This is a genomic window from Streptomyces sp. NPDC006544, from assembly GCF_040611715.1.
Taxonomy (GTDB): Bacteria; Actinomycetota; Actinomycetes; order Streptomycetales; family Streptomycetaceae; genus Streptomyces.
This window is the reverse complement of the sequence record NZ_JBEXOV010000006.1, coordinates 113,901-164,309: the sequence shown is the minus strand read 5'-3', so window position 1 is coordinate 164,309 and position 50,409 is coordinate 113,901. Positions and strand designations below refer to the sequence as shown.

Sequence of the window (50,409 nt, the reverse complement as noted above, 5' to 3'; positions counted from 1 at the left end):
ACCACTGCTCATCAGAAAGATCCCCACGCCCCACACCATGATCATCACAGCGCAAGGCGTGGACCGGAACCCCGATCTAAAACACGGCCTAGTCCTGCTCGCCCGCTTGGGATCGCCGTCGACCACCCGTGTTGATGTCAGCCGTGGATGTCAGGAGCCGGTCACCACCAGGACCACTTCTTCTTCCGAAGTTCCTGCATCTTCGCCGCGGCTTCCTTCTTCTTGCGCTGTGCCCGCGCCTTGGCTGTCCAAGCCCCCTGATGCTTGAAGCACTGGCCAGAGCCCACATCTGCCGGCCTCTTGCACCGCCCTCCAGCCTCCGTAGGAGCCCCACACCTCGGCTGAGTCACTCCCACTCCCACCCCTCCTCTGAGCCGTCGTACGGACGTCAGCCTCGTGGCGCCCGCCATACAGACCCGGAAGGCGCGAACAGGAGCGCAATGGGGCACACAGCTCCGGAGGTCCTGTGCGTGCTGACGTTTCAGCAGGTCAAGAGCCTCGAAGCGGGATGTCACGTCCCGACGGTCCACAAATGGGCCACGGCCCCTGCTGTCTGTCCTGCCGTGCGGTCGGCGACAACTACCTTGTGAGTTCGCCCCTGGGGGCGAGTACCCCCCTCATAGAGCAGCGCTGCGACCCCCTGGGCTGCCGTCGCAGCGCCCTGGCGTGCGCCGTCGTTGATGTCAGCCATGGATATCGGCGCCGGCCAGGAGATACGCCCTCGCGATCTGATTCACCAGTCACGCTGCCAGCAAAGTTGACGAAACTACGACCATCGCCCCGCATCGGGCCACAGCTCAAGAGCAATCTTTGCCATGTCGGCCTGCCGTGCACGAATACCCTGTCGATTCCACTGCCCACTCGTCGAGTCCCACAGACGCTCGGTTCCAGAGTCACTGGCGACGAGAAGCGCGGATCCTTCATACTGGTGCGACTTCTCCGGATAAGTCAGATTCACGACTCCTGGATTCCTTCTGCCACTCAGCAGGGTGAGATTGCCGAGACGGTGCACCCACGCTTCATGCTCATCCAAACGAAACTTTGGGTCAGGCTGTTGCGGGTAGATACTTTCGACATGAACCCTTCCCGAGGTCACTGGAAATAGTTCGTCAATGCCCGCCTCGGCGCGCATTTGGGTCTCAATCCTTGCGAGGATATATCGGGCCTGCGATGGCTTTGGGAGGCTAGCCTCTTCGAATGCCGACTTGAACGTATCATTGTCGGGAATCCAGCCGCATACGCGCCTCATAATCGAGGAGCAACCCGCACCTCCGGAGAACTCCTTGGCCACCCCAAAGATGTTCTCCTCCAGCACCGTTGATTCTCGCGTTCCGATTACGGTCCAGCGTACATAATAACTTAGGCACGCCTCGATTAGATCTTGCAGTTGAGTGTAGTCATTACGCTCCGAGGCAGCCAAAAGCAGGGGATGTAGCGCATCTGCACCCAACGCCTTGATATCCATCAAAGCGTTATCAAATTCCTCGACACCTGTTGAGCAGTGAATTAGATCAACGTAGCGCAAAGAGGCGCTTTCCAGCTCTGCAGCAAATGCTCTAGGAGAGTACACTTGCGGGGTCTTAGAAAACTCCCTGGTCAATTCAATTCGAATTGCAGAGTAGAGGCTGTGAGATTTAACGTCACCGTGTCGAGCGACCCAGAAGTGGCGCAGAAATCTCTCGATCTCTTCCCGCTTCTCGAAGCTATCCAGAAGCACTCTCCAGGTGTCGTTAACCCGTTGCTTGGATACCTCTTCGCGACTCTTCTCCATCAAGAAGTTACGGACGAGATCTACGGTAGAGAGGTCCTTGCCGCGCGAGTTGATTGTTTCGAAGACCTCGTTCGCGTCACTCGATGTCGGCGTCTGAATCTCAACGAACACAAGACCTTGAATCAGGCAGTCATACAAAGAGTCAAGCCAATCGAGACGGGAGTCCTCGTCCGGAAACACGGACAGCTCCCCGCTAACCTTGCTTTCAAAATTAGAGTATGCCTCCTGGATCAACTTGTGTGACGGACGCTTGCTCTCCTCCGACCCTCTAGTGCTCCCCGATGTCTCATTCCAGTCTTGAATGAAATCACGAAAAAAATCTCGATCGAACAATGAAAGCACCAGGAAGTACTCCATAGGGTCTTTCCGGCCGGCTTTCCTCGCGACGTAGTCGCGCTGCATATTGTTTGCCGTGGCGCAGGATTCCGGTGATCCCATCCTCCAGAGAATGTCACGAATTACCGAGATTAGAATCGTTGAGGTAGTCAAACGTTGCTGCCCATCAAGCAGCGATCTGCCCTTTTTGTGCTCGTCGGTAATCGTAACGATGGGGCCAATGAAGTATTCGGAGTCGGCTTCCTTTCCAGTCACCCTGGCGATCCTGAACTTCTGGATATCCGTCCAGTATGTGTCCACCTCCTTCTTGGACCATGCGTATTGGCGCTGACTGTCGTCCGGTACCGTCACCACTGGGTTATTAGCGCCAATTAGCTGGCCGAGTGTCTGGCGCGCTGCGTGCTTGATGATGGCCATGGGCACCTCCGAGGAACGTCTACAAGGGCTGGCCGATGTTACCGCGATGACGGTTCGTCACGGGTGCCACCTAAGAGACGGGTTGATGGCGCTAGCTTCGTCCACATAGCGAGACCTGCGTCGCGTTCCTCCTGCGAGGGACTGTGAGGTTCCGGTGCTACAGGCCACGATGGAGTGCTACCGTCGCAATACTTGCCCGACGCCGGTTCGAGCAGTCATGTATAAGGGAAGAAATGAGCTTTTCCAGCGAGAACACTGCGCCCCACCACTTGCACAGTCTGCTTTCTCGAGTGCAGGGCTCGGGGAAGGCCACACAGGCGGAAGGTTGGGCCTTTGCCCTTGAGGCTTCATGGGGTTCCGTAGAGTTCGCAAAGAGGCATGCCGAAGTAGCGCATCTCATGGTTGCGACAATTGAGCAGCTGAACGCCCTTCCTGAACGAGCGCGAGAGCGAACCCTCCGGTACGTCAACTCGTGGTGGAATTCCTTGGTGCAACCTCAGCTGAACTGGACCGACGCGTCGAGGCCGGCAAATAATATCATTGCGCAGGATATGCTTGATCACCTAGAGGCGGCTGCAGACCTGATCGCCGGAAACCTCGTAGGATCCATCGCCGCTCCACGTGGGGTCGATCTCGATGGAATTGCAGAGCAATGTCGAGAGTGGCTGGACCTCCTGCGCGGGATGGAAGGCAGTGAGATCTCGGGACCCGTTCGGGACGGGCTCGTCTCGCAAATTGAGCATCTGATCTGGCTGGTCGAAAATGTCGAACTTTTCGGTGGTGCCCGTGTCGCTTCCGAGGCGAGCCGCGTAATCGGCTCACTGGCTCAAGCCTCTGCCATCATAGAGAACGCAAACCCTGAAACAGTTAGCCGTTGGAAGAAAGGATGGCTGGCTCTTATCGCTGTATGCGTAGCGTTTAACGGCGGTGTGGCAGTAGTCCAGGAATCAATTGACACGGGGACCTCCATCGTGAAGGAGATCACAGGAGTGGTTCAAGACATCCAGGGTCCCTAGAGGGACGAGTGCGGCTGCTCGTCAGCCGGCCGTTCCAAGTGGCCCGAACCCCCGGGTGGGTAGAGGCTATCCGAGGCCATGGAGGAACTTTGGGCTGGATCCACCTCAGCTACTGCTCCTCCCTGGGAGCCGGCGCAACACGAGAGACCCCAGACTCTGGTCCAGGGCCTCTCAGGGCTGTGCACTTGGCAGGGCTCGATCCTTGACCTTCTGATCCCTAGCTCTAGCCAGACCAGTCAGCGACGGTCATTCCGGCCGTTTCAAGGCCTCGCCGAACCGTTGGCAGTTAGGTGCGGTTGCTGTGGGTGCGGTACGCCACTGCTGTACCGCCACCCACCAGGACCGCCGCCAACGCCATCGCGTTCACGTAGACGCCAACGATTTCAGCGGCGGCCGGCCAGAGAATCAGAACGATGACGATCACCGTGACTAACCCGTTGATCCGCCAGCGATTTGACCTTTGGCCACATAGAGCCAGACTCGACATGGAACCTCCCAAGGTTCTGGCCCACCCCCATCGTTGCGGTTGCAGCCCTAGGCGGTCGGGGTGGGCGAGCGAGCTCCCATGATGTGCCCTCCACGCACTCCGCGGGTTCCATCGCCAACTCAACGCTATTTGCATTATTCGCAATTGCACGGCATTGCTGGGTGCGCCTGAATAGGGAAGCAGGGAACCCGAATAATTACAGCAGGGGGTTTAAACCCCCTGCTTAGGGCACTAAACCCACACTCCAGGGCCACGTTCGATCAATGATGGAACTACATACTGAAATGTAATTATGCAATCCTCGCTACGCCCTCCGCCGTTGACCGGTAGCGGCCGCGCACTCTAACCTGCGCCGACCGGTCGCACAGATGGGATGCAGATCACATTCGAGTTCAGTGCCCGTCCGCTCTCCGTCCGGCGCTAGCCGCCGCGCACCCCGCTGTCATCCCGTCTGCCGTCGTCCCACACGTAGTGGTAGCGGGGCAGTCGTCAGGGGCCCAGGTGGAGCGCCCCGCTGGACGAACGACCTGGGCCCCTGACGGCTGGTCTGCTACGGCTTGCCCTGGGACGACGGCAGGCAGGATGACAGCCTCCACCCCGACCCACAACGGAGCCGCGGGCGCGCGACTGGCCCCGCATCCCAGAGTCAGAGCGCCCCCGCCGGAGGCATCGTGTTGACGGGCGGCTCACCGATCGGGCCGGGCTCATCCAGCCCATCAAGTCCTGAGCCGTTGGCGCGCGGCCGGCGTCCCGGGCTGGAGCGGGGCGCAGACAGGAGCGCAGGCCCGGGGCGACGGGCGCGCGACGCCGCCTTGGCGGCGGAAGCGCCCTTGATGAAGTAGGGAAACTCTCACCGCACCGTGAGCAGCTGGCGCCCGTCATGGCTCCGCACGTGCGGCCCGTCCCCGTCCAGGGCGTCCAGCAGTCGGATCGCGTAGACCTCGGACATCCGCTCGGACGCCTCTTCGGGCGTGAGCCACTGGACTGCCGTGGTCTCGTCGGACGTGCGCACGGCGCCCCCGGACGGCTTGCACCGGAACACCAGGGCCACGACGCCGACCACGACGTTCTTGTAACCTGCTCGCCAAGGTCGACCAGGGCGTCCCCGTGCCGACGCGGTCCGCCAAGCTCTCCGAGTGGCTGCCGTACTGGCTCGACAACATCGTGAGGCCCCACCGCAAGCGCACGACCTACACCAAGTACGAGGTGCACGTCCGGCCGTATCTGGTGCCGCTGCTCGGGTCGAAGCGGTTGGAATCCCTGAGTGTGGGGGACGTCCGGCGGGTCCTGGTCCAGCTCCGAAGAAGACCAGCGCCGCGACCGCCAAGGAGTCGCATCGGGTGCTGCGGACCGCTCTCGCGGGGGCCGTTCGGGAGGAGCTGGTCACTCGGAACGTGGTGACGCTGGTGGAGCCTCCGAAGGTCGAGGAGCGGGAGCTGTCGCCGTGGACCCTCCAGGAGACGTTGGACTTCCTCGCCGCCGGCCGCACAGACCCGCTGTTCGCCGCCTTCGTGCTGGCGATCGCACTCGGCTTCCGGCGGGGCGAGATCGTCGGCCTTCGGTGGGAGAACGTGGACCTCGACAAGCGGGAGATCCGGGTGCGGACCCAGCGGCAGCGCGTCGGCGGCGAGGCCTACGAGGACGGTCCCAAGGGCAAGCGGCGCCGGCAGACCCTCCCCCTGCCCGGGATCTGCGTCGCTCCCCTGCGGTGGCAGCGGATGAAGCAGGCTGAAGCGCGGGCCAAGGCCGGGGAGAAGTGGGAGGAGACCGGGTACGTCTTCACCACCCGGACCGGGCGGCCCATCGAGCCGCGGAACGTCTATCGGTCATTCACCCGCGTGGCCAAGGACGCAGGCCTTCGGGTGATTCGGCTGCAAGACGCGCGGCATGGGACGGCGACTCTGCTGACCGCCGCAGGCGTACCGCCCCGGGTGGTCATGGAGATCCTCGGGCACTCGCAGATCGCCGTCACCATGAACGTCTACGCGCACGTCGTCCAGGACACGCAGCGCGAGGCCATCGGGCACATGGACCGGCTGCTCAGGAGGCGGGAGACGCTCCCGATCCGCTCCCGTTGATGTCAGATGTGGATGCAAAAGGCCCCCCGCCATGACTGGCGGGGGGCCTCTTCACTGGTGGGCGCGGACGGTTTCGAACCGCCGACATCTGCTTTGTAAGAGCAGCGCTCTACCCCTGAGCTACGCACCCTTGGACGCTCGGTCCCGGCGCCACCATGCGAGTGGACAGCCTACGTGACTGATCCCCAAGGGCTCTCACCCGGGGGCTTCGAACCCGGTCCATGACCGATGTCCGGACACGCCCTGCCCGCTGCCCGAAGGCAGGACGACAGCCTACATGGACGGCGTACCCCCCACGCAAACCCGTCCCCGTGAGGGAGAATGGGCCTGGGCAGGGGCATGGCGGACGGGGTACGGGAGAAACGACTGTGACGACGGCACCCCGGCGGTGGTTCGGCGGCGGGCGGGACGAGAGTCGGCGGGCGGACGCGCAGGCGGCCAAGGACGCCGCCGCGGCGGCGTTCTACGAACTCGACACCGCGCAACGGGACCTGCAGATCTCGATCGAGACGATCGCGGCCGCGGACGGCTCGCCGGAAGCGCGGCGGGCCGGTGAGGGGTTCCGGGCGCTGGGGCAGCGGATCGACCAGGTCAGCCACGTGTACATCGAGGCCGTCGACGCCCACGACTTGGACCGGGCGGAGCTCGAGGCGTCCGCAGCGACGCGGGCCCGCGAGGAGCTGACGCGGGCCAAGGACGAGCTGGTACGGGTCAAGGCCGAGCTCGACCGTTTCGAGCAGGGACTGCGGCCGCTGCTGGACAAGGCCGAGACGCAGCTGGCCCGGGTGGCGCCCGCCCGCGAGCGGGCGAAGGCCGCGCTGCTGGCGGCGAGCACGGCGCTGGACGAGGTGCGCGGCAAGGGGATGCGCGCGGACGACCTGGCCGCCCGGCTCGCCGCGCTGGCTCCGGAGCTGACCAAGCTGAACCAGGGCGCGGCGCAGCACGGTGTGCAGGAGACCGTCCAGCGCGCCGAGCGGATCCTGCGCGACGCCGAGGGGATACGGGCCGAGGCGGCGCGGCTCCCGGAGCGGGCGGCGGAGATCGACCGGCGGCTGGTGAGCCTGCGGACCCGGGCGCAGGCGCTGCGCAACCGCGCGGACCGGGTGGATCCGGTCCTCAGCGAGCTGCGCCGGCGTTTCAGCGCGGCGTGCTGGCAGGACCTCCAGCACGTTCCCGAGCAGGCGGTACGGGACGTGGCGCGGGCCGAGGAGCGGCTCGTGGAGGCCGGTCGGGCACGCGACGAGCAGCGATGGGCCGATGTGGCGGCGCTGGTGGAAGCGGTGCGCACGGCGCTGGACTCGACCGACGAGGCGGTGTCGGCGGCGCAGGACCGGCTGACGCGGCTGGAGGCGGTGGCCCGGGATCCGCAGGGAGAGGTGCAGCGGACGCGGTTCGCGATCCGGGACGCGCAGCGCCTGGTGATGGAGGGGCGCACGGTGCCCGAGCCGCGGCACGCGCGCCCGCTGGACGAGGCGGTGGCCCGGGTCGACCGGGCGCTGGCGGCTCTGGAGGACCGCCATCCCGACTATTGGGCCTTCCTCCAGGAAATGGAGGCGGTGCGGTCGGCCGTGCACCAGGTGGTGGCGGACATCCGGACCGAACGCGGGCACGGCTGAGGTTCGAGGGGCACGGGCTGAGGCAGAGGCCCGAACGCGGGCACGGGCGGGAACACCGAACGGCTCCGGAGGCGCCTGCCGGGGCCGTCTCCGCCCGCCGGGGCCGTCTCCGCCCGCCGGGGCCAAAAAACTCCGCGGGCCGCCCCCGCGAAGCGCGCCCGCACGCCGCCCCGAATGTCCGGGGTTGTCCCCACGTACGCAACGGCGGATGCTGGTGGTTCCGGGAACGGAGCAGAGGAGGGCGGTATGGCTGCCCACATTTTCCACAGGTCTCCTGCAGGACGCGTAGCCCCGGCACCGCCTGCACCACCCCATGAGCCCTACGGTGCCCACGCTCTCTACGGGTGTCACGAGCCCCATGAGTCCTACGCGCCGTACGTCGCGCACGAGCCCTATCCGACCCACGCGCCTCCGGACTCCCCCGGGCTGCTGCGGCGCGTCATGCGTCCCGTCAATGCCCAGCTCGACGACCATCTGCCCGCCGATCACAAGCTCAGCCAGGTCTACCGGATCGGCGCCGGGCTGACCGGGCTGCTGCTCGTCGCCTTCGGGATCCTGGGGCTCATCGACCGGATCGGGTTCTTCGACACCGGCGGGGACACCGTGCTCGCCCTGAACACCAACGGCGCGCTGAGCATCCTGTCGATCTGCATCGGCGGGCTGCTGTTCTTCGGGATGGTGATCGGGGGCAGCACCGCCTCGACGCTCAACATCGTCGTGGGCCTGCTGTTCATCGCCAGTGGGTTCGTGAACCTCGCACTGCTCGATACGGGGCTGAACTTCCTGGCCTTCCGCATTCAGAACGTGCTGTTCAGCTTCGTGGTCGGCGTGATGCTGATGTGGTTCGGGATGTACGGGCGGGTGGGCAGCGCCCTGCCGCACGACAACCCGTACTGGCGGGCCCGCCACCCCGAGCAAGCGGCTCGGGAGCAGCGGACGCGTGCCACCGCGAGGTCGGTCGGCCCGGCGGGCCGACCGGTCTAGAACGGGTCCAGGACCTGCGCCTCCCGGTACCCGGCAGGGGGATTCCGCATCGCGACCCGCACTGCGTAGCCTGTCCGCATGCCTCGTTACGAATACCGCTGCCGGACCTGCGAAGACACCTTCGAGGTCAGCCGGCCCATGGCCGAGTCCTCCGCGCCCGCCGACTGCCCGGCGGGGCACGCCGACACCGTCAAGCTGCTCTCCGCCGTCGCCGTGGGCGGCAGCAGCAGCGCCGCCGCCGCGGCCCCCGCGGCCCCGATGGGCGGCGGAGGCTGCTGCGGAGGCGGCGGCTGCGGATAGAGCCGCCGGGACGCACCTCCCGCCGCGCCCCCTTGCTCCCGCACGTTCCCGCCCACTACCGCTTGCGCGACAGGGTCAGGCCGTCCGAGATGCCCAGCATCACGGACTCCATGCGGGCGTCCGCCGCGACGTGTTCGTTGTAGGCGCGGACGCCCGCCGCCGAGCCCGTCGCCGACTCGTCGAGCACCGTGCCGTGGTACAGCGTGTTGTCCGTGACGATCAGGCCGCCCGGCACCAGCCTCGGCACGAGCTCCTCCCAGTAGGAGATCTGGCTCTCCTTGTCGGCGTCCACGTACGCCATGTCGATGTGCGGCTCGGCCGGCATCGCGCGGAGTGTCTGGAGCGCGGGCGCGATCCGCAGTTCGATGCGGTCCGCGACGCCGGCCTTCGTCCAGGCCTCCCGTGCGTACGCCGTCCACTCCTCCGAGACGTCGCACGTGATGAGCCGGCCGTCCGCCGGCAGCGCCTGCGCCATCGACAGGGAGGAGAAGCCGGTGAAGGTACCGACCTCCACGACGTGCCGGGCGCCGGTCAGCCGGACCAGGAAGGCCAGCAGCGGCCCCTGCTCCTCCGCCGACTGCATCCCGGCCGATTCCGGGAACACTTCGTACGTGGTCGCCACCAGGCCCCGCTGGACCTCGTCCAGCGGGGGGTTGTGCGCGAGCACGTACCGGTAGAGCTCGTCCGTGATCTTGGTGCTGTTGCCCTTGGTCATGCGTCCAGTGTGCCGAGTCGCGCCGCTTCGCGGGTGAACGCGCGCACGATCTCCTCACCGGCCAGCACGCCCGCCAGACCCAGCGCCGTCACGTGCGGCGCCGTCCACCCGGCGTCGGCCAGTTCGCCGTGGCCCGGCCGCCAGCCGGCGTCCGCCGCGAGCAGCAGGTCCGCGTCCAGCAGCGAGTCCCCGGCCGCCAGCGTGGTCGTGGCCCCGGTACGCCGGGCCACCTCGCCCATCGCCGCGCTCTTGGTCAGCGGGCGCGGGACGGCGTAGATCTTCCGTCCCTGGAGGGAGACCGTCCAGCCGCGGGCCTCGGCCCATTCCGCCAGCGCCTTGATCCAATCGGCGGGGACCAGATCCCGCTCCACCACGAGGTAGGCGAACAGCTCCTCCGCCACCCGCGCCTTGCGCAGCCACTGCGGGTCCGCCGTCGCCAGCAGGTGCCCGTGCACCTCCTCCAGGGTGGCGCACTCGCGCTCCAGGCGCGCCGCGACCTGCCGCCGCCAGTCCCGGTCCGGGACCCCGTCGACCAGCAGCTGGCCGCCGTTGGCGCAGATCGCGTACTTCGCCGGCCGTCCGGGGAAGCGGATCCGCTGGTACTGCTTGCGCGTACGGGTCGTGGTCGGGACGAGGACGACGCCCGGGTCCGCCGACAGTTCCGCCAGCAGTCCCGCCGCCGTCTCCGTCATGAACGACAGCGGCCTGCTCTCGTGGACCTCGACGCACAGCAGCCGCGGGGCCACCGGGTCGGGCATGGTCAGACCGAGCGCGGCCGTCGAGTAGATGAGGGTGCGGTCGAGGTCACTGGCTACGAGAACGGTCACTTGGCGGACACAGCCTTTCCGTCGGCGCCCGTGGCGCCGCGCGTGAAGCGGGGGTGAATGAGTCCCACGCAGGTGTAGGGCAGCCCGTCGACCTCTTCCACCGGCACCCCGCGCTGCTCCGCGAGGAGTCGTACGTGGTCCAGGTCGGCCCCGGCGCCGCGCTGCGCGAGGATCTTCCACGGCACCCGGCGCAGCAGCACGCGCGTGGTCTCGCCGACGCCCGGCTTGACGAGGTTCACGTCGTGGATGCCGTACTCCTCGCTGATCCGCTCCACGGCCGCCCAGCCCACCCAGGTCGGCGTGCGGTCGGCGGCGAGGAGCTCCTTGACCTCGGCGTCCACGGCCTCGGCCACCTCCTCGAAGTGGGCTGCGACCGTGTCGACGAACGCGACGGAGACGTCGGCTGCGGCGAGCTCCCGGTAGAACTTCGCGCCGTGGAAATCGGCGGGCCCGACCAGGTCGGACCTCAGAACCGTACGCGAGACGAGGCCCGAGACGGTGGAATTGAGACAGGCGGAGGGAATCAGGAAGTCCTCGCGCGTGCCGTACGTCTCCACGCACGAGCCGGGGTCGGCGAGGACCACGATCTCGGGGTTGAACCCCTCGAACTCGCCCAGGGCCTCGCGCAGCTCCCGTGTGATCGCGCCCTTGCCGGTCCAGCCGTCGACGAAGACGATGTCGGCCGGATCGTGGTGGGCGGCCAGCCAGCGCAGCGCGTTGGCGTCGATGCCGCGGCCGCGCACGATGGAGACGGCGTAGTGCGGCAGGTCCAGGCCGTGCCGTGCCCGCGCCCAGCGCCGCATCAGGACGCCGACGGGGGTGCCCGCGCGGGCCAGGGAGACGAGGACCGGCGACGGGGACCGTTCGGCGAGCACCGTCTCGGTGACCGTGCCGACCGCGCGGGCCATGCGGGCGGCGGAGGCGGTCAGCGCGCTCTGGTAGAGCTCCTGGTACTGCGGGGACGGCTGGTACTCGACCGGCAGGGACTCGGCGTAGTGCGCGCCCCCCGCCTGTATCGCCTCTTCGCGCTCCTCGGTCGGGGCCTCCAGCTCGACGTCGGAGAAGTCCTGGAGCAGCCAGCCGACGTCCTCGGCGGCGTACGAGGAGAAGGCGGGCCCGCGCAGCGGTTCGCGCCGGGGCTCGGTCATGATCGGCTCCTGCCGGTCGGAGGCAACGTCAGGGGTGTACGACGGGATGACCGCGAGCAGGACCCGGCCGGTGTGCGGGGCGAGGGCCGCGAGGAGTCCGGTGCGCAGCTGCGGGGTGTCGCCCGCCGAGTCGACGACGGCGACCACGGCGTCGAAGCCGGCTCCGGCCACGTTGTAGGCGTACCGTTCCCCGGGGCCGTCCGCGGGGTCGTCGTGGGCGGGGAAGACCAGGCGGGTGCGGATCGCGTAGCCGGGGTCGTCGACGGCGAGGACCGGCGAGCGGGTGGTCGTGGAGAAGCGGACCTCGGCCGCCGCGCCGGACTCCTCCAGGGCCTTCGCGAGGCGCAGCGGGGCGTACATCAGCTCCTCGTTGCCGAGGACGAGGACCCGTGCGGGGTCGTCGCCGAGCGCGGCCCCGAGCCGGTCCGCCATCGCGGGCAGTGCCGCGTCCAGCGCCGCGCGGTGCGCGGGCGAGAAGCCGTGGCGTCCGCCGTCGGGTATCGCGGCGGGCCAGTCCAGCGCCACGCGGGTGACCTGCGGGCCATCCGCGGGGGCCGGGGAGGTGGCGCCCGCGCCGCGCCGGGCCGCGTCGTCCTCGTACCGCTCGACCAGCGCCTGTCCCTTGGCCAGGACTCCTTCGGGGAGGCGGACCGTGCCCGAGGCGAGGGAGATCAGGTCGACGCGCGCGCCCAGCTCGGCGGTGAAGGCGGTGAGGCGGGCGCGGTCGGCCGGGGAGCGCATGTCGACGAGGGCGACGACGACGTAGTGCCCGCGGGGGTGGCGGGCGTGCAGGTCGCGGATGGTGTTCAGGACGGTGTTGCCGGTGGAGAACTCGTCGTCGACGAGGACCAGCGGGCCGGAGCCCGCGAGCAGCTTCGGGTCCTCGGGCAGCAGCAGGTGCGAGGTGGCGTGCGAATGGGCCTCCTCGAAGCCGCCCGCGGGCTCCACGCCCGGCACGGGACGGCGGGTGGAGTGCAGGTAGGGGGCGCCGGCGAGGCCGTCGGCGACGCAGTGGCCGAGGCCGGTCGCCGTCTCGGCGTAGCCGAGGACCACCGCCGCGGCCGCCCCGTCCTCGCCCAGCAGCTCCCGGACCCGCTCGCCGAGCCCGTACCCGGCGGCGTACACGGTCGCCGGGGACTGCGGGACGTGCTTGCCCAGCACCTGCGAGACCAGCAGGTGGGCCCGCTTGGGGTTGCGGCGCAGGGCGAGGCCGAGGAGTTCCCGCAGCCGCGGGCCGCCGCCGTCGGCCGCCGTGGCGCCACCGTCGGTCGCCGTGGCGCCGCCTTCGGTTGCCGTGGCGCCGCCTTCGGCCGTCATGGCAGCGCCGTCGGCGGTCGCCGGACCGCCGGGACGCGCCGTCGCGGGGCCTGCGGCTTCCTCCAGGCCGACGCCCAGCCGGTCCGCGACCCACGTTCCCGACCACACCGATTCGATCTTCTTGCCCTTCCTCGCGGTCAACGGCCCGCTCACACCTGGAGACCGGCCGTGAGGAGGTCGACGAAGCCGACCTCCTCCTTCGCCACACCGAAGACCTCGGCGCGCAGCATGGTGCGCTCGGCCCAGGCCCGGTGGGGCTTCACCTCGTTCATCTTGTTCGTGTAGGCGGAACGCATCACGCCGCCGCCGTCCCGCTCGGGGCGCAGGATGTCCTGCGCGTCGCTGAACTCCTCGTGGGAGACCACCGACAGCGCGTGGACGGGCGTGACGTGGGCGGGGTGGATGCAGGTCTTGCCCAGCAGCCCGTTGGCGCGGTCGAGCTCGATCTCGCGCAGCAGCCCGTCCAGGTCGTGCTCGATCAGCGCGGTGCGCAGCTCCTCCACGCCCTCCTCCAGGAAGGGGCTGCGGCGCAGCTGCGGTTTGAAGAGGCGCTGCTGGCTGCGGAAGTACTCCCACACCGGTCCGGTGACCGTGAAGCCGGTGCCGTCGGCGCGGCTGAGCACGTTGACGACGTCGGCGATCACTCCGGCGACGATCTGCACGTCGTAGGCGGTCATGTCGGGCGTACGGCGCAGTCCGTACGCGGAGCAGAAGTCGGTGACTCCGAGCCGCAGCGCCAGGACGCGCTCGCGGTACTTGTTCACGGTACGGGAGATTCCGGCGAGGGCCTCGACGCGGGTCTCCAGGTGCAGGAGCTCCGGGGTCTCCAGTACGGGCATCGCGTACAGCCGGGGCCGTCCGCTCTCCGCTTCCGCCTGGGCCACCGCGTCGAGGAAGGCCACGCCGCGGTTTTCGGTGAACTTCGGGAGTACGAATCCGGCCAGTCGCGTGGCCGAGCCGCCGAGGCGGCGCACGATGTCGGGAATCTGCTCTGGCGTGCGGACCCGGATGAAGAGCAGCGGGAGCTCCGCGGGGTCCTCGTCGAGGGCGGCGAACTGCCGGACGAGGTTCTCCTCGCCCCCGGCGACGTCGGCGTCGCTGATGGAATCCTCCAGGCAGAGGACCATGGAGACGACTCCCCGGCCGGCCTGCTTGCGGATGTCACGCGCGAGCTGGGGGCGGGTGGCGGGGCTGTAGAGCGTGGCCCCCAGAGAGGCGGCGAGCGTCCGTGCGGGGGAGGCGGCGGTGAACTCGGCCGGCTCCTGGTGGAAGAGGTCCTTGCGGACAGTGGGCGATATGTGCCCGAAATGACGCATGTGCTTCCCCCGTACTGCCTCGGCGGCCCAACTGGCGTGGCCGGTAATAGTACGTACGAATGAGATTCAAAACTTCCCTGCGCACATGAAGTTCAGGTAACCGTCCTGGTCAGACAAGTGAAGCGGGTCCTTGATCCGCCGAGGGTTCTCGCCGTCGCCCGGGGCAGTCCGGGGCGCCGCAGGCTCTCGTACCCGTCACGCACCCTCTTGCACCATGCCCAGGACTCGTGGTCGGGACAAGGTGTGGGGCCGGCTCTTTCCCCGGGGACGCACCAGGGGCGCCTCGGGGGCGCCTCGGGGACGCTCGGGGAGGCGTCGGGGGCGCTCCCGGCGCACTTAGGGGGCGCTTTGGGGGCGCGTGGAAGGCGCTCCAGGGGCGCACGATGCGCCGGATCAAGGGGGCGCGATGCGGCGCATCAGGGCCGAAGGGGACGGCTACGGGGGGCCGCATTGTCCCGGTCGGGCCCGGGAGGGCAGGATGACCGGCATGACGCACGCGATGCAGAAGGGCTCGAACATCCCGGTGGCCGCCGCGGCGGTACGGGCGGTGCTGCGCTGGACCGGTGGGCCCGATGTTCCCGACGTGGACGCCTCGGCGCTGCTCGTGGGCTCGGACGGGCGGGTGCGCTCGGACGAGGACTTCGTCTTCTACAACCAGCCCCGGCACCCCTCGGGGGCCGTCTGGCGGCTCGGCAAGAAGCAGCTCGGCGACGGGGTCACCGACGCGGTCCAGGCGGACCTGCGGGCCGTGACGCCCGCCGTGGACCGGATCCTGGTCGTCGCCTCCGCCGAGGACGTGCCCTTCCAGCGGGTCCACGACCTGCGCATCCTGCTCTACGACGCCACCGCGGCCGGCGGCGGCGAACCCCTGGCCTTCTTCGACGTGCGGCCCGAGACCGGCGCCGAGACGGCGCTGATCTGCGGCGAGCTGTACCGGCGGGGCGACGGGTGGAAGTTCCGCGCGCTCGGCGAGGGGTACTCCAACGGCCTCGTCGGACTCGCCACCGACCACGGGATCTCCGTGGACGAGAGCGCCCCGGAGGCCCCGGCACCCTCGCATCCGGCACCGGCCGCCCCGGTGCCCCCGACGCCGCACACCCAGGCCCCGCCGGCCGAGGAGCCCGCGTACGGATACCCGCAGCCGGTGTCCCCGGCCCCGGTGCCCGCGCCGGTCCCGGCCCCGGGCGGGGACCCGGCCTTCCGGCTGCCGGTGCAGGGCCCCCAGTTCGTCCGCCGCTGAGCACCCCCGCGCGGACCGGGCGCCGGGGCGCGCTCAGGCCTTCGTCTTGTAGCCCCGGCCCCACTGGAGTCCCCACCCGTACAGCCGGTCGAGTTCGGCCTGGAACCCGTAGACGAACTTGACCTCGCGCCGCACGATCAGCTCGCCCTTGACGTTCTCCAGGGAGACCACCGCGCAGGAGCGCGCGTGCGGGTGGCGCTCCTCCAGCGGGATCTCGATGCGCGGCCCGGTGATCGGGAAGAGGGTCACCAGGGCGTGCGTCCGGTCGAACGCCGGGGTCTGGTCGTAGATGTAGACGAAGACCAGCAGCCTCTTGATGTCCTCGGCATGGTCGAGATTGACGAAGATCGTCTCACCGGAGGGCGCCCCGAACCGGTCGTCGCCGCTGAGCTTGACGTACGGCGGGCTGTTGATGTCCCCGTGGAAGTTGCCCAGCGGCTGGACGACGCCCCGGGTGCCGTCGGTCAGTTCGTAGAGGCAGCCGATGTCGAGGTCGACGTTGACCATGCCCTGGGTGTGCGCCTGCACCATGTCCGGTTTGAACAGCTTGAACGGGTGGCGGAAGAGCTGCCCGCTCTGGCCGGCGGCGCGACCGCCGATGTCCGAGGTGCGCATGCGCCAGGAGAGGTTGACGCGCAGATTGCCGTGCACCGCCCCCTGTTTCGTGAGCGACACCGTCGGATGGCGTTTCGTCAGCTCGATCGCGTTCGACGAGGCGTTGCCCGACTGGAAGTGCACGGCGCGGCTGCCCCTGATGCCGTCGAAGAATCCCATCCCCACAACCCCCCTGATCCCCTGGTTGCCTGCCTGCCTGCGTACGCGTGCGGGGCGGCCCGGCGGGTCCGTGGACCCCCTGGACCGCCCCGCACTTGAGCGTTCCGCATTACCGCCGTGATCATGCCTCGGCGGTGGAACCCTCCAGTTCCAGGCGCTTGTTGCGGCGCACCGAGGACCAGAAGGACCACGCGATCAGCACGACGCCGACGAGGCCGGTGATGATCTCGTTGATCTCGTGCTGGATGGTGACGAGCAGGATGACGGCGAGCGCGCCGATGGCGTAGTGCGCGCCGTGCTCCAGGTAGACGTAGTCGTCGAGGGTGCCCTGGCGGACCAGGTAGACCGTCAGCGACCGGACGTACATGGCGCCGATGCCGAGGCCCAGCGCCATGAGGACGATGTCGTTGGTGATGGCGAAGGCGCCGATGACCCCGTCGAACGAGAAGGAGGCGTCGAGGACTTCGAGGTAGAGGAACATGAAGAACGCGGCCTTGCCGGCCATGGCGACGGCCGAGACCGCGCTGCCGGACTTCTTGGCCGCTTCCTCCGCCTCGTGCTCGGCCTCTTCCTCTTCCTCGAGCTTGTTCTCGAAGTAGCCGGAGAGACCGCCGACGATCATGTAGGTGATCAGGCCGAGGATGCCGGAGACCAGGACGGTCTGCGCCTTGTCGACTTCGAGGCCGCCGTGCTGGTGGGCGTGGGTCGCGAAGGTCATCGAGGTGATGACCAGGACGATCAGCGCGATGCACGCCGACAGCATGTCGATCTTGCCGAGCTTGGCGAGCGGGCGCTCGAGCCAGGCGAGCCACTTGATGTCACGGTCCTCGAAAATGAAATCGAGGAAGATCATCAGCAGGAACATGCCGCCGAAGGCCGCGATGGACGGGTGAGCGTCCGTGACCAGCTGCTCGTACATGTCCTTGTCGTTCATGGCGAGGTCGACGGCCTCTATGGGCCCGATCTTGGCGCTGATCGCGACGATGAGGACGGGGAAGACCAGTCGCATGCCGAAGACCGCGATGAGTACGCCGACCGTGAGGAAGATCTTCTGCCAGAAGGCATTCATCTTCTTCAGGATTCCTGCGTTGACCACCGCGTTGTCGAAGGACAGCGAGATCTCGAGGACCGACAGGATCGCCACGATCCCGAAGGCCTCCCACCCCCCGTAGAGCACCGCAGCGGCCAGTCCGAGCGCAGTGATTGCGAACGACCAGCCGAAGGTTTTCAGAACCACTGGCATCCCATCGTCTTGTACGGCTTTACGAAACGTTGACCCCGAAGTCTAGAGCGATGCCCCGGAGCCCCGACGCGTACCCCTGCCCCACGGCGCGGAACTTCCATTCCCCGCCGTACCGGTAGACCTCTCCGAAGATCATCGCGGTCTCGCTGGAGGCGTCCTCGGTGAGGTCGTAGCGCGCCAGTTCCTGGCCGTCCGCCTCGTTCACCACGCGGATGAAGGCGTTGCTGACCTGGCCGAAGCTCTGCCGGCGGGCCTCCGCCTCGTGGATCGAGACGGGAAAGACGATCTTGTCCACGCCGGCCGGGACCTTGGTGAGGTCGATGATGATCGACTCGTCGTCACCGTCACCCTCGCCGGTGAGGTTGTCCCCCGTGTGTTCGACGGAGCCCTCGGGGCTCGTCAGGTTGTTGTAGAAGACGAAGTACTCGTCCCCGAGCACTCGGCCGTTGGCGCACAGCAGCGCGCTGGCGTCGAGGTCGAAGTCCGCGCCCGTGGTCGAGCGCGCGTCCCAGCCGAGGCCGATCAGAACCCGGGTGAGGTTCGGTGCGGCCTTGGACAGGGAGACGTTGCCCCCCTTGGCGAGTGTGACGCCCATCTTGTGGTCCTCCCCGGACGACGGTGTGGCGGTATGACGGTACGGCGGTGCGAGGGTCCGGCGATACGGCGGGGTACGGCCGGGGTCCCGGCCCTAAAGCCGGTCCGGCGCCGCGCACACGGGGTGCACGGCGCCGGACGGGTGAACTGGCTGGTCCGACGGATCGGCCGGCGCGTCTGCTCAGACGTTGACGCCGAAGTCCTGCGCGATGCCGCGCAGGCCCGAGGCGTATCCCTGACCGATGGCGCGGAACTTCCACTCGGCGCCGTTGCGGTAGAGCTCGCCGAAGACCATGGCGGTCTCCGTCGAGGCGTCCTCGGAGAGGTCGTAGCGGGCGAGCTCGGTGTTGTCGGCCTGGTTCACGACGCGGATGTACGCGTTGCGGACCTGGCCGAAGCTCTGCTGGCGGCTCTCGGCCTCGTAGATCGAGACCGGGAAGACGATCTTGGACACGTCGGCCGGGACGCCCGCGAGGTTGACCTTGATGGCCTCGTCGTCGCCTTCGCCCTCACCGGTGGTGTTGTCGCCGGTGTGCTCGACCGAGCCGTCCGGGCTCTTCAGGTTGTTGAAGAACACGAAGTTCGCGTCGCTGGCGACCTTGCCCTGGTCGTTGGTCAGGATCGCGCTGGCGTCGAGGTCGAAATCGACACCGGTGGTGGTGCGAGCGTCCCAGCCCAGACCGACGATGACCGCCGTCAGGTTCGGCGCGGCCTTGGTCAGCGAGACGTTGCCGCCCTTGCTGAGGCTGACTCCCACGGGTCCTCCATAAGGTTTTGTGTGGGGCGGTGCCCCGTCGTGCGATTTCTCAGGATCAACGTGTCGATCCTAGTGACGGGTTCCCGCCTGTACGGGGTTATTCGGACGAGCGCGCCGACGAGCCCGCGCCTCGCGCTCAGAGACTGTCGAGCGCCTTGATGTACTCGTTCAGGTCACGCGCGTCGGGCAGTCCGTTGACGACGCTCCAGCGCACGATGCCGTCCCGGTCGATCACGAAGGTGCCGCGGACCGCGCAGCCCTTCTCCTCGTCGAAGACCTCGTAGGCGCGGGAGGTCTCCCCGTGCGGCCAGAAGTCCGACAGCAGCGGGTACTCGAGGCCCTCCTGCTCGCCGAAGACGCGCAGGGTGGGCACGGAGTCGTTGGAGACGGCGAGGAGCTGCACGTCGTCGTTCTGGAACCGGGGCAGCTGGTCGCGCAGCTCGCACAGCTCCCCGGTGCAGACGCCGGTGAAGGCGAACGGGTAGAAGAGCAGCACGACGGCCTTCTCCCCCCGGAAGTCGGAGAGCCGCACGGTGGCACCGTGGTTGTCCTTGAGCTCGAAGTCCGGGGCCTTGCTGCCGACCTCGATCGCCATCTGTCGCATCCCTTCGTTCCTTCATCCTGCGTTGGGCCGTTCGGGTGGCCAGCCTATGCCTCGGCGCCGGTCCGCCGCCGAACGCACACACCCCGCCGACCGGGACGAATTCCGGTAGGCGGGGTGCGTGGGTCCGCTCGGGACTGCGGGGGCGCGGCTCAGCGCTTGGACTTGGCCGTCTTCGGGGTCGCCAGCTTGGTGGCGGTCCACTCCTTGCCAACGGGGAGTCCCTTGGCCAGAGAGAGGCCTGCGGTCTCGGCGGCCTCGCTGATGTCGCTGGCCTCGACGAAACCGTCCTTGCCGGTCTTGGGAGTCACCAGCAGGATCAGTGCGCCGTCCTCGACCAGCTCGGTCGCGTCGACCAGGGCGTCCGTCAGGTCGCCGTCGTCCTCCCGGAACCACAGCAGTACCGCGTCTGCGACATCGTCGTAGTCCTCGTCGACGAGTTCGGTGACGTGACCCTCTACGGCATCACGGAATTCCTGATCGACATCGTCGTCGTAGCCGATCTCCTGGACCACCTGTTCGGACTGGAAACCCAGCCTGGCGGCCAGGTTCTCCGCGTGGTCCGCGGTCGCGCTCACGGGGTGCCTCCTGCTCATGTTCGGTGAATGTCTTCGGCAGCGCGCGTACGCGCAGCATTGGGCGTAGTCCACACGGGCGCGGCGGATCGCGCAAGTACCCGGCCGCCGAGACCGTCGAAACGGTGACGATTGCGGCCGTCTCGCCGCAACTTTCAGCCCCTGTGTATGTACCTCTCGTGATTCATCCCACACCATTCCACCTCATTCGGCATCGCCTCGGGACTTTCCTACCTGTTTGAGGGACGAACGGCCTTGCGAAGCGTTGATCGACTGGGGCGTAGGGTTGCGGTTTGGCCGATCTCCGTCATCACCGCGCGCCGTCCCACCGGCTCCAGGGATTACCGAGTGGTAAAGGTGACGATTTCCGCCGAGCGTAAGACCATGGGAGGCGGCGAGACCCCAGGCACGACTCCCCCGACAGCGAAGGAACAGCGTGGCTTCCGCATCCGATCGCAATCCGATCATCATTGGCGGCCTGCCGAGCCAGGTCCCGGACTTCGATCCGGAAGAGACGCAGGAGTGGCTCGACTCCCTTGACGCCGCCGTCGACGAGCGGGGCCGTGAGCGCGCCCGCTACCTGATGCTGCGCCTGATCGAGCGCGCCCGCGAGAAGCGCGTGGCCGTGCCCGAGATGCGCTCCACCGACTACGTCAACACCATCGCCACCAAGGACGAGCCCTTCTTCCCCGGCAACGAGGAGATCGAGCGCAAGGTCCTCAACGCCACCCGTTGGAACGCGGCCGTCATGGTCTCCCGCGCCCAGCGTCCCGGGATCGGCGTCGGCGGCCACATCGCCACGTTCGCCTCCTCCGCCTCCCTCTACGACGTGGGCTTCAACCACTTCTTCCGGGGCAAGGACGAGGGCGACGGCGGCGACCAGATCTTCTTCCAGGGCCACGCCTCCCCCGGCATCTACGCCCGCGCCTACCTCCTGGACCGGCTCTCCGAGCAGCAGCTCGACGCGTTCCGCCAGGAGAAGTCCAAGGCCCCGTACGGCCTGTCCAGCTACCCGCACCCGCGGCTGATGCCGGACTTCTGGGAGTTCCCGACCGTCTCGATGGGCCTCGGCCCCCTCGGCGCGATCTACCAGGCCCGGATGAACCGGTACATGGAGGCGCGCGGGATCGCGGACACTTCCAAGTCCCACGTTTGGGCGTACCTCGGCGACGGCGAGATGGACGAGCCGGAGTCGCTCGGCCAGCTGTCCATCGCGGCCCGCGAGGGCCTGGACAACCTGACCTTCGTCGTCAACTGCAACCTGCAGCGCCTCGACGGCCCGGTACGCGGCAACGGCAAGATCATGCAGGAGCTGGAATCGCAGTTCCGAGGCGCCGGCTGGAACGTCATCAAGCTGATCTGGGACCGCTCCTGGGACCCGCTGCTGGCCCAGGACCGCGACGGCATCCTGGTCAACAAGCTGAACTCGACCCCCGACGGGCAGTTCCAGACGTACGCCACCGAGTCCGGCGCGTACATCCGCGACCACTTCTTCGGCGGCGACCAGCGGCTGCGCGCGATGGTCGAGAACATGTCCGACCAGCAGATCCAGCACCTGGGCCGCGGCGGTCACGACCACAAGAAGGTCTACGCGGCGTACGCGGCGGCCAAGGCCCACAAGGGCCAGCCGACGGTGATCCTGGCGCAGACGGTCAAGGGCTGGACCCTGGGCCCGAACTTCGAGGGCCGCAACGCGACCCACCAGATGAAGAAGCTGACGGCCGACGACCTCAAGCGCTTCCGCGACCGGCTGCACATCCCGCTCACGGACGCCCAGCTGGAGGGCGGCGCCCCGCCGTACTACCACCCGGGCCGCAACTCCCCCGAGATCCAGTACATGCACGACCGCCGCAGTGCGCTGGGCGGCTACGTGCCGACCCGCGTGGTGCGCGCGAAGCCGCTGCAGCTGCCGGGCGACGCGACGTACGCGGCCGCCAAGAAGGGCTCGGGTCAGCAGTCGATCGCCACGACGATGGCCTTCGTCCGCATCCTGAAGGACCTCATGCGGGACAAGGAGATCGGCCGCCGCTTCGTGCTGATCGCGCCCGACGAGTACCGCACCTTCGGCATGGACGCGTTCTTCCCGAGCGCCAAGATCTACAACCCGCTGGGACAGCAGTACGAGTCGGTCGACCGCGACCTGCTGCTCGCGTACAAGGAGTCCCCGACCGGCCAGATGCTGCACGACGGCATCTCGGAGGCGGGCTGCACGGCCTCGCTGATCGCCGCCGGTTCGGCGTACGCCACGCACGGCGAGCCGCTGATCCCGGTCTACGTCTTCTACTCGATGTTCGGTTTCCAGCGTACGGGTGACCAGTTCTGGCAGATGGCCGACCAGCTGGCGCGCGGTTTCGTCCTCGGCGCGACCGCCGGCCGGACCACCCTGACGGGTGAGGGCCTGCAGCACGCGGACGGTCACTCCCAGCTGCTGGCGTCCACCAACCCGGGCTGCGTGGCCTACGACCCGGCGTACGGGTACGAGATCGCGCACATCGTCAAGGACGGCCTGCGGCGCATGTACGGCCCGGACGCCGAGGACGTCTTCTACTACCTGACGGTCTACAACGAGCCGATCCAGCATCCCGCCGAGCCGGCGGACGTGGACGTGGACGGCATCCTCAAGGGCATCCACCGGGTCTCGGCCGGCGCCATCGGCAGCATCGGGGCGCAGATCATGGCCTCCGGCGTGGCGGTTCCGTGGGCGCTGGAGGCGCAGCGGATCCTGGCCGCCGAGTGGAACGTCCGGGCGGACGTCTGGTCGGCGACCTCCTGGAACGAGCTGCGCCGCGAGGCCGTCGACGTGGAGCGGCACAACCTGCTGCACCCGGAGGAGGAGCAGCGCGTCCCGTACGTGACGCGCAAGCTGTCCGGCGCCGAGGGTCCGTTCGTGGCGGTCTCGGACTGGATGCGGGCGGTCCCCGACCAGATCTCGCGCTGGGTTCCCGGCCCGTACACCTCGCTGGGCGCGGACGGCTTCGGCTTCGCGGACACGCGCGGCGCGGCCCGCCGGTTCTTCCACATCGACCCGCAGTCGGTGGTCCTCGCGGTGCTGACCGAGCTGGCCAAGGAGGGCAAGATCGACCGTTCGGTGCTGAAGCAGGCCGTCGACCGGTACCAGCTGCTGGACGTCGCGGCGGCGGACCCGGGCCCGGCGGGCGGCGACGCCTGAGCGACACTCCCGTGAGGGGCGCCGGGGACCCTCGGGTCCCCGGCGCCCCTTACGCGTTCCTTACTATGCCCCCATGAAGGAACACTCCCGCCAGACGCGGTGGGAGCGCCGGACGCAGACGCCTCTGCTGGTGCTCGCCCTCGGATTCGCCGTCGCCTACGCCGTGCCCATCGTCGCCCCCGACGCGAGCGCGGGGGTGCACCGCGCCTGCACGCACGCCGAGTGGGTGGTGTGGGGGGCCTTCGCCGTCGACTACCTGATGCGGCTGGGCCTGTCCCGGTCGAAGAGGGCGTTCGTCCGGACGCACTGGCTGGACCTGGCGGCGGTCCTGCTGCCGATGATCCAGCCGCTCCGGCTGCTGCGCGTGGTCTCCACCCTGATGCTGGTGGGCCGGCGGGCCCGGATGGCCCCGCAGATCCGGCTGACCACCTATGTCGCGGGCGCGGTGGTCGGGCTGCTGATGTTCGGCTCGCTCGCCGTGCTGAGCGTGGAGCGGGACGCGCCCGACGGCAACATCAAGAACCTCGGGGACGCCCTGTGGTGGTCGGTGACGACGATGACGACGGTCGGGTACGGGGACCACTCCCCGACGACCGGGCTCGGCCGGCTGCTGGCGGTGGGGCTGATGCTGTCGGGCATCGCGCTGCTGGGTGTGGTGACCGCCAACATCGCGGCCTGGTTCATCTCCCGCTTCGAGCGCGACGACCAGGTGGAGCGCGCCCAGACGGCCGCGATCAGCGAGCTGGCCGCCGAGGTACGGGCGCTGCGCGCCGAGGTGGCCCGCCTCGGCGGAGCGGAGGCCGCCGGACCCGAGGCGGCTCCGGCGGCCGGGGCCCTCAGCGCTCCCACACCTTGAACGCCCGCACCTGATAGGGCGATTGCGGCAGCCACACCCCGTCTCCCGGATAGGTCTGGAACTCTCCGGTCTCGGCGCACTCGGCCGACTGGTAGGTGGTGACCGGGCGCCCGGTGCGGTTGGCGACCGACTGGGCCGTGGTCCCCGCGGGGAGGGCGGTGCAGCTGTTGATGTCGAGGGTGCTGAGCTCGTGCGTCCTGCGGGTCCCCTTGAACTCGGGCTTCGCCCACAGGCACAACTGCCCGGTGGCGCAGGCCCCCAGCGGCGGCGGCCCCGAGGCGTGGCCACCGCCCCGGCCCGCGGCGTGGGCGGAACCGGCGGTTCCCGGGAACAGCAGGGTGGCGGCGAGGACGGCGGCCGAGACGGCGGCGCGCCCGGGGCGGATGGTGTTCCACGTACGCATGACGGGTCAACTCCTCGTGGACGAAAGGGCCCCGGACCGTTTCCGGAGCTCCCTCGACACCACGCTGACCTGCGGGGACGGGCGGGCGGAAGGGGCCTGGGGCGGGTCCACCCGGATAGGCGACAGCCCCGCCGGAACCGTCCGGCGGGGCTGTCGGAGCCTGCGGGTTGACGCGTGCGCGGCGGTGCCGGGCGGGCGTGGCGCCCGCGCCCCCGAGGGCGGGGGCGGTGCTCACCGCGACACGAACGTGTCGTGCGAGGCGCCCGTGAGCACCTCCGGACCGTGTCGCCAGGTCCGTCACGGGTAGCCTTACGCCCACTCCGCCGACGGACGAGGAGCCCGACCGCCCGTGATGACCGACCGCCCGTGATGACCGACCGACGGCCCGCGCCGTCCGCACCGGCGGCCGGACTGCGGGAGCGCAAGAAGCGCCGGACCCGCGACGCGCTGCTGCGCGCCGCCCTCCTCCTCTTCGTCGCACAGGGGTACGAGGAGACCACCGTCGACGAGATCACCGACGCCGTGGACGTCTCGCAGCGCACCTTCTTCCGGTACTTCGCCAACAAGGAAGAGGTCGCGTTCGCCGTCCAGGACCTGGTCGAATCGCACTTCGTCTCCGCGCTGAGCCTGCGGCCGGGCGCCGAGGGCCCCCTCGAGGCGATGCGCGCGGCGGTGCTCGACGCGTGGGACACCGTCGACGAGGCCATCTCCGAGGTGGTCCCGGTCGACCTCTACATGCGCAGCTACCGGCTCATCGAGTCCACCCCGGCCCTGCTCGCCGTGCACCTGCGCCGCTCCACCGACCTGGAGGAGCGGATCGCCCGGCTGGTCGCCGAGCGCGAGGGCCTGGACGTGGACGTGGATCCGCGGCCCCGGGTGGCGGTCGCCGCCTTCTCGGGTGTGATGAGGGTCACCGGACGGCTCTGGGGGCAGGGCGAAGACACCAGCGTGGCCGCCATCCGGCGGATGACCGAGGCCTACCTCGACCAGATCGGCCCCGCGCTGGCCGCCGACTGGGGCCCCGTCCGGCGGTGACTCCGGTCACCCGGCACGCCGGCGCCCGCGCCGGTCTCATAGGCTGGACTCAGTGAACCTGCCCGGCCCCGCCACCCCCCATTCCCTCGCCGTCGATCCCGTGCGTCCCGCCGCCCTGCGCATCCTGCTCGCGCTGGCGGTGGTCTTCCTGATGCTCGCGACCACCGGCTGGACCGCCGTGCACCGGCCCGAGAACGGCGTCTCCGCGCGCCAGACCGCCCTCGCCGCCTGGTCGCAGACCCTGTTCGAGGGCCGGACGCTGCCCGCCGCCGACGCCCCCGCGCCGACCGTGGCACGGTTCTTCGCCGGCCTCGACGGCGCCCAGCGCGCCCGGCTCGCCGAGGGGTACCCCCTCGTGGTCGGCAGCCTGGAGGGCGTCCCGGTCACCACTCGCTACCGGGCCAACGCGATCGCCCTGCAGCAGGCCGCCCGCGCCGAGGAGGCCGACGCGCACGACGTCACGCTGGCCCCCTCCGACCGCGTCATGGCCTCCCGCCGCGCCCACCGCTTCGAGTCCCTCGCCGAGCCGGGCCGGCAGATCCTCACCTTCGACCCGACCGGCGGCGGCCTCGTCGCGGAGGTCTTCGGCGACCTCGACGGGGCCCGCAGGGTCTCGGTGATCGTCCCGGGCGTCGACACGGACGCGCTGACCTTCGAGCGCACCCAGCGCCGCCTCACCGCCCCCGCCGGCATGGCGCAGTCCCTGTACGAGGCGGAGCTGGCGGCCGCGCCCACGAGCCGGACGGCGGTCATCGCCTGGGCCGGGTACACCGCGCCGACCGGGGTCGGCATGGACGCGGCGACCGGCCGGATGGCCGTGGACGGTGCGCAGAAGCTGCGCGCGCTGACCTCCTCGCTGCCCGGCCGGGCCAGCGTGGCACTGTTCTGCCACAGCTACGGCTCGGTGGTGTGCGGGGTCGCCGCGCACGAACTGCCGTCCCGGGTCACGGACATCGCGGTGGCGGGCAGCCCCGGGATGCGCGCCGAGAACGTGGGCGAGCTGGGGACCTCGGCGCGGGTGTGGGCCACGCGGGACTCCGGCGACTGGATCGCCGACGTCCCGCACCTGGAGCTCGGAGGCCTCGGCCACGGCGCGGATCCGGTCGCCCCGGACTTCGGCGCACGGGTCCTGTCGGCCGCCGGGGCCAAGAGCCACACCGGCTACTTCGAGCCAGGGACCGACTCTTTGGACAACTTCGCCAAAATCGGAACCGGCGCATTCGGTTCCACGGTGTGTTCTACGGGCGACGACGCCTGCCGACGCGGAATTTCCGGCACGGACGGTTCCTGACACGCGTAGACGGCCCGAAAACGGGCTTCACGACGGGGGGACGCACGGGGGTGCGTCCCTTTACCATGTGCCGCATGGGTGACGTACTGGCCGGAAACCATGCCGTCTGGGAGTTCGACCGCACCACGGACTCGATGCTCATCCGCTTCGCTCGGGGGATGCGAACGCCCAGGCTCTGGCACGCCCTCGGGGCGCGCCGGATCCCCCTCGACGCGTTGTCGGGGGTGAGCCTGACCGTGGGGCGGCGGGACACGGTGGTGCTGCGCGCCGAGGCGCGGCCCGGCGCGGATCCGCTGGTGGAGGCCGCGGCGGGGCAGCTGAAGGAGGCGTGCGATCCGTACCGGCTGGTCCTGCCGGGCGACCGGGCCGTGCGGGCGGCGGCCTTCGCGGACGCCGTGCGGGAGCGGCTGGGCCGGAGCCCGGCGGAGCCGGCGGAGCGGTTCCTGGTGACGGCGTCGCCGCGGGCGCCGCTCACGCTCAAGGCGTACGACGCCCGGCTCGTCTTCGACGGCTCGGCGGTGACCTTCCGCTGGTCCCGTACGGGAGCCACGAGCGCCAAGTGGAAGGCGGGCGACCAGCGGTATCCGCTGGCCGCCCTGACGGGGGTCGAATGGCACTCCCCGGACCGCCAGGGAGCCCATCTGCGCCTGCTCGCCCGCGGCCACGCGGGCGATCCGCGCCCCGACCACGACCTGGCCTCGGCGGTGCTCGGCGCGGGCTACGGGGCGGTGCACGAATCGCTGCCGTTCGCGGCGGCGCTGCTCGCCGCCCTGCGCGACCGCTCCCCGGTCGCCGCGGTCCCCCGGGCCCGCTCCGGCGACCGGCTCCAGCACCTGGGCGAGCTGCACAGCGCCGGCCTGCTGACGGACGCGGAGTACGCGGCCCTGCGCGACCGGTTCACGGCCGGAGCCTGAGGCACGCCGCCCACCCGGCCCCCTCCCCCGGCCCCGGTCCCGGTCCGGCTACGGCTACGGCTACGGCTACGGCCGGCCCTCGCGCGCGGTCGCCGTCGAGCTCATGTCCGGGTAGCGGTCGCCCGCGACCCGGTCGGCGATGGGCTCCAGCAGCGCCAGCTCGGCGTCCGTCAGCGTGATCCGGGTCGCCGCCGTGTTCTCCGCGAGGCGGCCGGGCTTGCGCGTGCCCGGGATCGGGACCACCGTCAGCCCGTGCACCAGCGCCCGCTGGTGCACCCACGCCAGCGCGATCTGGCCCGGCGTGGCGGAGCGCGCCGCCGCGATCTCCCGCACCGGCTCCAGCAGCGCCGCGTTGGCCTTGGCGTTCTCGCCCGTGAAACGGGGCTGGTGGCGGCGGTAGTCCCCGGGCGTCAGCTCGGCCGTCGCGTCCGCGAACGCGCCGGTCAGGAAACCGCGTCCGAGCGGGGAGTACGGCACCAGGGCCACGCCCAGCTCCGCCGCCGCGCCCACCGCGCTGCGCTCCACGTCCCGGCTGAACAGCGACCACTCCGACTGGAGGGCCGCGATCGGGTGCACCGCGTGCGCCTCGCGCAGCTCGGCTCCGGTCACCTCGCTGAGCCCGAGGTGGCGCACCTTGCCCTCGCGCACCAGCTCCGCCATGGCGCCGACCGATTCGGCGAGCGGCACGGCCGGGTCGCGCCGGTGCATGTAGTAGAGGTCGATCACGTCGGTACCGAGCCTGCGCAGGCTTCCCTCGACGGCCCGCCGCACGTACGCCCGGTCGTTGCCGATCCCCCGGTACGCCTCGTCGTCGCCGCGCACGATGCCGAACTTCGTGGCGAGGGTGATCTCCTCGCGGTGCGCGGCGACGAACGGTGCGAGGAACTCCTCGTTCGCGCCCCGCCCGTAGGCGTCCGCGGTGTCGAAGAGGGTGACTCCCGCGGCCAGCGCCGCCTCCAGGGTCCGGCGGGCGACCCCCTCGTCCGTGTTCCCGTAGAACTCGCTCATGCCCATGCAGCCGAGGCCCTGGACGCCCACCAGCGGGCCGCCCCGGCCCAGTTCGGCCTTCTCGATCTTCACCGTGTTCTCGGTCATGTCCGCTCTGCCTCTTCCGCGACGGGGCTCGTCGCAACGCCGTTCATCGCAACGGTGTCCATCGAATAGATGTCGATCTTGTAGTCCAGCACGGCGAGCGCATCGTTCAGCTCCGTGATGCGCGCCCGCACCTCGCGGCGCGTCCGCTCCAGCAGTTCGCGCCGCTCGCGGGAGGTGTGCCCTCCCTCGCGCACCAGTTCGGCGTACCGGACCATGTCCGCCACCGACATTCCGGTGGTGCGCAGCTTGCCGACGAAGGCCAGCCAGTCGAGGTCCTTGTCGCTGAAGCGCCGCTGTCCCGAGTGGGAGCGGTCCACGTGCGGCATGAGGCCGATCCGCTCGTACCAGCGCAGGGTGTGCTGGGTCAGACCGGTCCGTGCCTCGACCTCGCTGATCGTGTACCGCGTCTGCGTCAGGCTCATGGCGACCACGCTAAAACCTTGGAGTGCACTCCAAGCAAGTACGCTCGGCCGCATGGAGAGCCTGCAGAGTCTGCGCATCATCGAGAACTGGCCGGTCCCGACCGCCGCCGCGGCCGTGGTCGGCGCCGACGGGACCGTGCTCGGCAGTCACGGCCCGGTGGACCACCGCTTCGCGCTGGCCTCCGTCACCAAGCCGCTCGCCGCGTACGCCGCCCTCGTCGCCTACGAGGAGGGCGCGATCGAGCTGGACGAGCCCGCGGGGCCCGCGGGTTCCACCGTGCGTCACCTGCTGGCGCACACCAGCGGCCTGGCCTTCGACGAGCACCGTGCGACGGCCCCGCCCGGACAGCGCCGACTGTACTCCAACGCGGGCTTCGAGGAGCTCGGCGACCACATCGCGAAGGCCACCGGCATCCCCTTCCCCGAGTACCTGCGCCAGGCCGTGTTCGAGCCGCTGGGCATGGCGTCGAGCCAGCTGGAGGGCTCCCCGGCCAAGGACGGCGTCTCCACCGTCGCCGACCTGGTGCGCTTCGCCGCCGAGCTCCAGCAGCCGAGGCTGCTGGACGTCCGCACGGTGGCCGAGGCCACCGCCGTGGTCCACCCCGGGCTCAAGGGCGTGCTGCCCGGCTACGGCCACCAGTCCCCCAACGACTGGGGCCTCGGCCTGGAGATCCGCGACGGCAAGTCCCCGCACTGGACGGGCGCCGGCTCCTCGCCGCGCACCTTCGGGCACTTCGGGCAGGCGGGGACCTTCCTGTGGGTGGACCCGGACGCGCGCGCCGCGTGCGTGGCCCTGACGGACCGGGCGTTCGGCCCGTGGGCCGTGGAGGCCTGGCCCCCGTTCACCGACGCGGTCCTCTCCGAGCTCGAGGGCCGCTAGTACCGCAACCCGGTGGACCGTTCCGGTCCCGGCACCGGGCGAGCGGGCCCGCGCCGCGCCGCGCACGGCCGGGGGCGGGCGACATCTCGTCCGTTCAGCGCGGGCGCAGCCCGTCGAAGACCACGGCGAAGATCCGTTCCCGGGCCGACGGGTCGGTCTCCAGGTGCTCCGTCATCGCGCCGGTGCCGACCAGCAGGGCGACCAGCTCCGGCAGGCCCAGGTCCGGGCGGACCGCCCCGGCCCGCTGCGCGGCGGTCAGCAGGTCGGCCAGTTGAGCCTGGATCACCGCGCTGGACTCCCGCAGGGACGCGTGCGCGTCCACACCCGCCGCGGCGAGCGCCCGGGTGAACTCGCTCTTGCCCGAGGACTGTTCGACCACCAGGCGGAAACACGCGAAGAAGGCCTCGGCGGGTTCGGCCCGGGCGGCCAGCCGCGCGGTCCGGGTCGCGATCGTCTCCAGCCTGCGCACCATCACCGCCTCCAGCAGCGCCTCCTTGGTCGGGAAGTGCCGGAAGAGCGTGCCGACCCCGACCCCGGCGGCCCGGGCGATCTCCTCGGTCGGCACGCCGACGCCGCGGGTGGTGAACACCTCCGTCGCGACGTCCAGCAGCCTGGCCCGGTTACGGGCCGCATCCGCCCGCAACGGTCGTTCCGGGGCTCCGCCCACGCCTCCCGCCTTTCCCCGCCGACGGCGGAGTCACCCTAGACAACCGGAGTCGCCAGTCCGTATCGTTTGAAACCGGAGTCGCCAGTCCGATTCTAGCGACGCACCCTGCCGGGAGTCGATCATGTCCGCACCGCTGTCACCGCGCGAGGCCTTCCAGAAGCTGCTCGACGGCATCACCGCGGGCCGGTTCTCGGAGCTGGCCGAGCTCTATGCCGAGGACGCCGTGGTGGAGACCGTGTTCGAGCCGGTCGGGCCGCGCCGCATCGAGGGGAGGGCGGCGCTCAGGGAGCGGTTCGCGGCCGTCTCCGCGGGCTCGCCCGTGGAGCTGACTCCGGCGAACGTGGTGGTCCGGGAGACCGACGATCCCGAAGTGGTCGTCGCCGAGTGGGACTACCAGGTGCACCACCGTGTGACCGGGCGGACCTTCAAGGCCGCCAACATCCAGGTGCTGCGGGTCCGTGACGGCCTGATCGTCAGCAGCAGGGATTTCCACGATCACCTGGCTCTCGTCGTGGCCGGAGGCGGCCTGCCGCACCTGGTGGCGGCGCTGGGCGAGCAGTAGCGGCACGTAGCGGCATCGCCCGCGCCCTGCCCGCGGCCACCCCTGGGGACCGGCCGCCTAAGCCGTCCCCCGGCTCCCGTCGTCGGCCGGCTGGGGAAGTTCCCAGATCAGCAGTTCGCACGGGGATCCGGCGACGAGCTCCAGGTCGGGCTCGCCGGTGATCCGCGCCGCGTCCCCGGGGCCCAGCTCGTCGTCGTCCGCGCCGGCGCCGTCCCCCTTGCCGTCCAGCCTCAGGTCTCCCCGTACGACGTGCAGGTACACGCGCTCGGCCGCCGGCAGGGCGACCCGCTCGCCCGCGCCGGGACGCCTGACGTGCAGGACGGCTCCGGCCGCCGGCACCGCATAGGGCGTGCTGTCGGCGATGCCCCTGACCAGTGCGTACGAGGGTTCCCCGGCCGGCTCCAGCGGCGCGAGCCAGGTCTGGACGAAGCGCAGCGGGGCGGCGCCCTCGTTGCGCTCCGCGTGCCGGGCCCCCGATCCGGCCCCGAGGTGCTGCACGTCCCCGGGCCGGACCCGGGCGGTGGCGCCCGCGCCGTCGCGGTGGGTGAGCTCGCCCTCGACCACCCAGGTCACGATCTCCGTGTGGCTGTGCGGGTGCTCGTCGAATCCCGCGCCGGGGGCCAGGCGCTCCTCGTTGCACGCCACGACCGCCCCGAAGCGCAGGTTGTCCGGGTCGTAGTGCGACCCGAAGGAGAACGCGTGCCGGGTGGCGACACCGGTCTCCGGGTCCCCACCCTCGTAGCGGTCGGCGCCTCGGCGTACATCAATCATGGAGGCCACCGTAGTCCCCGGGCGGGCCCCCGCTCCCGAGGCGGCCGACGGGGGCGCCGGGGAGACCGGACTCCGCGCAGTGTTCCCGATAAGGCAGTCTTGTCACGTGCCCCAACCCGAACGTGAGCATTCCCCCGCGATCCACCCCGCGCATCCGGCTTCCGCCCATCCGCACTCCGCGACGCTGCGCCGGCTGGAGAAGTCCTCCGGACGGCTCGCCGCGAACGCGATCGCCCGCATGGACGAGACCCTGTCGTGGTACCGGGCGATGCCCCCGGAGAACCGGTCCTGGATCGGCCTGGTCGCCCAGGCCGGCATCGCCGCGTTCACGGAGTGGTTCCGGCACCCCGAGACCCCGCAGGCCATCTCCACCGACGTGTTCGGGACGGCTCCGCGCGAGTTGACGCGGGCGATCACCCTGCGTCAGACCGTCGAGATGGTGCGCACCACCATCGAGGTGATGGAGGCCGCGATCGACGAGGTCGCGGCGCCGGGTGACGAGTCGATCCTGCGCGAGGCGCTGCTCGTGTACGCCCGGGAGATCGCCTTCGCGACCGCCCAGGTGTACGCGCAGGCCGCCGAGGCGCGGGGGGCCTGGGACGCCCGGCTGGAGTCGCTCGTGGTCAACGCGGTGCTGTCCGGGGAGGCCGACGAGGGCGCGCTGTCGCGGGCCGCGGCGCTCGGCTGGAACTCCCCGGAACACGTGTGCGTGGTGCTGGGCACCGCTCCGGAGGGTGACAGCGAACTGACGGTGGAGGCTATCCGGCGCGCGGCCCGCCATCACAAGCTCCAGGTCCTCACGGGGGTGCTCGGGGACCGGCTCGTCGTCATCGCGGGCGGCAGCGACAATCCGATGCAGGTGGCGAAGTCGCTGATCGGTCCGTTCGCGGCCGGCGCCGTGGTGGCCGGCCCGGTGGTTCCGGACCTGCTGAACGCCACGAAGTCGGCACAGGCGGCGGCGGCCGGGCTCAAGGCGTGCACCGCCTGGCAGGACGCACCCCGGCCGGTGCTGGCGGACGATCTCCTGCCCGAGCGGGCGATCGCCTCCGACCCTGCGGCGCGCGAGCAGCTGGTGGAGGAGATCTACAGACCGCTGGAAGAGGCGGGTTCGGCCCTGCTGGAGACCCTCAGCGTCTATCTGGAGCAGGCGAGCAGCCTGGAAGGCGCAGCTCGGATGCTGTTCGTCCACCCGAACACCGTGCGCTACCGGCTGCGACGTGTGACGGACGTCACCGGCTGGTCGCCCTCAGATGTCCGTTCCGCGTTCACTTTGAGAATCGCCCTGATCCTCGGGCGTCTGGCCGACGGCGATCCTCAGTCCTAGACTTTTGTCGGACATCAACAATTACGCCGAAGGTTCTTCGTCCCTGTCCCCACGGGCGGCGCGGACCGAACACAAGAGAGAGTGTGAGGGTGCTCGTACTCGTCGCTCCCGGCCAAGGCGCACAGACGCCCGGCTTCCTGACTCCCTGGCTCGAACTGCCCGGCGCCGCTGACCGCGTCGCCGGCTGGTCGGACGCCATCGGGCTCGACCTTGCCCACTACGGCACGAAGGCCGACGCGGAGGAGATCCGCGACACGGCCGTTGCACAGCCCCTGCTGGTCGCGGCCGGTCTGCTCGCCGCGTCCGAGCTCGGGTCCCGTACGGCCTTCGGTGCCGTCGCGGGCCACAGCGTCGGCGAGATCACCGCGGCCGCTTACGCCGGCGTCCTCTCCGACGCCGACGCGCTGTCGTTCGTACGGACCCGCGGGCTCGGCATGGCCGAGGCCGCCGCGGTCACCGCGACCGGTATGGCCGCCGTCCTCGGCGGGGAGCCGGACGTCGTCGTGGCGCACCTGGAGAAGCTGGGTCTGACTCCGGCGAACATCAACGGCGCGGGCCAGATCGTCGCGGCCGGCACGATGGAGCAGATCGCCGCTCTCGAGGCCGACAAGCCCGAGGGTTCCATGAAGGTCGTCGCCCTCAAGGTCGCGGGCGCCTTCCACACGCACCACATGGCCCCGGCCGTCGCCCGGCTGGAGGAGGCCGCTCGCGCCCTCGCCCCGGTCGACCCGGCGTTGAAGTACGTTTCGAACAAGGATGGTCAGGTCGTGACCACGGGCGCCGATGTCGTCGCCCGGCTGGTCGGCCAGGTGGCCAATCCGGTCCGCTGGGACCTGTGCATGGAGACGTTCGCCGATCTGGGCGTCACGGGGATCGTCGAGCTGTCCCCCGGTGGCACCCTGACGGGTCTGGCCAAGCGCGCGCTGAAGGGCGTACCGAGCGTGGCCCTCAAGACCCCGGACGATCTCGAAAAGGCCGCGGCGCTCCTCGCCGAGCACGCGGTCTGAGAGAAGGAGCCCACACAGCATGTCGAAGATCAAGCCTGCCAAGGGCTCCCCGTACGCCCGCATCCTGGGGGTCGGCGGCTACCGCCCGGTCCGCGTGGTGCCCAACGAGGTGATCCTCGAGACCATCGACTCGTCCGACGAGTGGATCCGTTCCCGTTCCGGCATCGCGACACGGCACTGGGCCTCGCCCCAGGAGACCGTCGCCGCGATGTCCGTGGAGGCCTCGGGCAAGGCACTGGCCGCCGCCGGGATCGCACCGGAGAAGATCGGCGCCGTGATCGTCTCGACGGTGTCGCACTTCAAGCAGACGCCGGCGGTCGCGACCGAGATCGCGCACCGCGTCGGTGCGGGCAAGCCCGCGGCCTTCGACATCTCGGCCGGCTGCGCCGGGTTCGGCTACGGTCTGACCCTGGCCAAGGGCCTGGTGGTGGAAGGTTCCGCCGAGTACGTCCTCGTCATCGGCGTGGAGCGGCTCTCGGACCTCACCGACCTCGAGGACCGCGCGACGGCCTTCCTGTTCGGCGACGGCGCGGGTGCCGTGGTCGTCGGCCCCTCGGACGAGCCGGCCATCGGCCCCACGGTGTGGGGTTCGGAGGGCGACAAGTCCGAGACCATCAAGCAGACCGTGCCGTGGGACGAGTACCGCACCACGGACGGCGCCGAGAAGTTCCCGGCCATCACGCAGGAGGGTCAGGCGGTCTTCCGCTGGGCCGTCTTCGAGATGGCCAAGGTGGCCCAGCAGGCGCTCGACGCAGCCGGGATCACCGCGGACGACCTGGACGTCTTCATTCCGCACCAGGCAAACATGCGGATCATCGACTCGATGGTGAAGACTCTGAAGCTGCCGGAGCACGTCACGGTCGCCCGTGACGTCGAAACCACCGGCAACACCTCGGCCGCCTCGATCCCGCTCGCAATGGAGCGGCTCCTGGCGACCGGAGCGGCGAAGAGCGGCGACACCGCGCTCGTCATCGGCTTCGGGGCGGGACTCGTCTACGCCGCGACGGTCGTTACCCTCCCCTAGGGCCCGGGATCCACATCCCGACGCCTGATCGACCCCGTTAGTCAGCTAGAGAAGGAGCGCCACATGGCCGCCACCCAGGAAGAGATCGTCGCCGGTCTCGCCGAGATCGTCAACGAGATCGCCGGCATCCCGACCGAGGACGTCCAGATCGAGAAGTCCTTCACCGACGACCTGGACGTCGACTCGCTGTCCATGGTCGAGGTCGTCGTCGCCGCCGAAGAGCGCTTCGACGTCAAGATCCCGGACGAGGACGTCAAGGGCCTCAAGACGGTCGGCGACGCCGCGGACTACATCGCGAAGCACCAGGCCTAAGCCTGACGAGCGTTTGTCGCCACCTGGCGGTGGCGCCGTGACAATTCAGCACCCCCTGAGACGTGGAGAAAGAATTCCTGTGAGCCCGACCAATCGCACCGTGGTCGTCACCGGTATCGGCGCAACCACTCCGCTGGGTGGCGACAGCGCTTCGACCTGGGAAGGTCTGCTTGCCGGCCGTTCCGGCGTAAAGCCCCTCGAGGGTGAGCGCTTCGCCGAACTCCCGGTTCGTATCGCCGCCCCTGCCGCCGTGGACCCGAGTGAGGTCCTCCCCCGGCCGCTGGCCCGCAAGCTGGACCGCTCGGCCCAGTTCGCCGTCATCGCGGCCCGCGAGGCGTGGGCCGACGCCGGTTACGCCGACCCGGCGGGCGCGGAGACCACCACGGGTGCCTCGATCGCCCCCGAGCGCCTGGGCACGGTCATCGCCTCCGGCATCGGCGGCGTGACCACCCTGCTCGACCAGTACGACGTACTGAAGGAGAAGGGTGTGCGCCGCGTTTCCCCGCACACCGTTCCCATGCTCATGCCCAACGGTCCGTCGGCCAACGTCGGCCTGGAGGTCAACGCCCGCGCGGGCGTGCACACTCCGGTCAGCGCCTGCGCCTCCGGCGCGGAGGCCATCGGCTACGCCGTCGAGATGATCCGCACCGGCCGTGCCGACGTGGTCGTCGCGGGCGGCACCGAGGCGGCGATCCACCCGCTGCCGATCGCCGCGTTCGCCAACATGATGGCGATGTCCAAGAACAACGACCACCCCGAGCAGGCCTCGCGCCCGTACGACAAGGGCCGTGACGGCTTCGTCCTCGGCGAGGGCGCCGGCGTCGTGGTCCTGGAGTCCGCCGAGCACGCCGCCGCGCGCGGCGCCCGGGTCTACTGCGAGGTGCTGGGCCAGGGTCTGTCCGCGGACAGCCACCACATCGCGCAGCCGGAGCCCACGGGCCGCGGCGTCGCGGCCGCCGTGCAGAACCTGCTCGACAACACGGGTCTCGACCCGGCCGAGCTGGTCCACCTGAACGCGCACGCCACGTCCACCCCGCAGGGTGACACGGCCGAGCTGAAGGCGCTCCGCAAGGTCCTGGGCGACGACCTCGACCACATCGCGATCTCGGCGACCAAGTCGATGACGGGTCACCTGCTGGGTGGCGCGGGCGGTATCGAGACCGTGGCGACGGTGCTGGCGCTGTACCACCGCCTGGCCCCGCCGACCGTCAACCTCGACGAGATCGACGACGACATCGACGCCGACATCGTGACCGGCGAGCCGCGCAAGCTCCCGGCCGAGGGCCCGATCTCCGCGATCAACAACTCGTTCGGCTTCGGCGGCCACAACGTCACCCTGGCGTTCCGTACCGTCTGACACCCGCCCCGCGAAGAAGGCCCACCCGGCGTCCGGGTGGGCCTTCTCCGTCTGCGCGGACCGCTCGGGCGTTCTCAGACCACTTGGTGGAGCCAGCGCACCGGGGCGCCCTCGCCCGCGTAGCGGAAGGGTTCGAGCTCGTCGTCCCAGGGTTTGCCGAGCAACTTGGCGATCTCCGCCTCCAGATCGGTCTCGCCGCGCGTCGACCGGGCGAGGGCGGCGCGCAGCCGGTCCTCGGGGATCAGGATGTCTCCGTGCATCCCGGTGACCGCGTGGAAGATGCCGAGCTGCGGGGTGGAGCTGTAGCGCTCTCCCTCTGCGGTGGGGCAGGGTTCCGCGGTCACCTCGAAGCGGATCAGGTGCCAGCCCCTCAGGGCGGAGGCGAGCTTCGAGGCGGTGCCCGCTTCGGCCTGCCAGGAGAACTCGGCTCTCCACGTGCCGGGAGAGGCGGGCTGACGGATCCAGTCGAGGTTCACCCGCACCCCGAGCACGCCGGCAACGGCCCATTCCACGTGCGGGCACAGCGCACGCGGTGCGGAATGCACGTACAGGACTCCACGTGTCGTCACCTGGACCTCCAGTGTGGGACGAGGTCGGGAATAAACTCCAGAAAACGGACAGTATGTGACGTGATGTAATGTAACGGAAATTAATTGACATTGCGTTGCGGGACTTGCGGCCGAAACGCCACGGGAAAAAGCTACCGTGCGCCGGGGGTCATGGTGTGACGTACGGTCGCTCTTAAACCCGTCAGCACAGAGCATTCACTCAGCAGGACGCCCCCGGTGGCCGCGGGGGCGACGAGGAGGGACCTCCCGCATGCGCACCACCGCCCCACGCCGCCGCGCGCGTCGGACGCATCCGGGTGCGGGGGCGGTGGCCGCCCTGCTGATCGCCGCGGCGGGTTCGCTGGCCGGGTGTGCGGCCGACGGGGCGAAGCCCGGGGGCGAGCGCGGGGCGCAGGCGGGTCCGCGCTGGAACACCGCGCCCTCCTCGGTCGCCGCCGTGGGCGACTCCATCACCCGTGGTTTCGACGCCTGTTCGGTGCTGGCCGACTGCCCGGAGGCCTCCTGGGCCACGGGCGACGACCCCCAGGTCCACTCGCTGGCCGCCCGGTTGCTCGGGGAGGCCGAAGCCCCCGCGCGCAGCTGGAACTACGCGGTGACCGGCTCCCGGATGGCGGACCTGCCGGGGCAGCTGGCTTCCGCGGCGGCGCACAAGCCCGACCTGGTCACGGTGATGGTGGGCTCGAACGACGCCTGCCGCCCGACGGCTTCCTCGATGACTCCCACGGCCGACTTCCGCGCCGGCTTCGAGAAGGCGCTCGCGGACCTCCGGGCCGCCTCGCCCACCTCCCAGGTGTACGTCTCCAGCGTTCCCGACCTGCAGCGACTGTGGCAGCAGGGCAAGGACGACCCGATGGTGCGGCAGATCTGGAAGCTCGGCATCTGCCAGTCGATGCTCGCCGATCCGGTCTCGGCGGCCACCGGGGCGACGGCCCGGCGCGAACAGGTGCGGGCGCGCGTGGTCGAGTACAACGAGGTGCTGCGGGAGGTCTGCGGCAAGGATCCGCTGTGCCGCTACGACGGCGGCGCGGTCTTCCAGTACCCGTTCTCGGCGGAGCAGTTGAGCCACTGGGACTGGTTCCACCCGGGCAAGGACGGGCAGGCGCGGCTCGCGGAACTGGCGCACCGACAGGTGACGTCCGCCGAACCGCCGCGTTGACGCCCGGGCGCCGCGGGCACGCGGCGGGCCCGCGCCGGGCGCGGCGGACGGTGCGGGCGACGGCCGGTGGCGGGCCGGGCGGCCGCGGGGTGCACGGAACCGGGGGCAGGTGTCCGGGCCCGTCCCCGGTCCGGCTCGTGCATCACTTCCCCAGGGGGTGATTTCCGGCCACTACAGCTCGAGGGCCGCCGTCAGCCGGGTGTCGCCGTGCGAGTGGCTCGCGCGGACCTCGTAGCGGCCGCCGATCCGGCGCCAGGCGCGGGCGGTGTCGTCCCAGATCTCGAAGGCTGAGCCCCGCCGGGCGGTCCGCGCGGCGCAGGGCTACGAGGAGGCCGGAGGCGGGCCGAAGCTGCCGGCCGGGGTCTCCCCCGCGCGCGGGCCCCGGTCCCGGCGGTTGTCGCCCCCGTACGGGCCGGCGCCGTTGCCCCGGCCCGTACCCGGGTTCGTGTCCCCGTCCGCGTCCCGGCCGGCGTCCTCGGCGGCGTCCTCGTCGGCGCCCACCAGGTCCCGGGCCATGAGCGTCGCCCCGGCCACCGCGCCGGGCATCAGGAACACGGCGACGAACGGCACCAGGAAGGCCAGCACCAGCGGCACCCCGAAGCCGAGCGCCAGCATCCGGCGCGAGCGCAGCAGCACCAGCTGCTCGGAGAGACCCACCCGGCGCCGCATCAGGGCGACCGAGGTGAGTTCCTGGGTCAGGAAGTAGCCGGAGACGCAGAACCCGACGGCCGGAACCACGGTCTGCCCGACCACGGGGACGAAGCCGAGGCCGAAGAGCAGGATCCCGTAGAGCAGCACCTTGCCGAGGATCTTCAGGCTGTCCCGGGCGGAGATCCACAGCTCCTGCCAGAGCGTGAGGCCCGATTCGGGGACCTCGCCGCCCTCGCTCCGGTCGACCTGCTCCGAGAGGGACTCGTAGAACGGCTGGCCCACGAGCAGGGTCACGGCGGTGAAGGTGATCACCGCGGCGAAGAGCCCGAGGGCGTAGAGCAGGGCGGTCAGGAAGCCGCGGAAGAGCCCGAGCCACGGTGCGGACCAGCCGTCGGCGAAGGGGGTCGCCCAGGCGGTCAGGTCGTCGGCGCCGTAGCCGAGGCCGATGAGGGCGCCGACGTAGAGCACCAGGGAGACGAGCCCCGGCAGGAGTCCGAAGCCGAGCCACCGGCCGTGCCGCAGCACCCATCGCTGTCCGGCCAGCAGATAGCCGAATCCCCCCGCAAGATCACGCATGGGGACAGTCTAGGACGGGTCCCGCGGACGGCGAAGGCCGCACCCCGGTGCCGGGGTGCGGCCTTCGCCGTCGTGCTGCGGACGAGCCGCCGGATCCGGTCCTTCGGATCAGACCGCGAGCTCGACGGTGATGTTGCCGCGGGTCGCCTTGGAGTACGGGCAGACCTGGTGGGCCTTTTCGAGGAGGTCCTTGGCGGTGGCGGCGTCCACGTTCGGGATGACGGCCGAGATCTTGACGATGATGCCGAAGCCGTCGTCGTTCTTGCCGATGCCGACCTCGGCGGTCACGGTCGAGCCGGAGATGTCGGCGTTCTCGTTGCGGGCGACGACGCCGAGCGCACCCTGGAAGCAGGCGCTGTAGCCGGCCGCGAACAGCTGCTCGGGGTTGGTGCCCTCGCCGCTGCCGCCGAGTGCCTTCGGCGGGTTCACGACGACGTCGAGCCGGCCGTCGTTGGTGGCGACGCGGCCGTCACGGCCGTTCTCGGCGGTGGCAACGGCGGTGTACGCGACATCGGACTGCTGGATGGACATGTAAGGAAATCCTCCTGGTGAATCGCCGCGACTCGCGCCCACGCGTCACGGCGGTGTGCAGTGAGCCTAACCGGTGAAAGAAACGATCATCTTTCCGGTGTTCTCGCCGCGCAGCATTCCGAGGAAGGCCTCGGTCGCGTTCTCCACCCCCTCGACCACCGTCTCGTCGGCGACGAGCTGACCCGAGCGCAGCCAGCCGGCCACGTCCTGGACGAACTGCGGCTGGAGTGCGGCGTGGTCGCTGACCAGGATGCCCTGCAGGCGCAGGCGCTTGCCGATGACGTTCATCAGGTTGCGCGGGCCGGGGGCGGCCTCGGTGTCGTTGTAGTGCGCGATCGCCCCGCACAGGGTGGCGCGGCCGAACGCGTTCAGCGAGGTGAGCGCCGCCTCGAGGTGGTCGCCGCCGACGTTGTCGAAGTAGACGTCGATACCGTCGGGGGCTGCCTTCGGCAGCTGCTCGGCGACGGGGGCGTCCTTGTAGTTGAAGGCGGTGTCGAAGCCGTACTTCTCCGTGAGGAGCGTCACCTTCTCGCCGGAGCCGGCGGAGCCGATGACACGGGAGGCTCCCTTGATCTTCGCGAACTGGCCGACGAGGCTGCCCACGGCGCCGGCCGCGCCGGAGACGAAGACGGAGTCGCCCTCCTTGAAGGAGGCGACCTCGAAGAGCCCGGCGTAGGCGGTCAGGCCCGGCATGCCGAGCACGCCGAGGTAGGCGGAGAGCGGGGCGAGCGAGGCGTCGACCTTGGTGGCGTGCGCGGCGTCGAGCTCGGCGTACTCGCGCCAGCCGAGCGGGTGCAGGACGTGGTCCCCGACCGCGAAGCCCTCGGCGGCGGAGGCGACGATCTCGCCGACCGCACCGCCCTGCATGGGCTGGTCGAGCTGGAAGGGCGGTACGTAGGACTTCGCGTCGTTCATCCGGCCGCGCATGTACGGGTCCACGGACATGTGGAGGTTGCGCACCAGAATCCGGCCGGCGGCGGGCTCGGCGTTCACGGGGGCCTCGCGCAGGGCGAAGTCCTCGGCGACGGGCCAGCCCTGCGGGCGGCGGACGAGGTGCCACTCACGGCTGACGGCGGGGATCTCGGACATGCGGCGCTCCTGACGGGGGAAGATGCTTCACAACGTGAAACAACCATGCGCCTGGATATTTCATGTTGTCAAGTAAATGGGTACGCTGGATCCATGCCCAGTCGTCGCGTAGACCCCCTGACCGTCGAGGTCGTCGAGCTCATCGGCACCGTCGTCGCCCGCTACCACGAGGAGTACGAGCACGCGGCCGCCACCCATCAGCTCACGGGGGCCCAGGCCCGCGTGCTGAACCTGCTCTCCCTCGAGCCGACGGCGATGCGGAAGATCGCGCAGAAGCTGAAGTGCGAGCCGTCGAACGTCACCGGCATCGTGGACCGGCTGGAGACCCGGGGGCTCGTCGAGCGCCGCCCCGATCCGGCCGACCGCCGGGTGAAACTGGCCGCGGTCACCGAGGACGGCCTGCAGACCGCGGACCGGCTGCGCGAGTCGCTGGACTTCGCGCGCGAACCGCTGGCCGGGCTCTCGACCGCGGAGCGGGCGGTCCTGCGGGACCTGCTCAAGCGCATGCTGGGCTGAGCTCCCGGCTCACCAGCAGAGCAGGTTCCACCACGGGCAGGCCGGGGGCTTCACAGGGCCCGGGTTCGGGACGGGCGCGGTGGACGTGGCGCCGCCGGGGGTCGCCGCGCCGCTGGAGCCCGGGGCGGCCGGACCCGACTGCGTGGGCTGCACGGCCCCTCCGGTCCCGGTGGCGCTCCGTGTCGGCCCCGCGCCTCCGGGGAGGGAGGCCGGCGCGGCGGGTCCGGGCGCCCCGGTCCCCCCGGCGGTGCGGCCGGGCCCGGCCTGCTTGGTCCCCCCGGCCGTGGCCTTCGCGGAGCCGGCGGCAACGGTCGCGGCCTTGCCCGAGGGCACGGCCGACGGTGCGGCGGGAGCGTCCGTCAGGCCCGGGAGCGGGGCCGGCTGCTCGGGACCCGCGTCGTCGGTCAGCACCACCGTGGACGCCCGGTCGGTGCGCTCCCCGTCCATGCCCAGCCGGGCCAGCCCCAGCATCGTCACGACGGCGAGCAGGAACCCGAACCCGATGGTGAGGGCGGTCCGCCGGCGCCTGCGGTGCGTGGTGCGGCGACGGGCACCGGCCCGGCCCCGCTCGGCGGCCCGGCCCGGCCGCCCCGCTCCGGACAGCACGACGAGCGAATCGGCGTACACGTCCGCGAGCGCGGCAGGACCGCTCCCGGCGGGGGCGGCGGCGGCCGGCCGGGGAGGCGCGGCCGGTATCAGGTGCTCGGCCGGGGTTCCGCACCCGGCGCACGCGAGCGCGCCGTTGAGGTGCCTGTGACACGCGATGCAATAGTCCATGGCGACCCGCAGGCTACGCGCTCACCTGCAACATCCGGATCGCGGGATCGTAAGGATCCTGTGTGGAATCGTGGAGTCCATGACAGGAACGCCAGGGACATCAGGGACATCAGGGACCCCGGCCACTCCGCCCGCCCGGGAGCCCTTCGGCCCCGGGGCCTTCGCCCTGGTATTGCTGCGCCGGATGGCCGACTTCCAGCCCGGCCTGGCCGAGGAGGCCCGCCACCGGCTCGGCGCCACCCTCGCGCAGCAGCGGGAGGCGAACAAGCGCTGGCAGGCGATGGTCCGGTCGCCGCGCTCCCGGGGCGCGCTGGCCCGCTACCGCTCGGTGCTCGGGCCGCCGGAATCCACCGGGGCGCGCGCACTGGGCGACCTGCGGTGCGAGGCCCTGCTGTTGCGGGTGCCGCTCTGGCCCGACCTGCGCTTCGAGGTGCTCGCCGCGCCGGACGGGGCCGTCTGGAACGAGTGGCTGGTGCGGGCCCCGGGGGCGCGGGGCCCCGTACTGGAGTCGCCGGGGGACCTGCGGCCCTGGTCGGCGACGGTGGACGAGGTGGCGCGGGCCTTCGCCCCGGTGCGCCCGATGGAGGGGACGGCGCCGACGCGGTGGCGCCTCGCGTTCACCGCGGCGGGGGTGCCGCACGTCGCGGAATTCACGTACGGCCTGCTCCAGCGCGTGGAGCGGGCCGGCGGGAACCCCGGGACGAGCGCCGGGGGGATCGCCGGCCCCGGTGCGAAGCCCGGGGGGAACTAGGACCGCAGGAAGGCCCGTACGCCCGCCGAGGCCGGGTCGTCGCCGAGCAGGTCGTTGTGCCCGAGGCAGCCGACGGGGGTGTTGGCGGCGCCGGCGAGCGGGACGCTGGAGTCGGGGTTGACGACCTCGTCGCAGCTCGACCAGAAGGTCGCGTACTTCACCGCGCCGGGCGTCTCGTCGCCGGAGTTCAGGTTCGAGACGACGTACGAGCCGGGGGTCATGTCGCGGCAGGCCTGGTCCCACAGGGCGCAGGCCCACGCGGTGGAGGAGCCGCGGTTCGGTCCGGCGAGGGAGACCCAGCGTTCCACGGTGGCGCCGCCGCCGCCGAACTTCACGTACCAGCGGGTGACGAGCGAGCCGAAGGAGTGCGAGACGAGGTCCACGCGGGCGGCGCCGGTCCGGCGGCGGACGTCTTCGACGTAGGCGGCGAGCCGTGCGGAGAGGACCTCGTTGACGGACTGGTGGGTGTCGTAGCCGAAGGAGAAGAGCTCGGAGTCGGCGTACCCGTCGGCGCGCAGGTCCTCGCGCAGGGAGCCCCAGACGCCCGGGTCGGCGTTGTAGCCGTGCACGAGGACCACCGGATGGCGTGCGGACGCGGACACCGGGGCCGGGGCCCCGCCGGCGGCCCGGGCCGGGAGCGCGGACGCCACGAGGAGCGCCAGGCAGAGCGTCAGAAGCGCGAGCAGTCCCTGTCGGGCCGTCAGCATCGGCTCCCCTTTACCTTGTTACGCGCGAGTAGGGCGATCGGTGCGGGCATGGTCGCGCCCGGCGTCGCAGAATTCCACCCCCGTGCAGCACTCAACGGCGCCCCTCGCACCCCTCCCGTACCTCATGGCACCCCCCACCCGGAGCATCAAATCGGGCAATACAGGTAATTCACCCGAGAAGATACGAAGTGTGACCGGCGCCGCCGGTCTTCTTGCGTCAGCGCTCTCGGGAGGATCTGCCGTGACCGTCAGTCTTGAGCAGTTGCGCCGCTGCCACGTAGCCGTCGACCTCGGAGCGGCCCGGACCCGCGTGTTCGTCAAGGGCGCCGGGCTGGTCGTCGACGAACCCAGTGTCGCCGCGGTGAACACGCGGACCGGCGCACTCATCGCCGTCGGCACCTTCGCCGAGCGCATGACCGGCCGCACGCCGGACTACATCCGGGTCGTGCGCCCCGTCTCCGGCGGCACCGTCGTCGACATCGAGATGGCCCAGCGCATGCTGCGCCACCTCCTCGGCGAGAAGCTCCGGCGCGCCCTGCGCCGCAAGCCCCGGCTGCGGGCGGCCGCCTGCACCCCGCACGACGCCGACCCGCTCGCCCAGCGGGCCACCGTGGAGACCCTCGTCGGGCTCGGCGCCCGCCGCGTCGAGCTCGTCGACACCCTGATCGCGGCGGCCGTGGGCTGCGGCCTCCCCGTGGAACAGCCGACCGCGACCATGATCATGGTGTGCGGGGCCGCGGCCACCCAGGTCGCCGTCCTGTCCCTCGGCTCCATCGTGACCGCCCAGCGGATCCCGGTCGGCGGCGAGGCCATCGACCACGCCGTGGTCCAGCACCTGCGCCACGCGCACGAGCTGATGCTGCCCAGCCAGGCCGTCCGCCCGCTCCAGCTGGCCCTGCACGGCAACGGGATCACCGCCGAAGGCCCCGCCTCCACCCTCATCCACGGCCGCGACGTGGCCACCGGGCTCGCCCGCTCCGTCCACGTGGACACCGCGGCCGTCCGGGACGCCATCCACACCCCGCTCACCGCCGTGCTCGACGGGATCGGCAAGGTCCTGCGCGACTGCCCGCCGGACCTGGTCGCCGATCTGACGGACCGGGGGATCATGATGGTGGGTGGCAGCGCCCTGCTGCCGGGCCTGGACCAGATGCTCCGCGACGCGACCGGCATGCCCGTGGCCATCGCGGAGCGGCCGGACATCTGCGCCGTGCTCGGCCTCGGCATGATGCTCGAAGGGAAGATCGCCCCCATGGTTCTGAACCCGCTGGCCGAATGACGGAATCCTCCAGCCTGCCCGTCCTCCTGGAGGCGGTCCTCAACGTCGGCTCCGAGCTGGAGCTGCGGGCCACCCTCCAGCACATCGTGGAATCGTCGACCGAGCTGTGTGCGGCCCGGTACGGAGCGCTCGGGGTCGTCGACCCCGAGCGCGGCCGGCTGACCGAGCTGTTCACGGCCGGTATGACCGAGGCCGAGCGGGCGGCGGTCCCCCACCTGCCGGACGGCCGGTCCGGGGTGCTGGGCGCCCTCATCGCCGACCCGCGTCCGCTCATGCTGGAGGACCTCTCCGAGGACCCCCGCGCGGTCGGCTTCCCGCCCGGCCACCCGCCGATGCGCAGCTTCCTCGGCGTCCCGATCCGGGTCCACACCGAGGTCTTCGGCAACCTCTACCTCACCGAGAAGCGGGGCGGCGGAACCTTCACGGACGAGGACCTCGCCCTGCTGCGGGTCCTGGCCTCGCAGGCGGGGATAGCGATCGGCAACGCCCGGCTGTACGAGACCGCACGCCGCCGGGAGCGCTGGATCGAGGGCGCCGCCGCCGTGACCACCACCCTGCTGGCGGGCCGGCCCGCGGCGGACGCGCTGATGTGCGTGGCCGAGCGGGCCCGGCTGCTCGCGGACGCGGCGGCCGGGATCGTCCTCCAGCCGACTCCGGCGGGCGGCATGGAAATCGTGGCCGCCTCCACGCCCGGGGACCCGGGGGACCTCGTCGGCACGGCCATCGAGCCGGGTTCGGCGGTACTGGAACAACTCCTCGGCGGCGAACCCGTCTTCATCGAGGACTCGGCGACCGATCCCCGGATGACCACGCACGTACGCGTGCGCTTCGGCCCCAGCATGATGCTCCCGCTGCAGAGCGGCGGCCAGCTGATCGGCACCCTCGCGCTGCCGCGATCCCAGGGCGACCCCCCGTACGACGCCGTCGACCGGCTGCTGGCCTCGCAGTTCGCCTCCCAGGCCGCGCTGGCGCTGGTCCTCGCGGACGCACAGCACGACCGCGAGCAGCTGGCCGTCTACGAGGACCGCGACCGCATCGCGCGGGACCTGCACGACCTGGTGGTGCAGCGGCTGTTCGCGACCGAGATGATGCTGGAGAGCACGAAGAAGCGCTCCGCGGCCTCACCGGCGGGCGATACGGTCGGCGAGGAGCTCGGCCGGGCGGTGGACGAGCTCGACTCCACCATCCAGGAGGTCCGCACGGCCATCTTCGCCCTCCAGCAACCGCCGACGGACGCCCCGACGACCTTCCGCGGCCGGGTCCTTCGGGAGACCGGCGGGGCGGCGGTCCTGCTGGGCTTCCAGCCGTCGGTCCACTTCGCGGGCGCGGTGGACGCGCTGCTCCCGGAGCCAGTGGCCGCCGACCTGCTCGCCGCCCTGCGCGGCGCGCTGGCGGCCGCGCACCGGCGCTCGGAGGTCACCGCGATCGAAGTCCAGGTCGACGCCGTCCCCACCCGGGTCCGCCTCACCGTCTCCGACGACGGCCAGACCCCCACGGGCACCCGCGGCACGACGCTGACCTGGGAATCCCCCCTCTGACCCGTTCACCGGCGGGACGTGACGCCGCGACCCCGCGGGCGGTCCCGTACGGGGGCCGGAGGGCGGGGACGGCAGGGCGCGACGGCAGCGCGGGGACGGCGCCGCAGCGGGACCCGAGTGCCGGGGACGCCCCACGCCCTAGGCTGGCCCCGTGACCATCCGCCAATCGGCCCGCGCCGCGATCGCATCCGTAACCGACCCCGGCAGCTTCACCGAACTGCCCGTCACGGCCGACGGGGACGAGCCCGCCCCCGACGGCCCCCTCGGCTGGGCCGGCTACGACGACTCCCGCGCCCGCGCGGCACTGCGGACCGGCGAGGACGAGTCCGTCGTCACCGGCACCGCCCTCATCGACGGTCGGCAAGCAGTCCTGATCTCCTTCGAGTTCGGCTTCCTCGGCGGGTCCCTCGGCCACCGCACCGGTGACCGGATCGAGGCCGCCTACGCCCACGCCCGTGCCCACCGCCTCCCCCTGGTCTCGCTCATCGCCACCGGCGGATCCCGGATGCAGGAGGGCATGCTCGCGCTGACCCAACTCCAGCGCGCGGCCCGCCAGTCCGCCCTCACCCGCGCCGCAGGCCTCCCGCAGATCGCCGTCCTGCGCGACCCCACCACCGGCGGCGGCTGGGCCACCCTCGGGGCCGGGGCCGACGTGGTCCTCGCGCTGCCCGGGGCGCAGGTCGGCTTCGCCGGCTCCCGAGTACGGCCGGCGGACGCGGACCCGGCGGCCTACACCGCCGAGGGTCAGTTCGCCGCCGGGCACGTCGACGCCGTCGTTCCCCTGCCCGAGCTCCCCGCGAACCTGGCGGCCTGGCTCCGCGTCCTGGCCGCGCCCCGCTCCGCCGGGCCCGTCGCGCCACCGGCCGCGCTGGCCGACGTGGCGCTGCCCCCGACCGGGTGGGACGCCGTGCGCGGCGCCCGCCGGCCCGAGCGGCCGCGGGCCCGGCAGTACCTGGACGCGTACTTCGACCTCCGCCTCCCCCTGTCCGGCGACCGCGCCGGCGGCACCGACCCGGGCATGCTGTGCGGCTTCGGACTCCGGGAGGGTCGGGCCGTGGCCTACGCCGCGCAATGCGGCACCGCTACCCGCCCGGCGGGCTACCGTACGGCGGCCCGTGTGATCCGGCTCGCGGACCGGCTCGGCGTCCCGGTGCTCACCCTGGTGGACACCCCCGGCGCGGCCAACGACGCCGCCGCCGAGCACGCGGGGGCCGGCGCCGCCATCGCCGACACCTTCGCGGCCCTCGCCTCGGCCACGGTTCCCGTGACCACCCTCCTCATCGGCGAGGGCGGTTCGGGCGGCGCCCTCGCGCTGGCCGCGCCGGGCCACACCTGGGTCACTCCGGACAGCTACTTCTCGGTGATCGCCCCCGAACTGGCGGCGGCCATCCTCAAGCGGCCCCCGGAGGCCGCCCCGGCGACGGCGGAGCAACTGCGCATCCGCCCCCAGGACCTCGTCGCCCTGGGCGTCGCCCGCGGGATCGTTTCCCCGCGGACGCCGGGGACGCCGGAGGCACCCGGGGCCTAGCCCTTCCCGGGTGCGGTCGCGGGCGGGGTCGTGGTGCGGGTCGTGCCGGTGGTGCGGGGGGCGGGTGGTGCCGGTGGCGGGCGGGGCGGGGCGGGGCGCCGGCAGGGCGCCGGGGTGATCCCGGGTGATCCCGGGTGGGACCGGCTCAGGCCTGCGGCGACCGCGCGTCGTACCGGGCGAACCCCCGCCACCGCAGGGCGAGCAGGACGAGGACGAGTACGCACCCGAGCCCACCGCCCGTGATCGCGACGCCCGGCGAGGTGAGGTCGGCGGCGGTCCCGGCGACGAAGTCCCCGAGCCGGGGCCCGCCCGCGACGACCACGATGAAGACGCCCTGGAGGCGGCCCCGCATCTCGTCGGGCGTCGCGGCCTGGAGCATGGTGGTGCGGAACACCATCGAGGTGGCGTCGGAGGCTCCGGCCAGGGCGAGGAAGAACAGGCCGACCCAGAGGTTGCGGCTCAGCCCGAACGCCGCGACGGCCGCCCCCCATCCGGCCACGGACAGCAGGATCGCCACCCCGTGCCGGCGGATCCGTCCCTGCCAGCCGGAGAGCAGCCCGCCGAGCAGCGCGCCCACCGCGGGAGCCGCCACGAGCAGGCCGACGGTCTTCGCGTCACCGCCGTACCAGAGCACGGCGATGGCCGGGAAGAGCGCCTTCGGCGAGGCCAGCACCATGGCGGCCATGTCGGTGAAGAAGGTCATCCGGATGTTGGGCCGGGTCCCGAGGAAGCGCAGTCCGTCGAGTACGGACGCCCGCCCCTTCGCGCCCTCCTCCCGGTCGGGCTTCATCGACGGCAGCCGCCACATCGCGTAGAGGGCGGCGCTGAAGGTGACGGCGTCGATCAGGTAGGCGGCCTGGTAGCCCCACCAGCCGACGATGACCCCGCCCAGCATCGGGCCGGCGGTCATGCCGAAGGTCATGGTCACGGTGTTCAGCGCGTTGGCGGCGGGCAGCTGCTCGACGGGCAGCAGGCGCGGGATCATCGCCGACCGGGCCGGCCCGTTGAGCGCCGCGCACACGGCCTGGAGCGCGACGACGCAGTACAGCAGCCAGACCCGGTGGTAGTCGAGGAGCGCGGCGCCGGCCAGCCCGATCGACAGGGCGGCCAGGCCGAGCGAGCTGAAGAGGCCGAGCGTGCGGCGGTCGACGGTGTCGGCGATGGCGCCGCCGTAGAGCCCGAAGACGACGAGCGGCACGAGCGAGAAGAGGCCGACCAGCCCGACGGAGAAGCTGGAACCGGTGATCTCGTAGACCTGGAGGGAGATCGCGAGGGCGGTCATCGCCTGGCCGAGCCAGGAAATGGTGCCGCCGACCCACAGCCGCCGGTAGTCGGCGGAGCTCCGCAGCGGGGTGAGGTCGGCGAATATGCGGCGTTTGAGGGGGGCGGGCGATGGTGGAGCCGTCGTACGAGTCACATCGGATCTTAACCGGACGCCGCGCGGGGCCCGGTGGAATTTTCGGCGGTCCGGACTCCCTCGGCGCGCACCCGCACCAGGCTCCCCACCGGAATCCGGGGCCTCGCGGCGGGGCACTTCTTG

At 71.0% G+C, this 50,409-nt stretch carries 48 protein-coding genes, 1 tRNA gene and 2 pseudogenes; 25 read left to right on the top strand and 26 right to left on the bottom strand.

Translation table 11 applies throughout. The annotated features are described in order from the left end of the window. A partial coding sequence (locus tag ABZY44_RS05180) for a hypothetical protein (protein WP_356650212.1) occupies positions 1-268 on the top strand: 268 nt, incomplete at its 5' end. 498 nt (positions 269-766) lie between these two features. On the opposite strand, the gene ABZY44_RS05175 is transcribed toward ABZY44_RS05180, so the two are convergent. Further along, positions 767-2,524: a DUF262 domain-containing protein gene (locus ABZY44_RS05175; protein WP_356650211.1), complete on the bottom strand. Its 1,758-nt coding sequence runs from the start codon at positions 2,522-2,524 to the stop codon at positions 767-769. A 233-nt stretch (positions 2,525-2,757) separates the two neighbouring features. On the opposite strand from ABZY44_RS05175, the gene ABZY44_RS05170 reads away from it, so the two are divergent. After that, a complete protein-coding gene (locus tag ABZY44_RS05170; RefSeq protein ID WP_356650210.1) occupies positions 2,758-3,540 on the top strand; it encodes a hypothetical protein in 783 nt (260 codons plus the stop codon). A 286-nt stretch (positions 3,541-3,826) separates the two neighbouring features. Here ABZY44_RS05170 and ABZY44_RS05165 read toward each other — a convergent pair whose 3' ends face one another. Both ABZY44_RS05165 and ABZY44_RS05160 read right to left on the bottom strand, forming a co-directional pair. Then, positions 3,827-3,964 (bottom strand): hypothetical protein, encoded by a 138-nt coding sequence (locus ABZY44_RS05165; protein WP_356650209.1) that lies wholly within the window; start codon positions 3,962-3,964, stop codon positions 3,827-3,829. A gap of 913 nt (positions 3,965-4,877) precedes the next feature. Further along, a pseudogene (locus tag ABZY44_RS05160) lies at positions 4,878-5,084 on the bottom strand (NUDIX hydrolase); the annotation flags it as partial. 20 nt (positions 5,085-5,104) lie between these two features. On the opposite strand from ABZY44_RS05160, the pseudogene ABZY44_RS05155 reads away from it, so the two are divergent. Further along, positions 5,105-6,105 (top strand): annotated as a pseudogene (locus ABZY44_RS05155) (tyrosine-type recombinase/integrase); the annotation flags it as partial. A 55-nt stretch (positions 6,106-6,160) separates the two neighbouring features. Here ABZY44_RS05155 and ABZY44_RS05150 read toward each other — a convergent pair. Continuing rightward, a tRNA-Val gene (locus tag ABZY44_RS05150) sits at positions 6,161-6,235 on the bottom strand. A 238-nt stretch (positions 6,236-6,473) separates the two neighbouring features. Here ABZY44_RS05150 and ABZY44_RS05145 point away from each other — a divergent pair. The 3 genes from ABZY44_RS05145 to ABZY44_RS05135 all read left to right on the top strand — a co-directional run bounded on the left by ABZY44_RS05145 (position 6,474) and on the right by ABZY44_RS05135 (position 9,005). Next, positions 6,474-7,721 (top strand): hypothetical protein, encoded by a 1,248-nt coding sequence (locus ABZY44_RS05145; RefSeq protein WP_356650208.1) that lies wholly within the window; start codon positions 6,474-6,476, stop codon positions 7,719-7,721. 441 nt (positions 7,722-8,162) lie between these two features. Continuing rightward, complete coding sequence (locus ABZY44_RS05140; RefSeq protein ID WP_356650207.1) at positions 8,163-8,705, top strand: DUF4383 domain-containing protein; 543 nt, start codon at positions 8,163-8,165, stop codon at positions 8,703-8,705. Between the two features lie 78 nt (positions 8,706-8,783). Beyond that, the gene (locus ABZY44_RS05135) at positions 8,784-9,005 is read left to right on the top strand and encodes a zinc ribbon domain-containing protein (RefSeq protein WP_356650206.1); all 222 of its coding nucleotides are present in this window, start codon (positions 8,784-8,786) and stop codon (positions 9,003-9,005) included. Positions 9,006-9,060: 55 nt separating this feature from the next. On the opposite strand, the gene ABZY44_RS05130 is transcribed toward ABZY44_RS05135, so the two are convergent. Genes ABZY44_RS05130 through ABZY44_RS05115 form a run of 4 tightly spaced genes read right to left on the bottom strand, consistent with a single transcriptional unit; the run spans position 9,061 to position 14,328 of the window. Continuing rightward, complete coding sequence (locus ABZY44_RS05130) at positions 9,061-9,720, bottom strand: O-methyltransferase (protein ID WP_356650205.1); 660 nt, start codon at positions 9,718-9,720, stop codon at positions 9,061-9,063. Then, positions 9,717-10,547 carry an HAD family hydrolase gene (locus ABZY44_RS05125; RefSeq protein ID WP_356650204.1) on the bottom strand — a complete coding sequence of 277 codons (831 nt, stop codon included), beginning with the start codon at positions 10,545-10,547 and terminating at the stop codon, positions 9,717-9,719. Before ABZY44_RS05125 ends, ABZY44_RS05130 begins: the two co-directional genes overlap by 4 nt. Beyond that, positions 10,544-13,153, bottom strand: coding sequence for a phosphoribosyltransferase (locus ABZY44_RS05120; RefSeq protein WP_356650203.1), 2,610 nt, complete (start codon positions 13,151-13,153; stop codon positions 10,544-10,546). The genes ABZY44_RS05125 and ABZY44_RS05120 overlap by 4 nt, the downstream gene beginning before the upstream one ends. Before the next feature lie 8 nt (positions 13,154-13,161). Next, entirely contained in the window at positions 13,162-14,328 is a 1,167-nt protein-coding gene (locus tag ABZY44_RS05115) for an HpcH/HpaI aldolase/citrate lyase family protein (RefSeq protein ID WP_356650201.1), read from the bottom strand. A gap of 487 nt (positions 14,329-14,815) precedes the next feature. On the opposite strand from ABZY44_RS05115, the gene ABZY44_RS05110 reads away from it, so the two are divergent. Next, positions 14,816-15,568 carry a TerD family protein gene (locus tag ABZY44_RS05110; protein ID WP_356650223.1) on the top strand — a complete coding sequence of 251 codons (753 nt, stop codon included), beginning with the start codon at positions 14,816-14,818 and terminating at the stop codon, positions 15,566-15,568. Between the two features lie 33 nt (positions 15,569-15,601). Here the strand turns inward: ABZY44_RS05110 and ABZY44_RS05105 are convergent, their stop codons facing one another. From ABZY44_RS05105 to ABZY44_RS05080, 6 genes are all read right to left on the bottom strand, one after another. After that, positions 15,602-16,342, bottom strand: coding sequence for a Tellurium resistance (locus tag ABZY44_RS05105; protein ID WP_356650200.1), 741 nt, complete (start codon positions 16,340-16,342; stop codon positions 15,602-15,604). Between the two features lie 121 nt (positions 16,343-16,463). Further along, entirely contained in the window at positions 16,464-17,579 is a 1,116-nt protein-coding gene (locus ABZY44_RS05100; RefSeq protein ID WP_356650222.1) for a DUF475 domain-containing protein, read from the bottom strand. Between the two features lie 25 nt (positions 17,580-17,604). Continuing rightward, positions 17,605-18,180, bottom strand: coding sequence for a TerD family protein (locus tag ABZY44_RS05095; protein ID WP_356650199.1), 576 nt, complete (start codon positions 18,178-18,180; stop codon positions 17,605-17,607). A gap of 180 nt (positions 18,181-18,360) precedes the next feature. After that, positions 18,361-18,936 (bottom strand): TerD family protein, encoded by a 576-nt coding sequence (locus ABZY44_RS05090; RefSeq protein WP_031150730.1) that lies wholly within the window; start codon positions 18,934-18,936, stop codon positions 18,361-18,363. A 136-nt stretch (positions 18,937-19,072) separates the two neighbouring features. Continuing rightward, a complete protein-coding gene (locus ABZY44_RS05085; RefSeq protein WP_356650221.1) occupies positions 19,073-19,531 on the bottom strand; it encodes a peroxiredoxin in 459 nt (152 codons plus the stop codon). Between the two features lie 158 nt (positions 19,532-19,689). Next, positions 19,690-20,115 (bottom strand): DUF3052 domain-containing protein, encoded by a 426-nt coding sequence (locus ABZY44_RS05080; protein ID WP_214957128.1) that lies wholly within the window; start codon positions 20,113-20,115, stop codon positions 19,690-19,692. Between the two features lie 433 nt (positions 20,116-20,548). Here ABZY44_RS05080 and aceE point away from each other — a divergent pair, with 433 nt between their 5' ends. Together aceE and ABZY44_RS05070 are read left to right on the top strand one after the other, a co-directional pair. Continuing rightward, positions 20,549-23,281 carry a pyruvate dehydrogenase (acetyl-transferring), homodimeric type gene (gene aceE / locus ABZY44_RS05075; RefSeq protein WP_356650198.1) on the top strand — a complete coding sequence of 911 codons (2,733 nt, stop codon included), beginning with the start codon at positions 20,549-20,551 and terminating at the stop codon, positions 23,279-23,281. A 73-nt stretch (positions 23,282-23,354) separates the two neighbouring features. Next, positions 23,355-24,137 (top strand): potassium channel family protein, encoded by a 783-nt coding sequence (locus ABZY44_RS05070; RefSeq protein ID WP_356650197.1) that lies wholly within the window; start codon positions 23,355-23,357, stop codon positions 24,135-24,137. Here ABZY44_RS05070 and ABZY44_RS05065 read toward each other — a convergent pair. Further along, the gene (locus ABZY44_RS05065; RefSeq protein WP_356650196.1) at positions 24,118-24,540 is read right to left on the bottom strand and encodes a peptidase inhibitor family I36 protein; all 423 of its coding nucleotides are present in this window, start codon (positions 24,538-24,540) and stop codon (positions 24,118-24,120) included. The two genes, ABZY44_RS05070 and ABZY44_RS05065, sit on opposite strands and share 20 nt — an antisense overlap. A 369-nt stretch (positions 24,541-24,909) precedes the next feature. Between ABZY44_RS05065 and ABZY44_RS05060 the strand changes: the two genes are divergently transcribed. From ABZY44_RS05060 to ABZY44_RS05050, 3 genes are all read left to right on the top strand, one after another. Then, a complete protein-coding gene (locus ABZY44_RS05060; protein ID WP_356650220.1) occupies positions 24,910-25,575 on the top strand; it encodes a TetR family transcriptional regulator in 666 nt (221 codons plus the stop codon). A gap of 151 nt (positions 25,576-25,726) precedes the next feature. Beyond that, on the top strand, positions 25,727-26,866 hold the full coding sequence (locus ABZY44_RS05055; protein ID WP_356650219.1) for an alpha/beta hydrolase: 1,140 nt from the start codon (positions 25,727-25,729) through the stop codon (positions 26,864-26,866). A gap of 65 nt (positions 26,867-26,931) precedes the next feature. Further along, positions 26,932-27,780 carry a DUF4429 domain-containing protein gene (locus tag ABZY44_RS05050; RefSeq protein WP_356650195.1) on the top strand — a complete coding sequence of 283 codons (849 nt, stop codon included), beginning with the start codon at positions 26,932-26,934 and terminating at the stop codon, positions 27,778-27,780. 66 nt (positions 27,781-27,846) lie between these two features. Here the strand turns inward: ABZY44_RS05050 and ABZY44_RS05045 are convergent, their stop codons facing one another. Together ABZY44_RS05045 and ABZY44_RS05040 are read right to left on the bottom strand one after the other, a co-directional pair. Further along, positions 27,847-28,875: an aldo/keto reductase gene (locus ABZY44_RS05045; protein ID WP_356650194.1), complete on the bottom strand. Its 1,029-nt coding sequence runs from the start codon at positions 28,873-28,875 to the stop codon at positions 27,847-27,849. Continuing rightward, a complete protein-coding gene (locus ABZY44_RS05040; RefSeq protein ID WP_356650193.1) occupies positions 28,872-29,297 on the bottom strand; it encodes a MerR family transcriptional regulator in 426 nt (141 codons plus the stop codon). Before ABZY44_RS05040 ends, ABZY44_RS05045 begins: the two co-directional genes overlap by 4 nt. A 52-nt stretch (positions 29,298-29,349) precedes the next feature. On the opposite strand from ABZY44_RS05040, the gene ABZY44_RS05035 reads away from it, so the two are divergent. Further along, a complete protein-coding gene (locus ABZY44_RS05035; protein ID WP_356650192.1) occupies positions 29,350-30,177 on the top strand; it encodes a serine hydrolase domain-containing protein in 828 nt (275 codons plus the stop codon). A 94-nt stretch (positions 30,178-30,271) separates the two neighbouring features. Here ABZY44_RS05035 and ABZY44_RS05030 read toward each other — a convergent pair whose 3' ends face one another. Beyond that, complete coding sequence (locus ABZY44_RS05030; protein WP_356650191.1) at positions 30,272-30,844, bottom strand: helix-turn-helix domain-containing protein; 573 nt, start codon at positions 30,842-30,844, stop codon at positions 30,272-30,274. Between the two features lie 121 nt (positions 30,845-30,965). On the opposite strand from ABZY44_RS05030, the gene ABZY44_RS05025 reads away from it, so the two are divergent. Further along, positions 30,966-31,406, top strand: a complete 441-nt coding sequence (locus ABZY44_RS05025) for a nuclear transport factor 2 family protein (RefSeq protein WP_356650190.1) — start codon at positions 30,966-30,968, stop codon at positions 31,404-31,406. 57 nt (positions 31,407-31,463) lie between these two features. Here ABZY44_RS05025 and ABZY44_RS05020 read toward each other — a convergent pair whose 3' ends face one another. Continuing rightward, positions 31,464-32,177: a pirin family protein gene (locus ABZY44_RS05020; protein WP_356650189.1), complete on the bottom strand. Its 714-nt coding sequence runs from the start codon at positions 32,175-32,177 to the stop codon at positions 31,464-31,466. Positions 32,178-32,283: 106 nt separating this feature from the next. Here ABZY44_RS05020 and ABZY44_RS05015 point away from each other — a divergent pair, with 106 nt between their 5' ends. The 5 genes from ABZY44_RS05015 to ABZY44_RS04995 all read left to right on the top strand — a co-directional run bounded on the left by ABZY44_RS05015 (position 32,284) and on the right by ABZY44_RS04995 (position 37,201). After that, positions 32,284-33,501, top strand: coding sequence for a helix-turn-helix domain-containing protein (locus tag ABZY44_RS05015; protein WP_356650188.1), 1,218 nt, complete (start codon positions 32,284-32,286; stop codon positions 33,499-33,501). 89 nt (positions 33,502-33,590) lie between these two features. Then, a complete protein-coding gene (locus ABZY44_RS05010) occupies positions 33,591-34,508 on the top strand; it encodes an ACP S-malonyltransferase (protein ID WP_356650187.1) in 918 nt (305 codons plus the stop codon). A 19-nt stretch (positions 34,509-34,527) separates the two neighbouring features. Continuing rightward, a complete protein-coding gene (locus ABZY44_RS05005; protein ID WP_356650186.1) occupies positions 34,528-35,532 on the top strand; it encodes a ketoacyl-ACP synthase III in 1,005 nt (334 codons plus the stop codon). A gap of 63 nt (positions 35,533-35,595) precedes the next feature. Beyond that, on the top strand, positions 35,596-35,844 hold the full coding sequence (locus ABZY44_RS05000) for an acyl carrier protein (RefSeq protein ID WP_356650184.1): 249 nt from the start codon (positions 35,596-35,598) through the stop codon (positions 35,842-35,844). A 79-nt stretch (positions 35,845-35,923) separates the two neighbouring features. Beyond that, positions 35,924-37,201, top strand: coding sequence for a beta-ketoacyl-[acyl-carrier-protein] synthase family protein (locus ABZY44_RS04995; protein ID WP_356650183.1), 1,278 nt, complete (start codon positions 35,924-35,926; stop codon positions 37,199-37,201). A gap of 74 nt (positions 37,202-37,275) precedes the next feature. Here the strand turns inward: ABZY44_RS04995 and ABZY44_RS04990 are convergent, their stop codons facing one another. Beyond that, positions 37,276-37,770: a DUF3145 domain-containing protein gene (locus ABZY44_RS04990; RefSeq protein WP_356650182.1), complete on the bottom strand. Its 495-nt coding sequence runs from the start codon at positions 37,768-37,770 to the stop codon at positions 37,276-37,278. 250 nt (positions 37,771-38,020) lie between these two features. Here ABZY44_RS04990 and ABZY44_RS04985 point away from each other — a divergent pair, with 250 nt between their 5' ends. Further along, on the top strand, positions 38,021-38,926 hold the full coding sequence (locus ABZY44_RS04985) for an SGNH/GDSL hydrolase family protein (protein WP_356650181.1): 906 nt from the start codon (positions 38,021-38,023) through the stop codon (positions 38,924-38,926). Between the two features lie 321 nt (positions 38,927-39,247). Here ABZY44_RS04985 and ABZY44_RS04980 read toward each other — a convergent pair whose 3' ends face one another. The 3 genes from ABZY44_RS04980 to ABZY44_RS04970 all read right to left on the bottom strand — a co-directional run bounded on the left by ABZY44_RS04980 (position 39,248) and on the right by ABZY44_RS04970 (position 41,773). Further along, positions 39,248-40,153 (bottom strand): EI24 domain-containing protein, encoded by a 906-nt coding sequence (locus ABZY44_RS04980; protein WP_356650180.1) that lies wholly within the window; start codon positions 40,151-40,153, stop codon positions 39,248-39,250. Positions 40,154-40,261: 108 nt separating this feature from the next. Next, positions 40,262-40,684, bottom strand: coding sequence for an organic hydroperoxide resistance protein (locus ABZY44_RS04975; protein WP_356650179.1), 423 nt, complete (start codon positions 40,682-40,684; stop codon positions 40,262-40,264). Positions 40,685-40,750: 66 nt separating this feature from the next. Beyond that, entirely contained in the window at positions 40,751-41,773 is a 1,023-nt protein-coding gene (locus tag ABZY44_RS04970) for an NADP-dependent oxidoreductase (protein ID WP_356650178.1), read from the bottom strand. A gap of 93 nt (positions 41,774-41,866) precedes the next feature. Here ABZY44_RS04970 and ABZY44_RS04965 point away from each other — a divergent pair, with 93 nt between their 5' ends. Further along, a complete protein-coding gene (locus ABZY44_RS04965; protein ID WP_356650177.1) occupies positions 41,867-42,289 on the top strand; it encodes a MarR family transcriptional regulator in 423 nt (140 codons plus the stop codon). A gap of 9 nt (positions 42,290-42,298) precedes the next feature. On the opposite strand, the gene ABZY44_RS04960 is transcribed toward ABZY44_RS04965, so the two are convergent. Further along, on the bottom strand, positions 42,299-43,066 hold the full coding sequence (locus ABZY44_RS04960; RefSeq protein WP_356650176.1) for a hypothetical protein: 768 nt from the start codon (positions 43,064-43,066) through the stop codon (positions 42,299-42,301). A gap of 79 nt (positions 43,067-43,145) precedes the next feature. On the opposite strand from ABZY44_RS04960, the gene ABZY44_RS04955 reads away from it, so the two are divergent. Beyond that, complete coding sequence (locus ABZY44_RS04955; protein ID WP_356650175.1) at positions 43,146-43,817, top strand: hypothetical protein; 672 nt, start codon at positions 43,146-43,148, stop codon at positions 43,815-43,817. Here ABZY44_RS04955 and ABZY44_RS04950 read toward each other — a convergent pair. Then, positions 43,814-44,524, bottom strand: a complete 711-nt coding sequence (locus ABZY44_RS04950; protein ID WP_356650174.1) for a triacylglycerol lipase — start codon at positions 44,522-44,524, stop codon at positions 43,814-43,816. The two genes, ABZY44_RS04955 and ABZY44_RS04950, sit on opposite strands and share 4 nt — an antisense overlap. 241 nt (positions 44,525-44,765) lie before the next feature. Between ABZY44_RS04950 and ABZY44_RS04945 the strand changes: the two genes are divergently transcribed. From ABZY44_RS04945 to ABZY44_RS04935, 3 genes are all read left to right on the top strand, one after another. Further along, a complete protein-coding gene (locus ABZY44_RS04945) occupies positions 44,766-45,803 on the top strand; it encodes a rod shape-determining protein (RefSeq protein WP_356650173.1) in 1,038 nt (345 codons plus the stop codon). Next, positions 45,800-47,341, top strand: a complete 1,542-nt coding sequence (locus tag ABZY44_RS04940; RefSeq protein ID WP_356650172.1) for a GAF domain-containing protein — start codon at positions 45,800-45,802, stop codon at positions 47,339-47,341. The genes ABZY44_RS04945 and ABZY44_RS04940 overlap by 4 nt, the downstream gene beginning before the upstream one ends. Before the next feature lie 151 nt (positions 47,342-47,492). After that, positions 47,493-48,869 carry a carboxyl transferase domain-containing protein gene (locus ABZY44_RS04935; RefSeq protein WP_356650171.1) on the top strand — a complete coding sequence of 459 codons (1,377 nt, stop codon included), beginning with the start codon at positions 47,493-47,495 and terminating at the stop codon, positions 48,867-48,869. A gap of 145 nt (positions 48,870-49,014) precedes the next feature. On the opposite strand, the gene ABZY44_RS04930 is transcribed toward ABZY44_RS04935, so the two are convergent. Then, positions 49,015-50,286 (bottom strand): MFS transporter, encoded by a 1,272-nt coding sequence (locus ABZY44_RS04930; RefSeq protein WP_356650170.1) that lies wholly within the window; start codon positions 50,284-50,286, stop codon positions 49,015-49,017. Positions 50,287-50,409: the final 123 nt, after the last annotated feature.

Bases quoted from the DNA above. Each gene is read 5' to 3' on its own strand.
- ABZY44_RS05060 (WP_356650220.1), top strand. From the start codon at position 24,910: ATGACCGACCGACGGCCCGCGCCGTCCGCACCGGCGGCCGGACTGCGG.
- ABZY44_RS04965 (WP_356650177.1), top strand. From the start codon at position 41,867: ATGCCCAGTCGTCGCGTAGACCCCCTGACCGTCGAGGTCGTCGAGCTC.
- ABZY44_RS05070 (WP_356650197.1), top strand. From the start codon at position 23,355: ATGAAGGAACACTCCCGCCAGACGCGGTGGGAGCGCCGGACGCAGACG.
- ABZY44_RS05170 (WP_356650210.1), top strand. From the start codon at position 2,758: ATGAGCTTTTCCAGCGAGAACACTGCGCCCCACCACTTGCACAGTCTG.
- ABZY44_RS04980 (WP_356650180.1), bottom strand. From the start codon at position 40,153: ATGCGTGATCTTGCGGGGGGATTCGGCTATCTGCTGGCCGGACAGCGA.
- ABZY44_RS05005 (WP_356650186.1), top strand. From the start codon at position 34,528: ATGTCGAAGATCAAGCCTGCCAAGGGCTCCCCGTACGCCCGCATCCTG.
- ABZY44_RS04955 (WP_356650175.1), top strand. From the start codon at position 43,146: ATGACAGGAACGCCAGGGACATCAGGGACATCAGGGACCCCGGCCACT.
- ABZY44_RS05025 (WP_356650190.1), top strand. From the start codon at position 30,966: ATGTCCGCACCGCTGTCACCGCGCGAGGCCTTCCAGAAGCTGCTCGAC.
- ABZY44_RS05110 (WP_356650223.1), top strand. From the start codon at position 14,816: ATGACGCACGCGATGCAGAAGGGCTCGAACATCCCGGTGGCCGCCGCG.
- ABZY44_RS05035 (WP_356650192.1), top strand. From the start codon at position 29,350: ATGGAGAGCCTGCAGAGTCTGCGCATCATCGAGAACTGGCCGGTCCCG.
- ABZY44_RS05040 (WP_356650193.1), bottom strand. From the start codon at position 29,297: ATGAGCCTGACGCAGACGCGGTACACGATCAGCGAGGTCGAGGCACGG.
- ABZY44_RS04985 (WP_356650181.1), top strand. From the start codon at position 38,021: ATGCGCACCACCGCCCCACGCCGCCGCGCGCGTCGGACGCATCCGGGT.
- ABZY44_RS05130 (WP_356650205.1), bottom strand. From the start codon at position 9,720: ATGACCAAGGGCAACAGCACCAAGATCACGGACGAGCTCTACCGGTAC.
- ABZY44_RS04970 (WP_356650178.1), bottom strand. From the start codon at position 41,773: ATGTCCGAGATCCCCGCCGTCAGCCGTGAGTGGCACCTCGTCCGCCGC.
- ABZY44_RS04950 (WP_356650174.1), bottom strand. From the start codon at position 44,524: ATGCTGACGGCCCGACAGGGACTGCTCGCGCTTCTGACGCTCTGCCTG.
- ABZY44_RS05105 (WP_356650200.1), bottom strand. From the start codon at position 16,342: ATGGGATTCTTCGACGGCATCAGGGGCAGCCGCGCCGTGCACTTCCAG.
- ABZY44_RS05045 (WP_356650194.1), bottom strand. From the start codon at position 28,875: ATGACCGAGAACACGGTGAAGATCGAGAAGGCCGAACTGGGCCGGGGC.
- ABZY44_RS05020 (WP_356650189.1), bottom strand. From the start codon at position 32,177: ATGATTGATGTACGCCGAGGCGCCGACCGCTACGAGGGTGGGGACCCG.
- ABZY44_RS05175 (WP_356650211.1), bottom strand. From the start codon at position 2,524: ATGGCCATCATCAAGCACGCAGCGCGCCAGACACTCGGCCAGCTAATT.
- ABZY44_RS05115 (WP_356650201.1), bottom strand. From the start codon at position 14,328: ATGCGTCATTTCGGGCACATATCGCCCACTGTCCGCAAGGACCTCTTC.
- ABZY44_RS05055 (WP_356650219.1), top strand. From the start codon at position 25,727: ATGCTCGCGACCACCGGCTGGACCGCCGTGCACCGGCCCGAGAACGGC.
- ABZY44_RS04960 (WP_356650176.1), bottom strand. From the start codon at position 43,066: ATGGACTATTGCATCGCGTGTCACAGGCACCTCAACGGCGCGCTCGCG.
- ABZY44_RS05050 (WP_356650195.1), top strand. From the start codon at position 26,932: ATGTGCCGCATGGGTGACGTACTGGCCGGAAACCATGCCGTCTGGGAG.
- ABZY44_RS04975 (WP_356650179.1), bottom strand. From the start codon at position 40,684: ATGTCCATCCAGCAGTCCGATGTCGCGTACACCGCCGTTGCCACCGCC.
- ABZY44_RS05140 (WP_356650207.1), top strand. From the start codon at position 8,163: ATGCGTCCCGTCAATGCCCAGCTCGACGACCATCTGCCCGCCGATCAC.
- ABZY44_RS05000 (WP_356650184.1), top strand. From the start codon at position 35,596: ATGGCCGCCACCCAGGAAGAGATCGTCGCCGGTCTCGCCGAGATCGTC.
- ABZY44_RS05065 (WP_356650196.1), bottom strand. From the start codon at position 24,540: ATGCGTACGTGGAACACCATCCGCCCCGGGCGCGCCGCCGTCTCGGCC.
- ABZY44_RS04940 (WP_356650172.1), top strand. From the start codon at position 45,800: ATGACGGAATCCTCCAGCCTGCCCGTCCTCCTGGAGGCGGTCCTCAAC.
- ABZY44_RS05085 (WP_356650221.1), bottom strand. From the start codon at position 19,531: ATGGCGATCGAGGTCGGCAGCAAGGCCCCGGACTTCGAGCTCAAGGAC.
- ABZY44_RS05095 (WP_356650199.1), bottom strand. From the start codon at position 18,180: ATGGGCGTCACACTCGCCAAGGGGGGCAACGTCTCCCTGTCCAAGGCC.
- ABZY44_RS05135 (WP_356650206.1), top strand. From the start codon at position 8,784: ATGCCTCGTTACGAATACCGCTGCCGGACCTGCGAAGACACCTTCGAG.